This window comes from Thalassoglobus sp. (assembly GCF_048270125.1).
GTDB lineage: Bacteria > Planctomycetota > Planctomycetia > Planctomycetales > Planctomycetaceae > Thalassoglobus.
In genome coordinates this window covers 57,672-115,342 of sequence record NZ_JBLWTN010000011.1, presented here as the reverse complement: position 1 = coordinate 115,342, position 57,671 = coordinate 57,672, and the positions used below count along the sequence as shown (strand labels likewise).

The window sequence follows — 57,671 nt, the reverse complement described above, 5'->3', positions numbered from 1 at the left end:
GCAGTGAACACAACAGTGACCTCAGTCGCTTTCCTTTTGAAAGCCAATAGGCGTTATGTCCTCATCAGCCGAGAAGTACCTGAAACCCGATGTGATTCGGAATGTAGCCCGGCTCGATCTCCGTGCAAAATTCATCGTCGAAGGTTTTTTGTCCGGACTTCACGCATCCCCCTTCCAGGGATTCAGCGTCGAATTCAGCGAACACAAACGTTACGCACATGGAGATGATCCGAAGGACATTGACTGGCTCGTTTATGCGAAAACGGACCGTTACTACGTCAAGAAGTATCAGGCGGAAACCAATATCACTGGTTACCTTCTGATGGACCTTTCAGAGAGTATGGCCTACACCTATCGTCAGGAGTTGACCAAATTCGAATACTCAATCTGCTTGGCTGCGGCACTCGCTTACATGATGGTGCATCAGCAAGACCCGGTCGGACTGATTACCTTTGATCAAAAAATCCAGGCGAGTCTTCCCGCAAAAAGTAAACGTTCGCAGCTTGCCAACATCCTCGCGGTCCTCGCAAAAGCGAAACCGACCGGACCGACCGAGATCGCCAAAAACTTGCAGAAGTTCGCTGCAATGGTCAAAACCAAAAGTCTGGTGATGTTGTTCTCAGACTTGTTGACTGACTCCAAGCCGGTCATCGACGCCATTCGCATGTTGCGCTACGCTGGACACGATGTCATTATTTTTCATGTCCTCGATGAAGCGGAAGTCCACTTTCCGTTTACGGGGATGTGCGACTTACGTGATCCGGAATCCGACCAGAAGATGCTGGTCGATGCAGCTGGAATTCGAAAAGAATACCTTGACGCACTTCACGAAATGCGCGAGACCTACAAGAAGTCCTGTCGAACAGTGGGCGCCGACTTTGTCGAGTTGGACACCAGCATGAGATTTGACACAGCTCTCGTCGAATATCTCTCACAACGACAAGCACGTTTTTAAAAATGCGTTCTTCGCAGGTACACGGTAGAGCAAAATGCTCTAAGCAATCAGTTCCTTGATGACTTCTCCGCCGAACTGACTGAGTTGTTTAAAACGTCCACCGTGGAAGTATGTCAGCCTGTTATCGTCCAGCCCGAGAAGTTTCAAAAGAGTGATGTGTAAATCACGGATGTGATGAACATTTTCAACAGCTTCGGCTCCCGTTTCGTCTGTAGCTCCAATGGTGTGCCCTGCTTTCACGCCGCCGCCAGCCATCCAAATCGTCATCGCCTTGGGGTTATGATCTCGTCCATAAGCGGTTCCGCCACGTTGCCCGTTATCTGGTGAGCGTCCAAATTCTCCACACCAGACGACGAGCGTGCTTTCTAAAAGCCCTCGCTGTTTCAGGTCAGCCAGAAGCGCGGAGATCGGTTGGTCCACTCTCTCAATCAGGTTGCTGTGAGCCCGTGCAATGTAGTCGTGTGAGTCCCAGGAACCGGCGTAGAGTTGTACGAAGCGCACACCATTTTCAACCATCTTGCGGGCGAGTAAACACTTCTGCCCAAAAGCATCCGTCGGTTCCTTTCCGATGCCGTAAAGCTCTTGAGTTTTCTGGTCTTCATTGCGGAGGTCGACCAACTCTGGAACTTCTGCCTGCATTCGAAATGCGAGTTCGTATGACTCCATGCGTGCAGAAAGTTCATCATGTTGCGGATGTTGTTCTAAGTGCTGTTGATTCAATGTTTTCAACAGGTCCAGATTCTCACGCTGATGCTTGCGAGTCACATGCTTCATCGGCAACAGGTCAAGAATCGGTGCTCCTTTAGAACGAAGAGGAGTCCCCTGAAAATGTGCTGGAAGAAATCCGTTCCCCCAATTCGCTGCGCCTCCTTGAGGAAATGAGACTTCCGGCAAAACGAAGTAGCCGGGCAGGTTTTGATTCGTCGAACCGAGTCCATACGTGACCCAGGAGCCGATGGCTGGATCGCCACCAAAGCGATTTCCGGTATTGAGCTGATACATCGCTGTTGGATGATTCACGGAGTCAACCTGACAGCCGCGATAGAAACAGATGTCATCAACATTCTGTGCCAGGTGCTTCCAATTAGTAGAGATGTCTGCGCCACTCTCACCCGCTTTTTGAAATTCAAACGGACTTTGCACGTAGTACCGCTTCCCGGATTCCATCGCCGATTTCATCTCGCCGCTACGTTGAAATTCCTGCAGATGCAGGTCATGCAGCTTCGGCTTTGGATCAAACGTATCGATGTGCGATGGTCCACCTTCCATGGTCAGGAAGATGCAGCGTTTTGCCTTCGCTGGAAAGTGCCCTTTTTTCGACGTCAGCGGCCCCGTCGATGCTGTTGCCCCCTGCTCTTCAGCCAGCATTGATGAAAAAGCCAAACTCCCCAGAGACGCACCAAGACCGTACAAAACGCTGCGACGCGGAAGAGTATTTCGAGATGAGATGTCGTTATTCATTGGATTCAACAATTGTTATGAGCCTGAGTTATGTTTCGGACAGAGTGACTTTCATCGCACTGACATATCTCAGCTAATAGACGTAGAGAAACTCATTCGAATTCAAGAGGACAAGGCAGACCTCAGCCAATGCACGAGTGCGAACATCGACATCAGCAGCATGAAGGTCTGGGACGAAGTTTTGATAGAACTCCAGTGGTTTGGTAAACCGAAACTTTTCTCCGGTGTTCTCTTCAACAGCTTCTCGTTCGACCTCTGTGGGATATTCGATTCGTTCGATCTCAAGTGTTTGATGCCTCTTGGTCATTTGTTGCCAATGACTCAAGCAAGCATTCAATTCCAGATCAACTGGATCACGTCCCAGCGTTCGCTGATAAATCGCTTGAATGATTTCTGAGTCAGAAACTTGTGGGGATTTTTTGAGGGTTGAGTTTGCCATCGCCAGCCCGCGTGCATAGGTCTGTTCGTTGTTCAACAACGCAAAAACCTGCGGGGTCACAGTCGACGCTTCGCGTTTTTCGCAGGAAAGATCAGAACCGGGAGAGTTAAAAACTTCCATAAACGGATCACCCAAACCGCGAATCTTCAAAGAGTAAATCGAACGACGATGCCGTTGCTGTGGTAAGACAGAAGGTTGCCATCCTTCAGCGAATGTCCCCATCACCTGCCGCGGTTGCAAGGCAGCTTCGAGGTTCATTTCTGGTCGTGATGGAATCCCGCCGATTTCAGGATTGAGCTCTCCTGAGACAACAAGCATTGAATCACGAATTTCTTCAGCTTCGAGCCGTCGCGGAAGAAAGACTGCGTAAGTTTCTCTCAATGGATCGAGAGCGTTCAGTTGTTGTGCGTCAGAATGATTTGATGAACGGCAATACGCATCCGAAGACATAATTTTCCTGTGCATTTGCTTCACAGACCATCCAGAGTCCATGAACTCACGTGCCAGGTGGTCGAGTAGTTTTGGATGAGTTGGCTTTTTACCTGTTGTCCCAAAGTTGTTTGGATTCCCAGCAATTCCTTGACCAAAGTGTCCTTGCCAGATCCGGTTGACCATCACTCGTGCAGTCAGCGGGTTCTCTTTGGATGCAATCCAGTCTGCCAGGTCCAATCTCCGGTCATAAATTGACTCTGTCCGACTTACGTTTGAGTCCGTAAAGCTGACGGCACTCAGAATTCCGGGTGTGACCGGAAGAGAGGGCGAGAAGGGATCACCACCGGTTAAGATGAATGATTCTTCAAGCTCTCCTTGCCCACGAGGATCTTTGGGCATGCGTACCGGAGCGTTGACTGATTTTCGCTGAAGCGTTTTTCCGTTATAGACACTCAACGCATAAGGATCGTATCGATCCAGTCTCCACAGGAGTCGCTCAAGCCCTTTGCGGGCGACTCGTTCTTTGCCAAAATCGACCGGCTGAAACCCGACGTGTCTTGGAGGAATCAGGCTGGGGTCGACCTTCGCTTTCTGCATCGCAGTCCGCACTTCTCCCACATTGACTTTTTCTTCGCCCCCCTTCTTTTCAACGAGCTTGTTAAAGATCGCCTCAAAATGGGAGGAGTCCTTCTCTTCATCTCGATACCAGTCACGCGCAGCCTGAATCGTTTTTTTCTTGTCGAGATCATTCAGCATCGCCAAATAGTGTTTTCGTCGAGCCAAAAGCAATTCACGCTCGTCGAAACCTGAGACGTTTTCATCCTTCATAAAATCGACATGACGTTCCACAAGTTGAGTCGTCGCGAATGCTGCCTGGATCGAGTAATAATCTCGTGTCGGGACGGGATCGAATTTATGGTCGTGGCAGCGGGCACATTGCAACATATGTCCGAGAAACGTTTGTCCGACAATATCGGTCACGTCATCAAGAAACCGCTGTCTGGCGACTTTCGGGACTTCCATTCCGGTCAGTTCCCAAGGCCCCATCCTGAGAAACCCGACAGCTATCAAGTTCTCTGGATTGGTCGGATCGATTTCATCACCGGCGATCTGTTCGCGAACAAACTGGTCATACGGCTTGTCTTCATTGAATGAACGAACCACATAGTCGCGATACCTCCAGGCATTCCCACGTTCGTAATCATTTGCAAACCCGGAACTGTCTGCATACCGAACCACGTCGAGCCAATGCTGCCCCCAACGTTCTCCATAATGCGGAGACTTAAGTAATCGTTCGACGACTGTTTGAAACGCCACGGAATCCTCAGCAGGATCATTCAGAAAGTTCTCGATCTCCTGAATCGTGGGCGGAAGTCCGATGAGGTCATAAGTGGCTCGGCGAATCAGCGTTCGCCGATCCGCTCGCTGAGATGCGGAAAGTCCGATTTCGGTCAGTCGATTGTTAATGAGAACATCGATCGAATTTGCCTGTGCAGCTTTCAGGATTCCATCAGGATCAGCCCAGAGTGGTTGATACGCCCAGAGATTTTCGGTTTCGTAACGACGATTCGTCCAGTCGGCAGAAAGCCCCCCGCTAGTCTGAATCGGGATGCCATCCTCGGCGTCCCATTGAGATTGATACTCTTCGCGAATCTCTACGATCCGCTTCTCACTCGGCCAAACAGCCCCTCGTTCGATCCATACCTTGATCGCAGCAACCTGCTGCTTTGTGAGCGCATCATTCTCTTTGGGTGGCATGGCTCCGACGTCATCGCTGTTACGAGTCACTGCCAGATAGAGCAGGCTGTCGTCCGGCTTCCCAGCAACCACCGACGGATCTCCACTCTCTCCCCCCTTGAGCAAATCAACTTGAGTTTTGAGATTCAATTCTCCTCGTAATTCTCCTTCATCATCACCGTGGCATGTGAAACATTTCGTCTGCAGCGTCGGGAACACATGACGCACGAAATGCACATCTGCCGGCAATTCTTCAGCTGCGAAAGAAATCGCTTCGCCGAAGTAAACCACAGCAATGGCAATGAGAACGATACGAGGAAACTGGGAGCTCTGCATAAATAGAAGGCTTCTTAATGGACCGGTTCAAACCGTATTCATTCTACGCAACCCATTACTTCCATTACACCCCGAACACCTCACTTCAACAGCGATTCACTGTTTCCCATACTTAAAGGGCATGTACCAACAAATGGGGTCTCACTAGATCAGCTTGCTCTACCGTGTGCCCGTAAAGAACGCATTTCTCTAGCAAAAATGCTGTTCGCCACGAGGCAGGTCCTGCAAACCAATTCGAAAGATGCTCTAAAGCCAAAGCATGCACGGAAGCCAAATCCGGCATCGATCAAAGATTCACGGTCGTTCGCAAGACTGCTTCCGCTTCAACTCCGATTGCAAGATGCTCATGATGTGCGGGTGAAAAGACCGCGTACGTTTCAAAGTGCCTTCGATCAAGAGCCATACGGATCAGGTCTTCTGCTGCCAAGGTCCAGCGACCAGCGCGCTTGGTCAACTGAAATTCGAAGCCGCCGACCTGTTCATAGCTGCGATAAATCACTTCGGTGCAAACAAGACGATCCGAACGATTGAAATCGAAGTCAAAATCGTACGACTTCCCCTCATGAGAGAATCCTCGTGCAATCGCTTTAGAGATTTCATCGGGAGCAAGACGTGGACGCAGCACAGCCAAAGCATCAACCCCAAACGGAGATTTGATCGACCGAACATGAACCCCATCCTTCATTGCCTCCAGAACTCGCAAGGAATCATCTGCGTCACAGTGGAGCAACTTCTCCCAGCGTGTTCTCACCTGCTCAACGTTGGCCAGCCCGAGCTGTTGGAGCTGTTCGGAAGTGCCCAGAAACATTGCAGCATGAGGCCAGTAGCCCGGTAAGAAATAATTCGTCACCGCAAACTCTTTTCGGGTGATCAGAACATCCCCCGGTTGCAGGAGCGTCCGCAACTCCTGAGCGACATCGCTTCGCAAGACTGGAATGTGATCAAACTTCACAAACAGATTGGCCGTCAGTGAAGCGACTGCTTTTTGAAGGCCGTAGAGGGCTTGCTGAAACAATCCCATCCCCGCAGTGTTGTCGAGTGCTCTTGCGCGCGACCGGACGCGTGCGAGGGCATACCGATCCAAAGTAATGTGCAATCGATCCTGCATCCTCGAAACAAGTTCAATCACCGGACACAGCGCAGGATCGGTGATCTGCTTTATTTTCTCCCAGTGCTGGTTGAGATACTTCGCAGCGTGATACAACCGCCACGCATGGATTGGATTGGTCAACGACTTCTGAATCTGTTCATAAGTGTTCGCTTCAATCCCGAAATCGGCAGCCGGTTCATTCAGCTTTCCTCGAACAAGTGGTCGATGGTGAAACTCCGCCCGCAAGAAGCGAGCTGCATCAACGAGAACCAAAGCACCGGCATAGGCGACTAAAAAAGAAGAGTGCTGCAACTCCTCTGACAAAGTTCGATCCTGTTGATGAGCGGTGACGAGTTCAATCAACGCATTGCGAGACTGCCAGTACGAGACCAGCAAATGCTTGACCTGTTCATCTTCGGACGGCGTGAAATATCCTCGCGTCGAAGCATTCGACGCCTTCCCCAACTCCCGCGCTCGATCCTTCAAGCGGTCGAAATGTTCCGCCACATCCAAAACAGTCCGAGCGTCTGATTCAATCTGAGGAGTGATCAACGTGTTGTTCCCGATAAAATTCGAAGGATGGAGTCCCTGAGATTTCGCTTTCCTTGCAAGGCGTGGTGAGATAGAAATCATCACGAAAAAAATCTGGACGATTCAACGCATCAGCTGATGTGCAGAGTAACTCAACGACGTTTCGCCGGACACTTCAAGTCTCCGAATCATCTTGACCGTACACGTTTACCATGGTTTTTTCTGTGAAATTACTCTGCGAGACTGATTTCAGTTGAAATCCATCAGTTGCAAACGCTAGCCTTTCGTGGTTCGGACATTCGGTTCCGATCGCTCGACTCAAACAAATCCAATATAGATCTTTACGTACGACTTCGTGTCAAGCAGCCTATGAAGTCATGGAAGTGATTTTCACAGGCACGACAAGCGTTGAAAGTGCTCTCGAGAAATCCAATTTTAGATTGATGTTCTGCCTCGTGGCGAGCAGACTATGAAGTCATGAAAGTGACCTTCACGGGCACAGCAAGCATTGAAAATGCTCTAATGAAAACTCAGTACCACTATCAAATTGCGGATCAAGTCTACGGACCGGTGACGTTTGATGAATTAGTGGTCCGTGTGCGTAAAGGGACTCTCACCCCAGGTACGCTCGTCAACACTCATACGCAAACTGAGTGGATGTACGCTGCAACCGTTGAGAATCTATTCGTGCAAGCTGGGCAACTTGAATTGCTCGAACAATGGACAGCAGAACAGAGCGACATCTTAAAGATGAGACCGCTCACGCCAGAGGAATTGCTGCAAAAACGTGAACGCGATGCCCTTGAAGAGCAGCGAGCAAGAGAACGCGTCGACCTCGCACTGGCAGCTGCCAACGAGTTAATTTCAGAGAAACGACCCCGACGACGAGCTGGACCGATTCGTCGCTTCTTCGCAGGTTTGTTTTCACGATAGAGCAGTTTGCTCTACCGTGTGCCCGTGAAGAACGCATTTCTCTAGTAAAAATGCTGTTCGCCACGAGGCAGATCCTGCAAACCAATTCGAAAGATACTCTAGCGACCGGAAATACTGCTCACTTCTGCTCAGATCCACGTTCTGTGGACACTTGAAGGTGTCCAGCTAGCGTTCATCTATTCTTCAGTAAGCATGTCTCACTCAATCTCCCGCCGTACTTTTATACACAGGGAAACCGGCCGATGATGGCGACGACAGACCAAATTGGTGCCAGCAACACGGAAGGTCGCTCAAAAATTCCGGGAGCTTTCTGAAGAGCCGGATTGATTGCCCTCGACTTCAAACATAATCGAGACAATGGACCGGCCTGGGATGATGCAGGCGAAGAAAACTACAGGCACAAACCTGTCGGCTGATTGCGACTGATGCCGGATGGTTGCCTGAAAAATCCCGCAATCGTCTCACTTACAACTCGACAGAAACTTCCTCATGGCTGCTCTCCTAAATTGAGCAACCTTGGGCAGAAGGCCCAGAGCGTAATTCCGAACGATCAAATTGTTAAAAAAGAAGTGAAATACCTGAAGGCTGACGTAAGATCTTCTGTTTCAGTATCGTCAAAATATTCTATTTTGCAGAAAATCGCGAATAAATGGGTTGTGATCCGCAATAAACTCTGCACGATAAAAGTCTTCAATCAGAACATCTACGGAGGAGAATGTGTGTCTTCGACTGCCATTTGTGACAACGTTTCAACAAGCTCATTCTTAACAGATGTGCTGCGAGGACTTTCTCAAACCGAGAAAACACTGCCTTCCAAATACTTCTACGATGAGGCTGGTTCACGTCTATTTGAAAACATTTGTGAGTTGGATGAGTACTACCCCACTCGCACAGAACTCTCCATCATGCAGCGCCATGCTCAAGAAATGAGCGATGCAATCGGTCCCGATCATGTCGTATTAGAACTCGGCAGCGGGTCCAGTTTGAAAACGCAATTGCTCCTGAAAGCAATGCAACGACCGGCGGCTTATGTCCCGTTCGACATTTCACAATCGGCACTGAATGAAGCTGTCGCACGACTTGAGCAGGATTTCCCATCCTTGAATATCGCTCCTGTCTGCGGCGATTTCATGTCGGAAATTCAACTCCCCTCGAAACTGGCTGAGTATCGTGGTGTGGTGACATACTTTCCCGGATCAACGATTGGGAACCTAAACCATAAAAACGCTATTGCCCTGCTGGAGAGAATTCGCCGAGTTAACGCGGAGTCGGACCTGTTAATTGGAATCGATCTCGAAAAAGATCGCCAAATACTCCTCGATGCCTATAACGACTCGGAAGGAGTCACGGCTGCTTTTAACCTCAATCTGATCAAGAGGATCAACAACGAACTCAATGCCGATTTCGACCTGAATCAGTTTCAGCATCGAGCCATTTACAACGAACAGGCTCACCGTATTGAGATGCAACTTGTCAGCCAGGTTCAACAACGGGTCACCATTGGGGGACAAGTGATTGAATTCGAAGCGAATGAAACTATTTGCACAGAACACTCCCACAAGTACACAATTGAACGTTTTGAAGAACTGGCTGCGGAAGCGGGATTTAAAGTTGCAAACTCCTGGGTCGATGAAAAAGACTGGTTTGCGGTCCTTCTGCTCACTCCAGCTGATGCGACTTCCTGAAAAGAAATTTCTTCTTTCGCTGCACTCAAGTTCGACTTCCAATGTCATTTCTACGCATGCAAGAAACCGCACACAACAGACTCATCGAGCATCTCCTCGATGTTCGAACGTTCTCAGAAACGATTACTAATCCGTTAGAACAAGAAGACTTTGTTATCCAGTCGATGCCAGACGTCAGCCCGGCAAAATGGCATCTGGCACATACGACATGGTTCTTTGAGACTTTTGTTCTGGAAACAGCCGTCCCTGATTACCAGCCTTTTCATCCGCAGTTTCGGTTCTTATTCAACTCTTATTACAACGCAGTTGGGGACCGTCATCCGCGGGCTCATCGTGGGATGCTCTCTCGTCCGACAATTGATGAGGTCCGAAAATACCGAACTTATGTCAATCACGCTCTGGGAAAACTGAATGTCGAGGAACTCTCCGGCGAAATTCGTTCAATCATCGAAATCGGAATTCATCACGAGCAGCAACATCAAGAGTTAATGCTCACAGATATCAAGCATGTCCTGAGCATCAACCCGCTTCGCCCCGCGTATCGATCCGATTTGACGCTCGCAGAAAACAGCGATCGACAAGCACTATCCTGGAGCGACTTTGAGGGTGGGATTCATCAAGTCGGTCACGCTGGTGACAAATTTCATTTTGACAATGAAGCTCCACGACACGAAGTTTTACTGAGAGATTTTCAACTCGCGAATCGACTCACATCGAATCAAGAATATCTCGAATTTATTGAAGATCGTGGTTACCAGCGACCGGAACTCTGGCTCTCTGAAGGTTGGGACGCGGTACAACAACTTGGCTGGACTTGCCCACTCTACTGGGAACGAGTCAACGACGAATGGCAGACGTTCACACTCGCAGGGATGAGAGACCTCAACCCTCAGGAACCGGTCACCCACGTCAGTTTCTTCGAAGCCGATGCATTTGCCCGCTGGAAAGGCTGCCGCCTCCCAACAGAATTTGAATGGGAACATGTCGCTCAAACCCATCAACCGGCTCTGCAAAGCAATTTCGTCGAAGAAGACCTGTTGCATCCCCGAAGTGCCCCGAAATCTGGCGACCAGACGAGTCCCGTTCAATTATACGGGGATGCCTGGGAATGGACCGCAAGTCCATACATCGCATATCCTGGATATCATCCACCTGACGGAGCAATCGGGGAATACAACGGGAAATTCATGAGCAGCCAATGGGTGCTGCGTGGTGGAAGTTGTGTCACGTCGAAATCACACATCCGACCCACCTACCGCAATTTCTTCCATCCCGAGAAACGCTGGCAGTTCACTGGAATTCGTCTCGCTGAGTGAATCTCTGTTTCGTCAGTTTTTCTTCTCAAGAGTCCGAACATCTTCGCATTCGCTCGACTCATCTCATAAAACTCGTCAAACTACCCTCTTCTCTGACTTGGAATGACACATCGCAACAGTCGATGCGCACGCTCGATAGCGTACTTGTCGGATATTGACGATCCGTCAAACCGAGTTAAATGGAACCACCTGTCAAATTCGTCAGTCTGTTTAGTCAGTGTGTCAGGCGAGAGTATGACACACCTGAATTACCCGTGCCCTTAGTCCCTCGACCCTAGCTCATCATCAATGTCCGAACTGAACAAATACTCATCGAAAATTACTCAACCACGCTCCCAAGGTGCCTCTCAGGCGATGCTGTACGCCACTGGCCTCACCGAGGAGGACATGAACAAGGCACAGGTCGGAATTGCCTCCTGCTGGTACGAAGGTAACTCCTGCAACATGCACCTGCTTGACCTGGCAGCCAAGGTGAAAGAAGGTGTCGAAGCCGCCGACATGGTCGGTATGCGATTCAACACGATTGGCGTGAGTGATGGAATCTCGATGGGAACCGACGGGATGAGTTACTCGCTTCAGTCGCGTGACTTGATCGCTGATTCAATCGAAACAGTCATGGGAGCACAATGGTACGATTCATTGATCGCACTCCCAGGTTGCGACAAAAACATGCCCGGCTGTGTGATGGCAATGGGACGACAAAACCGTCCGTCAATCATGGTTTACGGTGGTACGATTAAAGCGGGCTGCGGATTGAAAAACGAGAAGCTCGATATCGTCTCGGCGTTTCAATCTTATGGAGAATATCTGGCAGGCCGCATCACCGATGAAGAACGCCAGGAAATTGTGAAACGCTCCTGCCCCGGAGCCGGAGCCTGCGGCGGAATGTACACCGCCAACACGATGGCTTCTGCGATTGAAGCAATGGGAATGTCACTCCCTTATTCGTCTTCAATCCCAGCTGAAGACCCTGCGAAACTGCAAGAGTGTCTCGACGCCGGAAAAGCAATTCGCATCCTTATGGAAAAAGATATCAAACCGCGTGACATCATCACGCGCGAGTCCCTCGAGAATGCCATGGTCCTCATCATGACTCTCGGCGGTTCCACAAATGCCGTATTGCATTTAATCGCCATTGCTCGCAGTGCCGGTGTGGAACTCACCATCGATGATTTCCAAGCTGTCTCAGACCGGATTCCTTACCTCGCCGACCTCAAGCCTTCCGGTAAATATGTCATGGAAGACTTGCACAACATCGGGGGCACACCAGCAGTTCTGAAGTATCTGCTCGGGAAAGGTCTGATCAACGGAAACTGCATGACCGTCACCGGAAAGACGCTCGCAGAGAACCTCGAATCGGTCCCTGCTCTGGAAGAAAATCAGGACATTGTTCACGACGTCGAAGAACCGATCAAGAAAACTGGTCACTTGCGCATCATGCGGGGAAACATGTGCCCCGAAGGAGGAGTTGCGAAAATCACCGGGAAAGAAGGTCTGATCTTCACCGGGCCAGCTCTCTGCTATGACAGCGAAGAAGACATGCTTCACGGTCTTGAAAAAGACGAGATCAAGGGTGGCGAAGTCATTATCATTCGTTACGAAGGTCCTAAAGGGGGACCTGGAATGCCGGAAATGCTCACGCCAACCTCAGCGATCATGGGAGCTGGCCTTGGTGACAAAGTCGCACTTCTGACTGATGGCCGTTTCTCTGGTGGATCACACGGTTTTATCGTGGGACACGTCACGCCAGAGGCTCAGGAAGGTGGCCCGATCGCACTCGTGCAAAACGGTGACGAAATCACACTCGACGCGGAAGCAAACGAAATCAACATCGGTGTTTCCGATGACGAACTCGCAAAACGCAAGGCAAACTGGACTGCTCCCGCATACAAATTTACACGCGGGACACTCTATAAATACATCAAAAATGTGAAGAGCGCCAGCGAAGGTTGCGTGACCGACGAGTAATCGAATTCGCCGACCTCTTTCATCATTTGAAGTTGCCCCGTCAAAGCGAACATGAGACCATCATGTTCGCTTTTTCTTTTGGAACGAAGCCATGTCACAGCCACTCCCTTCACTGCCTACTCGACCAAGCGACGGACACAAAGGAACCTTCGGTCGCGTGTTGATCATCGGTGGATCAACCGGAATGAGTGGGGCGATTTCCCTTTCCGGAGTCAGTGCATTGAGGAGCGGAGCCGGGCTGGTTTCACTCGCTCTGCCCGAACCAATCTTACCGATCGTCGCCAGCTATGAGCCTTCGTACCTCTGCATGCCTGTTCCGTCTGAATTGAACGGTCGCATCTCAATCGAGGCACAAGATGTCCTGGATGAGTCACTCCTCAAAATGGATGCTGCTGCAATTGGCCCCGGACTTGGGCGATCTGAAAATTTGAATCAGCTCGTTGCACATCTCTATCAGAATACAAATCTTCCCGTGGTTTTTGATGCAGATGCACTGAACGCGATTGCAGATCAAAAAGAAATCCTCGGCCAACAGACCGGCCCACGAATCCTCACTCCGCATCCCGGAGAGTTTGCACGTTTGATTGATTCAGAAACATCACACATTCAGAAGCACCGGGAAACTCTCGCTGTCGAGTTCGCAGCCAAGCACAAAGTCATCCTTGTTCTCAAAGGAGCCGGAACCATAATCACCGATGGAAAGACAACTCGAGTGAATGAAACTGGAAATGCAGGCATGGGAACGGGGGGAACAGGAGATGTTTTGACCGGAATCATTGCCAGTCTTTTAGGTCAAAAAATGCCTCCGCTCGAAGCAGCCCAGCTCGGAACTTACCTTCATGGCCTTGCGGGAGATCTGGCAGCTGAAAAGTTCACACAACGGGGAATGATCGCCAGCGACTTGTTGAAAAAGATTCCAGACGCGTGGCGAATCATGCAAGCGGAATAGCGGAATAAACGGCAAATCTGGCACGACAAGCAGGCCACAAAAGTCCGCGACGTACTTGCAATTTGAAAGAACACCCCTGTCGGTCTCAGTACGCTGGAACAAGACCTGACAGATTACGGAACCTGCTGACTCTCACTGGAATTCGTATTCTCCCGGTTGCAAGCTTTGCGCATCCAACCCAAACTAGCTATTCGTAAATTCTTTCCTCAGATGACAACTCACTCACTTTTGGGTAACGATCTGCCGAACTATTCTACGTAGCTTCACCAGACCCACTCTCTCAAAATCACAGATGCATTGAAACCGCAAGATTTGGAGAGACTATCAAATAGAAAGATCGCCCCAATGTCCAGCGTTGCCAAAACGTCGGATGGAGCCTCAACTTCAGATCAACGGACTGATCAACAACCTTCAGGTCCCTACCAGATCGATGAAAAACAGTTTGAGAATTGGGAACTGCGCTGGAATACTAAACAAGATGTGATTGACCACTTTCTCCAGGAACTTGAAACTGCAATGGTGCAAGGTCAAGTTCGTAAAGTCCCTACGTTGCGTCTCGTGTCCGACGAAGATGACGACTGATCTGCAGTGATGTAGTCCGTATCTGACGCGACGTTTTGGCCTGAAAAGAATTTGCATTGACAGCTTTGGGAACCGCTGCGACAATTAGTTGGTTCATAACAACTAACTCATTCCCCCGAGACTCTTCTGGTTCGTCCGAGAACGATTTCTGATCAACAAATTCTGGAAGTCGCTTCAAAGTGTTTTCTAGAACGAGGCCCGTCTGTATCGACAGATGTGATTGCCCACGAACTCGGTGTAACCTCGCAGGCACTGCTCAAAAGATTTCGCAACAAAAAAGAGCTGCTTATTGCAGCGATGAAACCGTGCCGATCTGCTCCGTGGCTAGACATGGTCGAAGAAGGACCAGACGACCGCCCTGTCGATGAGCAATTGACAGAGATCCTGAGGGAACTTGCCAGCTTCTTCTCGGAGATCGTCAGAAGAATGGAAATTCTTCAGTGGAGTGGAGTCTCGATGAAGGAACTCATGGCGAGTTTCGACGAGCCGCCTCCGGTCCGGGATATTCGTGCAATTGCTGGATGGCTGCGCCGTCTGTATGAGAAGAAAATGATTCGCAAGATCGACTTCGACGCGACAGCGATGTTCATTCTGACAGCGATGCACGGCCCGGCAATGCTTACGCAATTTCTTGGCAAACCTCCGACTGGACACACGTTCAACGAATATATTTCTCAGTACGTCAACATTTTACTTTATGGCCTTCTTGATTCCAGCAATTCCGAGATCGAGCAATGACGACGAACTCTCCTCGACGTTCATTTTATCCTGCAAGATACTTCCCGATGGTTTTACGCGTCGTCGTTTCCTTAGGCATCCTGACTGCAGGCGGAGTCTCCTATTTTGTCTTCGGACAAAAACCGGAAATTCCCACTGATGATGGCTCCGGAAAACCGGTCGGGACACTGGTTCAATCAGTCACTATTCAGGAATACAACAAGCCGATTATGGTGAAGGTCGATGGTGAAGCGACCACGTATCGAGTGATCTCAGTCGGCGCTGAAGTTTCCGGCAGAATCGAAAAGAAAGCCGACCGTACTCGGAGTGGACACTTCGTCCAGAAAGGTGATCTGCTTTTCAAAATCGATGATGCAGAATACAGAATTGAACTGGAACGACAGCAAGCATTGCTCGCGCAAATTGACGAAGAACTCCGTGCCATCAATGTCGAACTCGACAACTTGTCGTCACTCATCGAACTTTCAGCGGAAGATCTCAATCTTCAGCGAGGCCACTTAGATCGAGTTCGCAATCTTTTTGATCGAAAAGCGACCAGCGAAACCGACTACGACAACGCGCGCCAACAAGAGTTGGCCGCCCGCAACGCTTTGCAAAAGCTCAAAAACGAACTCAGTTCGAAAGAACGAGAACGCGCGACCACCCTGGCTCGAAGAAAAGTTGAAGCCGCGACCCTGAAAAGAGTCGAGCTGAACCTTGCTCACTGTGTGATCACATCCCCAATTTCAGGACGTGTTATCGAGGACGAGTTTGAAGAAGGAAACTTTGTGACCACCGGACAAACATTGGTTCGCATCAGTGATGCCAGCCACATGGAAGTTCGATGCCAGTTTCAACCGAGTGAAATTGCCTGGGTCTGGCAACAGCAAGTCGAAGCTGCTCTCTCCTCTCCCCGTTCTACACCACGTCTTGATCCCATTGAACTCCGTCCTGTTCCATGTCAGGTCGTTTACGAATTCTCCGGAATTGAAACAACCTGGAAAGGAACACTTTCTCGATTCGATGGAATGGGACTCAGCCGTGAAACTCGTACTTTTCCCGCACGCGTCATCGTCGAAAACCCCGAAGAAACAACCTCAGTGAGGGTTGGTGATGGTCCCATTTCAATTGTTCCTCCAACATTACTCAGTGGAATGTTTGTCTCGGTACGCATTCCCGTTGAGCTGAATGAACCACTCTTGAGCGTCCCCGTCGAAGCCGTTCGCCCCGGCGGAAAGCTTTGGATCAACGATCATGGCAAACTGCAAATTCAGGACGTCGCTGTCGCAAAAATCGTCAACGATCAGGCACTTCTCAGGCCATCGTCCAGTGTCAATGCAGGACAAAAAGTGGTGGTCTCACCATTGCCTGCAGTCACCAATGGAATGATCTTGCGGGAAGAATCTGACGACGCGCCAGTTGTGGCTGACTCAACGAACAGAACGGATAAGGTTCAGCCATGAAGTCTATCGTCAAATGGGCGATTGAACATACCCCGGCGATGAATACAGTGATGTGTACCATCTTGCTGATCGGGGCTTTCGCCGCTTATTCGCTACGACGCGAAGAGTTCCCGCAGTTCGACCTGGAAATCATTCTGGTCTCGGTCCCTTACCCAGGTGCCAGCCCGGAAGAAGTCGAAACCGGGATTTGTCAGAAAATTGAAGAAGCGGTACGCTCGGTCGATGGTTTGAAAAAAGTGACATCGGTCGCCATGGAGGGGGCGGGAAACGTCATCATCGAGGTGAAGACAGATGTCCCGAGTGTGCAGAAAGTCCTGAACGAGATTCAATCTGAGATCGACCGCATCCCCAGTTTCCCCGATCTCTCTGAAGAGCCTGAAGTTCGACAAATCACAATTCGAAATCCCGCAATCACAATTGGTGTGGTGACGAACGGGTCTGAGGGTGAAGATGCGGAACTTCAACTGCGAAACATCACCGAACAGATCCGGGACGATCTGCTGCAAATTCAACAAGTTTCAGTCGCAGACATTGTGGGTGAGCGGGACTATCAGATCGATGTTCAGATTTCTGAGCATACTCTTCGCGAATACGGTCTGAGTTTGTCCACAGTCGCAGAGGAAATCCGCAAGAGGAATCTGGAACTTCCCGGGGGAAATATTCGTGACGACAGTGAAACGTATCTACTGCGTGCTAAAGACAAACGCCTTTCAGGAAAAGAGATCGCAAAAATTCCGCTGGTCACCCGGCAGAATGGAGTGGTGCTGACGGTCGAAGATCTTGGAACTGTACATGACGAGTTTGTGGACACGGTATCGATCAGCCACATCAACGGAAAACCAGGACTGGCGATCAGAGTGAAGGCTGCGAAGGGTGAAGACCTGCTAGCGCTCACGAAAGCAGTGAACGAGTACGTTGAAAAGAAAGATTTACCCCACGGGTACGAAATGACCACCTGGGGAGACGTTTCGATTGATGTGAAAGACCGACTCGAACTCTTAACACGAAACGGCCTGCAGGGTCTGGTGCTGGTGTTCGTCATCCTGGCACTGTTTCTGGAACTCCGCCTGGCGTTTTGGGTTGCGATGGGAATTCCGATTTCCATCCTGGGCGCGTGCGTCGTTCTGTATCAGTTTGACCAGACGCTGAACATGCTTTCGATGTTTGCATTTCTGATCGCTCTTGGCATTGTTGTTGATGATGCAATTGTCGTCGGAGAAAATATCTACGCCCATCGCCAAATGGGCAAGCCCTTTAAGCAGGCAGCGATCGAAGGGACCTTCGAAGTCGTCCCATCGGTGACAACTTCGGTGACCACCACCGTTTTTGCATTCATGCCGATGTTCTTTGTCTCCGGAATTATGGGGAAGTTTTTCGCAGTCTTGCCGGTCGCGGTGATCGCCATGCTGGTCATTTCGCTGTTCGAAAGTGTCTTAATTCTGCCATGCCACTTGGCACATGGATCAGAGAAGCCGTTCTTCCTGACGGCGAAGATCAATCGCATCACCAATCGGCTCCTCGATTTTTGCATCTACAAGCTTTACACACCCTTAGTTCGACTTTGTGTCAACAACCCGCTGATCACTGTCAGTATTGCACTCACGATTGTGATGGTCTCTGTAACGATCGTCAAAAATGGAACCGTCAAAAGTGATTTCTTTCCCAAGCTCGACGCCCCTGAAGTAATTGCTGAAGTGGCCTTTCCTGATGGCACTCCCAGCGACGCTGCATCGATCGCAACTTTAAGACTGGAAAAGGCTGCACAGGAAATCAACGAGAAATATTCGACGAAGGACCACCCTCTGGTTCTCGTGATACACCGCATGGTCGGAACAGGTCCAGACAATCAGAACCCTGGCGCCGTCGGCCCCACCCTCGAAGGGAGCCACTCCGGACATGTCCATGTCCAGCTCGTTGATAGTGAAAACCGATCGATCACCAGTGATGAATTTGCTCAGGAATGGAGAAAGCGAACCGGGGAAATCGCTGGCGTCGAGTCTTTAACATTCGGATCACAGGCAAGAGGTCCGGGAGGAAAGCCGATCGAATTCAAACTGCTTGCTTCAGCGGAAAACATGGAACAACTTGAAGCAGCAGTTGAACTCGCTAAGGAGGAACTTGCGAAGTATCCCGGAACTCAGGACATCAGCGACGATTCTCAACCAGGGAAATGGGAGATTCAGCTGACTGAAAATGAATCGGGAATCCCATTAGGTGTCCCACTCGATTTCATCGCCAGAACCGTTCGAGCCTCTTACTACGGTGAAGAAGTGATGCGACTGCAACGCGGTCGACATGAAGTGAAGCTCATGGTGCGATACCCAGAGGAAGACCGCCATTCACTCGCCAGCCTTGATGAAATTCGAGTCGATCCAGGTGATGGAACGAAGCGCCCAATTACAGAAATCGCAAATGTCAACGTGAGTCGCGGCTACTCTGAAATCAACCGCGTCGATCAAAAACGTTCCATCACCGTCTCATCCGATCTCGACACCACCGTTGGAAATGCAAAGAATATCGTCCAGCAATTGCAAAAAGATTTCATCCCAGGATTGCTGAAAAAATATCCCGGCTTACAGATTCGCTGGGAGGGCCAGCAAGAGCAGGATACCGAATCAGTGGGAAGCTTAGCGGTCGGCTTGGCAATCGCGATGTTTGCAACCTTCGTATTGCTCACGATGGAATTCAACTCTTATGGGCAACCGATCATCGTGATGTCGATCATCCCGTTTGGGATCATCGGTGCAATCTGGGGCCACTACTTTATGGACCTCCCCCTGACGCTCTTCAGCACATTGGGACTTGTTGCATTAACAGGCGTTGTCGTTAACGATTCGATTGTCCTCGTTGATTTCACCAACGCACGAACTCGCACTGGAATGTCTATTTACGAGGCAGCCATTGAAGCGGGACAAAGACGCTTTCGTCCGGTCTTATTGACGTCCCTCACAACAGTGGCAGGACTGTTGCCGATCCTGACTGAAAAATCGTTTCAAGCCCAACTTCTCATTCCGATGGCGACGAGTCTCTGCTTCGGATTGATCTTCTCCACACTTCTCGTACTGCTATTGGTGCCAACGTTTTACACAATGTATGCAGCTCTCTTTGGAGTAAAAACAACTGAAGAGATCACAGGCGAAGAACCTGCTGAGGAAGAGAACGACACCGACCAGTTCGAATTTGCTGCTACTGATTCTGTATTGAATTGAGCCCGACTGCTTTCCCGTCCAGCTTCCATTTTGGATCAATCTTGACCCCCAAATGAGTGAGAGCCGTCACGGGCAAATCGACCAGGTAAGTCTGCTCTTCTATCTGACCGGTCATCGAGTTCGCTCCGCTGACAATCAGAAAAGTGTTGCGAATCTCCGGCTTGTCATGACCGTCGCCATGCCCGGTTCCGACACCACCATGATCAGTGGAGACAATCACTAACCAGTTCTCTTGATCGTAATCTGTACGAGACTTCATCGCTTTCAAAACGGCTCCAACGTGTCCATCTACGGTTTCGATGGCGGACATGTATTGCTTGACGCTCGGATGGAATCCGTATCGATGTCCAGTTTCGTCTACGGCTCCAAAATACACCATCACAACATGTGGTTGATCCTCTTCCAGAAACGCGACAGCATCCTTCGCGATCTCTACATCCTTTTGGGCGTACTCGTCAGCTCCTTGGGAAGGGTAAACTTTCCGCACGTCGGCGTCGCGAACGATGAACTTGTCGATCGGCTCCCAATCGACAAAAGAACCTGTTCTTGCCTTGGGGAACTGCTCCTTCACACGCGAGAAAAAGTGTGGAAATTCATCGTAGTTCCGACCCTCGAAACTATTATCGTGAACTCCATGTTTATCCGCCCAGACACCAGTCAGGAAACTCGACCAGCCCGGCCCGCTGATTGTGTTATTCTTTGAATATCGTTCCCCAAGAATTTCAGTATTCTCGGAAAATGCTCCCTGCTTGATCAAGCTTTTAAGGTTCGGTGTTTCTGCTTGCAGCAAAGCGTCTCTTCGAATTCCATCAATGCCAATCACCAGAACACGATTACGCGGGGCCTCTTCTGCTATAGCAACCGTAAATGAACAGAGCACTACAAGGCTAAGTTGAATAGAGGAAAGAATCGTCTTCATAGCAGCCCCTGAGTAACAAAGATTTTATCGAACAGATTTTCTGTTTCATCAGCAAGAGATGAGACACTGAGCATGGCTATTGTGAAGAGAAATTGTCAACCATCAAGAACTCAAAGCTCTATAGCATTTTGGAATTGGTGTTCAGGTTGTGCCCCGAGGAGAACGCGCACTACACGGGCATACGGGCGAGCAAACTACTCTTAAACGAACCTTCAAAATGAGTCTCTCTAATCGTGACTGAGCAACTGTTTTTTGAATAAAAATTGACGTCCGCCTCAACAGGCAATCAATCAAACAGCTTTCTAGGAGACGGTTTCTTTGTGACGACTGAAACAGGGTCCGTAAGTGGCTGAGAAGTTTGTCCATCCGGGTTCCCCGCTTCGGTAACCATCTGCTCAGCCTGAATGCTGCCTTCGCTATTCAGACTGAGACGATAAATACGGTCAGCAAACTTTTCGAAAAGAGAGCTTTCGTGGTGGCTGATCATCAACACTTGAAAGCCGAGTGCCTGGCCGGCCTCCTGAACCATTTTCACCAACCCGGGAACAAGATCTGGACGTAACCAACAATCCTGTTCGTCGAGTACTAAAAATCGTCGATGCTCTGTCTCATCGAGCGTCATCAGCGCAAACATCCGCAGACCAACGCTCAGGATATTCGCAACCGATCCCCCCTGCCCTCGTAGAATATCTTCTTCGTAGCCTTCACGTTCCATGTAGAATTCGACTGTCGCAGCCCCCCGTTTGAAGTCAGGACGTGCGCGAAACTTGACCGGCTGATCCAGAATTTCCTGCAAAGCAATGGTCAATTTTTCTTGAACCATTCCCAGCAATTGTTGAAACAACTCTTCACTTAATTGTTCCAGAGCCAGTGAAACATCATCAGCGATATCCAGAAACGCATTCAACGCACGGAAACTTTTGTCCAACTGTTGCGACTGCAGTACACGTTCTTCTCGACGGTCGATGAGCCGATCTGTTCGTCTTCGGACCGCTTCAGGGGATTGGAGGTCCTCAGATTCTGACTTTACATTTGTCAAATCTTCGGAACTCATTCTGAATCCTCAGCTTCAGTGCTGGCAGTTGCCGCGTCCGCAAATTTCTCGTCAACCTGCGTCAAGTCTTCTTCGATCCGGTCCAGACTTTCCTGGTACTCACGTCGTTTGCGTTCGTTCTCAATCTTCATCTCTTCGAGTTGCTTTCGCAATTCTGCAACATCATCCGTGCCATATTTTTCACGAGCTTGCGATTTATGAAGCTCCAATTGCTTCTGCGAATGTTCCAGATTCGTTTCTGCCTGAATCTTCCGTCTACTGAGATCGCTGTAGCGTTTCTGAAGTTCTTCGATGTCTTGGTCTTTGACTTCACTCTGTTCGTTTTCACGCTTCTTACTCATGAGTCACTTCCTCTGCCAGTTTCCAGATTTCGTCTGCAACGTTGGGTTCAAATTGATCAAGATTCTGTTTCAAAAACTCTTTTAGTCCTGCCCCGGTGCTGGTCCGTCTGGATTGCAACTCTGAAAGTCCCGCGACAAATGCCGACGACCCGGAGTCCGGAACTGTTTCAATGACCGCATCATGAAACACATCTTCAAACGCAGAGTGCGGAATTTCGACGTGATTCGCCTGCCAGTCATCATCTGCAATGTCGATTCTTAAAACCGACGGAATATGTTCCTTGGTGGCATCGTTTCGCGAACGACGTGAGATATTTCCAGGAGTCAGCCAATGCGTCCCTCCTTTTTGAACAGTTTCCAATCGCCGGTGAATATGCCCGTTGACGATGACATCGATCCCCGGAATTTCACTGGGCTTCACACGGCCTTCGTCGTACCCTGGGATTAAAATGTCATGATGCGTTAGCCAGAAAACAATCGGGGTTTGTTCTTTGCTTGCCACAAAACTAAGCGGATCAAACTTCTTCGGAATCTCCTGACGATAAGATGATCCACTCACAATCACTGGATGACCATTGACGACCCCGACCCACGGATTGTCGGCACTGACCATCCGTAAACAACCAGCTTTAACAAGCAGGCTCAACGAATCATGCTCGGTCAGTTCCGGTTGATAGTGGACGTCATGATTTCCATAAATGGAGAGGATTTCCCCTTTTAAAATTTCAAAGAGTTTCCCAATCACCCAAGTCGGATTGTCGCGAGGCTTATCGAAGAGATCTCCCAGAATGATGGGTAAGAGATCGTTCTCCCGCGCATAAGACAGCGACCAATCCAGCTTATCAAGAATGACGTTCGGGTAGTCATCTTTACGAAAACCGGGTTGGCGACCTTCAAGATGGGGATCCCCAATCATCAGCAAGCCGTGGTAACTGGATTTGCTCATAGCGATGCCCTCTCCGCTTGCTCAAGAAGTCTCTCAACGTTGAGGTTGCCACCGCAGACCGGACAATTCTGATCAGTCGCAGCTTGCTTAAATTCTGCGGCGACAGCTTCAAGATCTCGCTGGAATTTTGAGACCTCTTCTTCCCAAAAGTCGACTTCTTTGAGACCCTTCTCCAGCTGCAAACTAACTTCCTCGAGGTGACCTGACTCATCCACAATTGATGGTGATTCAAATGAACTCAGCAGGTTCAGTTGAGCCTCATATTGCTCACTTTTTAATGATGCAGCCTCAAGGTCGCCCACAATCCTTGCAAGCAAATTGACATCTTCCAACTCCAACGGTTTCACTTCCTTCAAAATGGAGGAGTGCTGTTGATACTGATTCACTTGAATCTCATCTCTCGAGAGCTCTGCGATCAGTCTCTGAAGTGGCTCCGTTTCATCAAACGTTGGCACGCTCTGTAGCTTCGACAGCGATCTGTGGCAATCAGATTCGTAGGAGACCCGCTGAGACGATTCGACAATCCGATCCATCAGACTTTGAAGATCATCTGTCGACGCCAAAGCCGGCGGGGAGACGAGGCCTCCGAGAATCCTCTGCACCTCTTGTGACGCCTGGAGTTCCAGACTTTGCTTTTCAATCTCACAAATTCGTTTCTCAAGTGACAAGACATCGCTGATCTCGGGTGGAGCTGCAAGCTGTTTTAACGCACTCAACTGCTCCGAAGAGCGAGCGACGTCAAACTCCAGATCAACAACCTTTTGAATCACCTTCCCGAGCGGTTCTGTTGGAGTAATAACGGGAGGAGTTTGAAGGAGGCTGAGGGCTTTCACCTCTGCGCTGTAAGCTGCGAAGTCTCGATTCTGCCTTTCTAAGATCGATTCCAGTTGCGTTAGCTCTGTAACTGTTTGTTCGAGTTGTCGCAGTGCCGAAAAGTCATCTTCAAGCTTTTCGACACGTCGTTCGATCTCAACCGCTGGATCGAGGGCAGCGAGTTCTGCGTTGAGGCGCTTTGATTCAAGATCAAGTCTCACCCGCTCTTTCTTGGCATCGCGGAGCTTCTCTTTGTGCCGCTGCTGCATCGCCACTAATCGAATTGCATCAGAGGATGACGCAAAGAATCTTGCAGCGGTCGCACCCGACTCATCCAGGAGAAAGATCGGTGATTTTTGTGAACCGAAGTGAACATCGAATTCATCGGCCCCGCTCCCTTTGACTTTCGGAAGTTTTAAGACCTGATGGAGTTCGTCGGGGGTTCCACTTCTTGCAAGGCGGTCGAATTTCTGACCATCGATTGTGTAGCTGGGTGACTTCTTGCGTCGCCATTCCACGAGATGCCCGTCATCCGTTTCAACAGTGATGGAACAATCTTTGGTTCCATGCCGCATCACATAGGTAGAATTGTCGTTGTAACACAAAATCTGTAATGCCGCGATGACCGCACTTTTCCCGACATTATTCGCCCCGATCAACACCGTCAGCCCCGCCGCCGGTTCAATGACGGTGTGCTCGTGGGACATGAAGTTCTTCAGCTCAATCCGTTTGATCATGGCGAAATAAGGAAGATTGGTCACGTGAACGGGTGTCAACTAGAGACTAGGTTAGCGACCCCACACGCAGTTGCCAACTCCGGAAACGAAATGACTCAAATTCTTGACATATGAATCGGATGGTTTGCGATCCCGGCAGCAGCCACACTGGCTGAGGACCAGGCCCATTGAAAGTTGAAGCCACCAAGACGACCATCGATGTCGAGTATCTCGCCGCTCAGAAACAGGTTCTCACAGCATCTGGATTCCATCGTCGACGGGTTCACTTCACCTAGCGGGACGCCCCCCGCAGTTGCTTCCGCATATCGAAATCCTCGGCTGTCCGTGACTGGAAGTCTTCGTTCGGTCAAAGCATAGACTAAATGTTTTCGCTGCTCTTTTCGAAACTGCGAGAATGTCATCTCCTTCGGGATATGAAGTTCAGCCAGTAAGGTGTCGACAAAGCGACCTGGCAACCGTTGCGACAAAAACTTTCTGAGTGAGCCTTTCGAGTTCTGCTCCGCCGCCTTCAGGATCTCTTCATGAATCTGTTGCGGTTGAAGATCTGGCAGGAAGTTACAAATCACTGACTGCGTCGCCCCGGTGTTATGGGCTGCGTGCCAATGTCTTGAAAAGTCGAGAACGACCGGTCCGCTGATTCCGAAGTGTGTCCATAACATCGAACCGGAAAACCGTTTTGGTTTCTCATTCTGAACATCCAGAGTCACCTCAACCTCTTGCGCGATCCCGGAAAGCGCTTCGTGGAAGTGGCCATCAAGAAGCATTGGAGCGAGTGCCGGAAATGTTGGCAGAATGGAATGCCCAAGCGATTTCGCCAGCTCAAAACCAAAGCCATCGCTCCCTGTCTTCGGGACCGACTTCCCCCCTGTGGAGAGGAGAACAGATCGAGCCTGAAACTGACTGAGTTCGGTTCCAACGCGGAATAACCCTGAATCCTTGTTGATATGATCGACGCGATGATCCGTCAGAATCTTCACCCCGTGCGTATCGGCCTCGTTGATGAGAGCGTCCAGAACGGAACGTGCTTTATTAGAATCCGGGAAGAGCTTGCCATGTTGCTCTTCATGAAGCGGGACGCCGAGCGACTCAAAGAACTCGACGGTTTTGCTGGCTGAGAAAGCTTTCAAGACCCGCTTGACAACATTACGACTTCCACCGTTGAAATCTTTAGCGGTGACAGCTTTGTTCGTCACATTGCACCGCCCTCCCCCGCTGATCAGAATCTTCGCCCCCAGTCGCTTCGCTCCATCCAAGACTGCAATACTTAGATCTCCACGCAGGTGCGCAAGCTGAATCGCTGCCATCAATCCGGCAGCTCCCCCACCGATGATGGCAACGTCATATGTTTCCGGGGCGATTTTCATTTTGAAAGGCAACTACAATTATAAGCAGAGCGAAGACTCGATGAGGGTAACGCCGAAGCTGAGACTGATGTCCGAAATCTTTTGAGGTCGTTGCGGAGGTCGTTGTGACTGGACCGTCGTCCCGTCGGACAATTTTCATTCAGAAGACTCTGATGCACATAGCGTCCCGGAACGACTAAGAACACTCCAGCGATCAGTCTCAGGTTTTGCCAGAACTTGTTAAGTATCTCGTAATGATTGGCCAGCCACCATAAAAGCTGAAGACGACGAGTAGCACTCCCAACAGCATCCCGTGATCTGCAATGGATTCGAGGCCATATTTGTATTGAAACAAGCCTAATGCAATCGCTGTGCAGAAGAACGAATACGCAATATTTGCGCGGGCACTGTAGCCAAACAATCCAAGGATGCGTCCGTCGAAACGACCGATAAGATAATGTGGCAGTGCATTCGCTGCAAATAGACCAATCAGAAAATCGATGAACATCGTCGAAGCTTTGTCAGGGCAAATTGAATTCGTTGAACTATGAGTGACTTCACGTCTTATTCAGTTTGAGTCGACGCTTGAGCCGCTCGTTTGCGGCGATCTTCTTCCCAGCTGGGGAGCGGTTGACTCATGTCGATTGGAAGAATCTCGACTTCCTCGGTTTCTGTATCAAGCACAGCGATTGTCGGAGCGTTAAAGGTCCAGCCCGAGGTCTCTCCGGGGTTAATAAACAGGCGATTCTGATCGTCTCGTTTAACATTGGGACGATGTGTGTGCCCATAGATTGCGATATCGAACTCTCCGTCGAAGCCGTTGAGTTGACGCTCCATGTGCACAATGACAACGCGTGTCCCATCCTGCAATGTGTATTGAGCAGGAGCATCCTGGATTTCTCCCAAGACCCGAAACCCACCTGTCAGGCCAGTTTTGTTTCCTTCATTATCTCCGAAACAACCATACATTCTGCAATTGAGCTGGCGAAGCGGAGGGACCGCGAACGTCGAAACAAGGTCCCCCGCGAAGAGGACCACGTCGACTTTGAGATCGTTGAACATCTTGACCACCCGACGAATGTTATCGAGATGATCGTGCGAATCAGAGAAGATTCCTACCTTCATTTGTGGACACCTGCTGCATTAAATATTTTGGAATCCGTCCGAAAACCTCTGGAATAGCCGCCTTTCTCAATGTTTGAGAGAGCAATTTCAAGTTTCAGGACCAGTTCTAGTGTTCTAGCACGCTTTCTTAAAATGATCGAGAATGTTGTCATCAACGCAGTATTTTCATTTCTGCCTCAATCTCAGTTTCCGAGAGCAGTTTGCTCTACCGTGTGCCCGTGAAGAACGCATTTCGCTAGTGAAAATGCTGTTCGCCACGAGGCAGAGCCTGCAAACCAATTCGAAAGATGCTCTAGTCATGAAATAAACAGATCCAGCAAAGTATTTATTCGTTACGAATTTCATCCGTAGAAAGTCTATTTCTTCGCAGCAGGCTTGAGCACCGGGACTTCAAACTGCCGCGTCTTTGCATCAAAGATCAGCACGAAACGTTCGGGGAACAACAGGGCGACCTCGCTGAGTTGTTTACGGTCTTTGAGTCTTGCGACAAGAACGGGACCATCCAGTTGAGCTGAGTTGGTTACGAAGTCCATACTTCGATCCGCCTCATCTGGAACAACGAAGACAACCACATTTTTTCCATTTCGCAATGTTTCAATTTGATCATGAAAGCTCTGGTACAACTGACGGGGAAATTTCAGCTCAGCGACTCCGCGATCCAATCGTGCTGGCCAAACAGGTTCGATTGTCCAGAGGTTGGTGGAAACTGCAACAGCTATGAACAGCCCCCAGCACCGCTTCATCATCCACCGACCTGAAACGTTCCATTGGACAAAGAGGCGGCGGGTCACTTCAGCGAAGATCAAAAGCCAGAGCGGAGCGGTTTCGAAAACATAATGCCATCCCATGATGCCGTCGAACCAGTACGGAATGTGTGCCAGATGCAGACTGAGAACCGCAAGACCAATCAGCCCCCAGCGATGATCGCCAGCACGAAGAGTCAACAAAAATATCAGACCGGCAGCTAACAAAGGGACCACTCCCAAGGTCCATCGCCAGCTATTGAGAATACGGGTTTGAACATTTGCAAGAGCGAGTTCAGGTGTCAGATTTTTAGCCCAGCGATCATAGTTGTCGATCACCTTCGGTCCGAGATTCTGTTCACCTCTTTCGACGTTGTTGAATCCGTAAACATGTCGCGGAGTGTAGGTCTCTGTATAAACCTGATACGGAGTTTTGAAAGCGCTTCCTGTAATTGCCAGATTCTGAACGAATATCAGCACGAAGCCGAGAACCAGCGGGACTCCCATCACGACGAGACGCCCACACCGTCTTACAGGTGATTTCATTATAGCTGCAGAGTTTTGTATCCGCATAAAAGGCCAGCAACCTGTGACTCCCCACCAGACGAAGCAGACTCCAAACGGCAAAGCGAATCCGGCGGCCGTCATCGGTCGGCAGACCATTGCGAACGCAAGCCCAAGCCCGGCAAGCAACGTAGCCAGAACTGAATTGGTCCGCATCATTCGCAAGAAAGCCCATAAAAAGAGAGTGAGACCGATGAGTGTCGGATGGTGAGCTAACAGAAGATTGCTGAAAAGAAGTAGACCGGGCGAGAGAGCAAACAACAGTCCGGCGAGAAGTCCGGTTCCACTGTTGGAGAGTTCTCGACCACTCCAGAAGAGCATCATCGCTGCGAAGCCCTGAGCCAGTTGGTGCCCCAGCCATGGAAGCCCCAGTGCAAAAAACGGGGCAATCCACAGTCCGGTTCCGGGAAAGTATCGACTCGCAAACTTGCCTTCATTCAAGACATGCATCTGGTCAAAAAGTTCCGGCATCGGCTGAAAGCTTGGAGAAGACCAACGCCAGTTTGCGAATGTCTCGGCCTGAATTAAATAGCTGTATTCATCATGATAGGCAGGTGGCAGTCCATCGAACTTTTTGCCGACGTTCCAACTCATCCCGAAAGCGACGATGAAGACAACCAGCGCCATCGACCATGCTCGGAGTGGAGAACGATTCTCCGAGACCGGCGACTCTGCCAACCAGCGTTTCTTTTCTTTCAGCCCTGATGCATCCGTTCGGCGACGAAACCCAATCCAGCAAAACGGAAAGAGCACTAAGAATGGGATGAACGGAAACCAGTCAGGATCATTCCCCGACATCCAGCCGTTGAGGCGTTCGACTCGTGTCTGTTCATCCAGCCAGACCGGTAACTCGAACCACATCAATGCCCCAAACGTAACGACATACGCAACCGACTGAACCCAGGCGGGAGCCGTCGACATTTCAGGCTTTTCTGGTTTGAAGTTCGTCACAAGAAATTGGTTCTCAAAGTCGCAAAAAGGTACGCTGAGCATCGCACCAGACAATACAATCTTCGTATGTTCGTTTGCGCAGATTTGCTTCAGGTCATCAACTACGAAATGGAGGACGCTCAACGAGTGAAGAATCGTTGATCGTATCAGGTTTGTCGAGAACCCCCTTGTCAACTTTGTGTAACTGGAGAGAAAATGTTACCCGGAATCAAGCTCTTTGATATGACTGGCCGTGTCGCCATCATCACTGGCGGATCGAAAGGCTTAGGCAAGGCGATGGCAGAAGGACTTGCCAGTGCAGGAGCAAGCGTTGTCCTCGTGAGTCGAAATGAAGCTGAAGCACAAGCAGCAGCCGAGCAGATTCGCAACGAGTATGGAGCCGAAGCAATCGGATTCGGAGCCAATGTCACGAAATCGCAAGAGATCCAAGCTGTCGTCGATCAGACGATTCGCGATCAAAATCGCATCGACGTTCTCATCAACAGTGCTGGAATCAACATTCGTGGATCAATCGAAGACGTGACACTTGAACAGTTCAGAGAGGTTCAGGAAACAAACGTCACCGGAACCTGGATTTGCAACAAAGCTGTCATCCCCCACATGAAGAAAGCCCAGTACGGACGAATCATCAACCTGGCAAGCACATTGGGATTGGTCGGTTTAGCGAACCGAACACCTTACACATCGAGCAAAGGGGCTGTCGTGCAAATGACACGTGGCTTGGGACTCGAACTTGCTGATTTCGGAGTGACATGCAATGCCATTTGTCCTGGTCCATTCCTTACCCCTATGAACGAACCGATTGCCGATTCTGAAGAGGCCAAGAAATTCATCGTAGGGGCAGTCGCCTTGAATCGTTGGGGCAGGATGGAGGAAATTCAGGGCGCAGCCCTGTTCCTCGCCAGCAATGCATCCAGTTACATGACCGGCAGCATGGTCACCGTCGATGGTGGCTGGACCGCCCGATAAGACAGCGCGCAGCCACCTGCACATCCTCTCGCCAGAGACTTCAATTCTCCTCAAAATTTCATCGTATGGAGAATGAACTCATCCTTGGAATCTCAACATGAACATTGATCTCTCAAATCGAACCGCTGTTGTCACTGGAGCAAGTAGCGGAATAGGAAAGGCGACAGCAATTCGTCTTGCCAAAGCCGGAGCCAACGTATTCACTGGCGATGTCCAGCTTCGCGACGAGACCACAGCAGAATTTCAGTCGCTGGGAATCCATGAACAGGTTTGCGATGTGACAAATCTCGACCAGCTAAGGTCTCTCATCGACGGTGCTGTGAGTGCCACCGGTCGGCTGGATATTCTCGTTAATAATGCGGGGATTATCATGGTGAAACAAATCGATGACGTCTCAGAGGAAGACTGGGATCGCTGCATCGACACAAACGTGAAAGCCGTCTTCTTCGGGACGAAATTCGCTATTCCTCACATGCGGAAAGTCGGCGGTGGAAGCATCGTCAACACGGCCAGCAATGCCGGAATCCTGCCCAGGGCACACGACCCGGTCTATTCCATCAGCAAGCAATCAGTCGTGGGAATCACGCACAGTCTGGCATTATGCCATTCCAAAGATCGCATTCGCGTGAATTGCGTTTGTCCCGGACCAGTCGGAGAGACCGAGATCATGGAAGAAGGACTCCGCGAATTTTCCGACCGAGAAGCAGCAGTCCGAAAGTTTATCTACGCCAGTCCCTTAGCTCGCGCATTGGATCGCATGATCAGTCCAGACGAGATCGCGCAGTCGATTCTGTATCTCGTCAGCGACGCTGCAGAAATGGTGACCGGAACTTCCGTAACCATCGACGGCGGTAAGTCTCTGGGAGTTCCCCCGGAAGCTTGAACTCAAGCATTTACAGTGTAAGTGTATTCGTAGCTATGAAGATCGCTTACTCAATACCGCAGGCTCCACGCTGCGAGGCAGATCGCGAATGACAATTCAAAAAATGCGAGAGTTCAGAGCACAAAAAAACTCTCTCCTCAACTTGAGCAGAGAGTTTTTCCTGTGTTATCAGTGAGCGAACTCAGTTGAGTTCATGTTCCTCAACACGCATGTTACGTTTGGGCCAATAGTCGCCACGGCGAAATTCATAAGCTGTCGGTTCAAACTCACCGACGATATCAACGTTTGTTCCGGTCTCTGGAATTTCGTTTTCCAAACCTGTGAGAGAGTACGCGGCATTCACAAGAATGCGACGTACACCTTCGTTGAGAAAATCAGTTGATGAGCCCATCGTGGTGTTGACAACTTTTCCTTTTTTGCCGTGGGGAAGCTCGTATGTTTTCGTCCATACGACTGGCATCATGGGTGAGTTTTTACTCTTGTCGGGCTCGGTATCTGTCTCTCGCATTCCGTAGAGTGGGTCACCTTCCTCGGCATCTCCTTTGCGATTGACGACTTGTCCAAGTACGAGCGGTTGAGAGTCCCCCGGGAGAGGGAGTCGTACACCATAGACGTCGGTTGGCCCCCAGATCTTTCCAACACCTTGCAGTATTGGGTGATCTTTTTGTTCCTCAACGATCACTCCTCGAGTACTTTGAACTTTGTGTTTTCCGTGGTGACTAATCCAGTGTTCGCCTAGAACAAGACGTCCGAAACCATCTTGCCACTCTTTCATCTCTCCATTGTAGTAGTTGCCGTAGTGTGCCCACTTGCTCTCTTTGGGAAAGTTGAAGGCATGTGTCGACGTGCGCATCCCGATGACAGGCTTCCCGCTCTTCAGATAGTTATCGATGTATTGCATCTGGTCATCCGGCAATGCGCGGAAACGAGTTAAAATGATCATCAAGTCCGCATCTTCGAGAGCTTCCAGCCCAGGGATGTTCTTTCCGTAATTCGGATCAATCCGTCCGGACTCTGGATCAATGGGAAAGACAACGCGGCAGTCAAATCCGTGTCGTTGTGAAAGAATTTTCCCGAGTTGCGGGAGGACTTCTTCCGACCGGTACTCTTCATCACCCGCGATCAGAACAACCTTTTTCCCCTTCCCCGGTCCCGCTTTGCCTTTGTATTCAACGTACTGCTTGCCCTCTTTTTGCTTGTCAGCTTTTGCGATCTTCACTTCTTGCAGCTTGATATTCCGCCAACGAATCTGCTTTCCGACTTTTTGTTGATCTTTACCAATTCCATGAACTTGCAATGCAATGAAACCAGAGGGGGTCATATCATCTTTCAGATCCGCAGCTGGAACGCCATTGATCCACGTTTTGATCGAGTCTCCGATGGCTGCGACTTTGTAATGATTCCACTCGTTTTGCTTGAATGCTTCCCGCGCAGGTTTGTTCTTTTCACCTTCGAGATTGTTCAGCCAACCACGCCGTCCTTCATCGTAAATCCCACCCGACCAGGCTCTTGGAGATGGGTCAATCTCAACCTGGTATCCATGGACACGACCAGCTGCGACTTTTCTTTTTCGAGTCTTCCCGTCTGAAGATTTTGTTTCAACTTCACGATCTTCGTCGTACACGTTGCTGCGAATTTGAACCCCCGAATTGAGTCCGGGATCGACTTTAAATTCGACTTCCAGAATGAAGTCGCCGTAATGCTTTTCTGTACAGAGAAAGCTGTTTGGGGTATCCGGAACGGACGTTCCTACGATCACATCACCTTCGATTGTGTACTCCGCCTTGCCGCCATGTTGCACCCATCCATCGAAATTTTTCCCGTTGAACAGGTCGACAGTTTCACCACCAATCGAAACCGATGTTGTAGCGATCAGGACAAAGCAGGCGACTAGCGCATCGAGCTTGAAACACGGAAGCATATTGGCACTCCAAAGGATGAATTGATCGATCTCGTTCCAGTTTAGCTGCACACTTCAAGTGTGCAACCCGCTCCGAACTGTTCGGTGAATCGCCGACGTTGAAATTGAATCAAGCCAAACAAAACGCAGGGGAAAAGACTCGGCATACAAAGCACGATTGCGACCATTAAGATCGCAGCCACTCAAGATCGCAGCCATTGAGATCAAACGCCGTTCCAAAATGGGTTTGGATTGACTCCCTCGCAACGCTCAGCCCATGCAGTCGTGAAAGTGATCTTCACAGGCTGGTTTTACTCAGATCGATGTCGCAGTGGCTCGAAGTGACAATCTTCGGCGCCGCGATAGCGAGCACGAGGACGAATCACTTCGTTTGTTTCGCACTGTTCGACAGCATGGGCACTCCAACCGGCGATCCGTGCTGCTGCGAATAATGACCGAAACAGGTCTCGCTCCACGCCAAGATAGGAGAGCAGCCGACACAACGGCCAATCGACATTCGGTGGAGTTTTACGAACGTTCCAGACAGCTTGTTCGATTGAATCGGCAAGTGTTTCCATGTCCATGCGCTGACACGCACTCGCCAGACGCTCACATTCGGATTCCAGAATCGTCGCGCGAGGGTCGCAGTCCTTGTAGACAGGATGACCGAACCCGGGAATTGGAGTTTCCGGATTGAGACCTTCCACCCAGGCTTGCGCGTTCTCCGGGCAACCGACTTCATCAAGAACATCGAGTGGATGATCATCACCACCACCATGCGACGTCCCGATAAACGCATCCATCGCAGCCAGAATCGGACCGTATTGATTGCTGCGCGTCGACCCGACGATTCTTGCGACATAGGTCGACGGATTAAATTCATGCTCAGCACACGTGATGAATGCAACTTCCAAAGCACGCTCAAACAGTGCGTTGGGAACATTCCCAGTGAGCAAGTAATACATATTGCCGATGTAACTGAGTTCCTGCTTGGCAGCGAGGACCGGCAAACCGAGTCTGAGTCGATGCCATGCTCCAATCACCAGTGGTAATCGGGCCAGCAAGCGAATGGTTTGATCATGCCCGGCAAGCATCAAGTTTTCACTCGACTGCGGATCGAAATGGCTCAGCAGGCCAACTCCCGTACGCAGTACTTCCAACGGAGGTACGTGGACAGGAATTCTCTCGAAGACTTCTTCAATGATGCTGGGGAGCTTTTGCTCTTCAGCCAAGATGCTCAGAAAATCTGCGTATTGTTCTTCTGAGGGAAGCTCATCGAACAGAAGTAAGTAAGCAACTTCAAGAAAAGTCGCACCTTCAGCTAAGTCGTGGAGGCAGTATCCACGGTATTGAATTCCATCTTCAAGACGACAGATTTCTGTCTCACCAGCGATCACCCCTCGTAAACCGGGATGATAAATTTCCTGAGACATAAAAAGATCCCTCCATGGCTCAAGGCGACTCCGTCCTTAGCGAGCATGCTAACCATACTCATGGCCATTTGTCACGCGACTTGAAGAGGATTTTTTTGAACACATGATTTAGATTCCGGAATTCATTCTGACTCACCCACAATTGGTCAGCGGCAACGAAGAGAGCTCCAAACTTGAGAACCGAAAGAGTCTTCGCATGTTGAAAAATCAAGAACATGAATAGCGGGGATGAAACAAATCGACACGGTGACTTTCTCAGTGATCTCAAAGAGACTTCATTCCGTTTTTTCCTGTCTCTCTTCCAGCTTGCATCCCTCAACTATTGTGTAAGAAGTTTCCGATCAATCTTTCCGGCGAGTAGCCTACAAACCAATTCCTGAACACGATCGATTCGATTTCAGGACTTCTTCTTCGGAGGTTTTTTCTCTTGAGGCAACCGTCCTGCTTTGCGTAATGCATCTCGCAGAAGAAAGTCAAGTTGAGCATTCGAGCTGCGCAGTTCATCATCCGCCCATTGACGCAATGCGTCCAAAATTTTTGGATCAGTCCGAAGGAGAAACGATTCACGCGTCATGAAAAACCACTGAGTCCATTGCGTTCACAAAAGAGTTGAGCCCGCCATTCCTCACTGCCCAACCTGACGGAATCAAACAAGATTAATTGTAGAGCGAACCTGTATTGATCACCGGTTGTGTATGCCGATCACTACACAAAACGACAAGCAGATTGGAAACCATCGACGCTTTCCGTTCATCATCCAGCTCGATAATCTTGTCTTTTTCAAGATGTTCGAGTGCCATTTCGACCATTCCGACTGCACCGGCAACAATTTGAGTACGAGCTGCCACGACGGCCTGAGCCTGTTGACGTTGCAACATCGCAGCGGCGATTTCAGGTGAGTACGCTAAGTGACTGATGCGAGCTTCAATCACTTCCACGCCTGCCTGATCCAAACGCTCCTGAATATCAGTTTGCAACTGATCGCATACTTCAGAGGTGCTTCCTCGAAGTGAAATTTCATGATCTTCACTATCGTACGGGTGCCGACTCGCCAGAACTCGCAAGGCAGCTTCACTCTGAACTTCAACGTAATTTTCGAAGTCATCAACTTCAAACAACGCCTCAGCGGTATCAGTCACTCTCCAGACAACGACCGCTGAGATATCAATCGGGTTTCCATCACGGTCATTGACCTTCGAAGGCTTTCCGCCTGAACGCCTTCCCTTTTCAATCACCATTCCTGCGTCGTTTTTCTTGTCATGTCCCTGGCTCGAACCAGTCTCAAAGTTACGCACTCTCAAGGAGAGTTTTTTCTTGGAGTAAAATGGATTCACCCAAAAGAATCCGGAACTTCGCACAGTTCCTTTGTAATCGCCGAACAAAAGCAAGACCCGCGAATCATTGGGAGCGACTGCAAGAAACCCAAACAGGGAGATGAACGCGAGCAGCATCATTCCGATACCAACAAATATCAATGGAACGATGACGCTGTACTGATTCGCATTCCAGATGATCAGCCCCACTCCTCCAAAAAACAAGGCAAAGACTGCCACCAACATCCCCCAGCCCGGATTCGGTTTGAACATTTTTTCTTTGATCATTGCAGTGATTCCTACCCAGAAAACGCTTGCGAAAGAGTGATAACATAGTGATATCACTTTGATATACCTTCGTCAACGGCGAGAAAATCATAACGGATCAAAGATTTCACGATCAAAAGAAATGAAAAAAGAAAATTTCTAAAGCATCTTTCGAAGTGGTTTGCAGGTTCTGCCTCGTGGCGAACATCATTTTTGCTAGAGAAATGCGTTCTTCACGGGCAAACGGTAGAGCAAACTGCTCTAATCGCCTCACTGCAGAGACGGGAGTCTCAAACAGACTCAACCAGTGCAGTGAGCAGCAAAGAAGTGATCAGCCCCTTAAGCCGAATCGAGAATCCAAAGCGTGCGTAATTTCGGCAATTGCATTCACATCGTAATCTCTGGACTCGCTCAAATTCCCCCAGACAGGGCTTGGCCAACACGAATCATCCGGTGACCGCCCAATGACATGCAAGTGCATTTGTGGAACGAGATTCCCGATCGCACCGAAATTCAACTTGGGAGAACCAAAATGATCACGGACGAACTTCCCGATCTCTGAGCACTCTTCCATCACTCGCCCCAACTGCGAGGTCGGCAAATCGAGAAGATCAACTGCATCAGTTACCGGAACAAGAATGAACCACGGAACAACCGCATTCCGATGCAGCAGCACAATGCATTCTTTGAACTGCCCCAATAAATGACAGTCAGCCACAAGCTGAGGATGAAGGTTGAAATCACTGGAATTCATAGTTGCTCGATTCGCCACAGATGGTGGATCTTTCAGATCAAGCCCCATCACTTGATGAGGTAAATCTTCCCGCGGAATTTGACGAGTAATTCTTCGTCCTCTTCCTGAAGCGTCAGCACTTCGTTTTCTGCGGTGCTGTTGGCATCGGTCAGTTCGAAGTACTCTTTCGAATAACGTTTGATCTCGATGACCTTGGCTTTGTCTTCTTCCTTCTCCAGGTCGAGTGAAGCCGTTTCCGGAGTCACCAGCAACTTGCCACGTTTGTAGACAGTTTGCGTCCCTGCCTTGCGAACGATTTTTTGATAGTCCACAGGTGCTGTTTCAGAAGTTGGGCTATTCACTTGAGCGCTACTGCCAAATCCAGCACCGCCGCCGCTCGGAGGTAACGGGCTCGAAGGCTGCTGTCGAGACAATGAACGTCCGGGGGCCGGCCCCGATAACGTTCCTCCGGAGGCAGGTCGGGATTTGAATTCGTCAAGAGTTCGCAGCGACTCAGAAGCGTCGGAAGCAGAGTTATTTGCGTTTTTGAATCGTTGCTTGATCCCTCGCTGCAGGAATCCTCCACGTCCCTCAGCCTCTTCCAAATCACTCAAATTTGAAGTCGTCAGTCTGCGGTTACTGCTCGAGGCCAATTCTGGCCGGACCGTTTCATCAGCCAGAAATGAAGTGTACGGCGTAAGAATGCCATGTTTCGTCGAGAGCATCACCAGTTCATTGACGAGTTCTTCGTTCTTCCCTTTGAGATCGAGTTCATCGATGATCTCCCCAATCCGCCGCGTTGCCCAGAGCTTTTCGATAAACGAATTCGATGAATTTCCAACCTTCTTGGTGAATTTGCCCTCGAAACTCAGCGTCTCCTCTTTCTCTTGAACAGTTCCCGTCAGTTGAATTTTGGCAGCCCCAAACTCTCGATAGCGGCCCACGATCACCAGCTGTTCTCCTTCGAACAGGTCAACATCTCCACCTGGATAAACCCGATTGACCGGTTTTCCCGGCTTGGACTTATCGAACTCGTAAGAGATCTTCACATTCGTCATCACTGGCGAACTGATGCGATTGAAGACCTTCGCAACATGCTCTTCGATATCCTGATCAGGCCGAACATATTCACTCAGGCCATGATGGTCACTCGAGATCCGGTCCAGCAGACGACTGTTCACATCGTACCCTACACCGAAACTCATCACGCGAGCACGGACCCCGTTTGCCTGGCGGGCAGCCTCTGCGATCAAAGCTTCTTTGGTCTCACCTGAGGTTGGTCGCCCGTCAGTCATAAACAGGACGTAGCTCGGTTGTGATTTGTCTTGCAACCCAGAGAGCGCCGTAGTCAGTGCCTCATGAATGTTTGTTCCACCGCCAGCAAAAAGAGAATCCACATACGCCAGGGCCTCTTGACGCGAACGTTTGTCGAAGACCTCCAACTCAGGCAAAAACGATTGCACCTTGCTGTCGTAAGAGACGATGTTAAAGAGATCTCCCTCATGCAGGTTATTGAGAATAAACTTGGCTGCGTCACGAGCCTGCTCGATTTTCTTCCCGGCCATGCTGCCTGATTTGTCGACAACGAAGATGACTGTCTTCGACTGCTTCTTATCTTTATCCGCTTTGATTTCCGGCGTCGCCAGAAGCAGGAAATAGCCATCCTCATCCCTCTCTGGGCGATAGGTCAACAACCTCGCACTGACATCCCCCGGCTTTGCGTCATAAAACAATCTGAAGTCCGAGCTCGGGACGATGTTCTGTTTCTCATACTTGACAGTTGCCCTTTTCCCGGTGGGACGTTGAATGCTCACATCGTGAGTCGGGCTGTAAATGTTCTTGATGTTCGTGTCACTTTCGATTGCGAGTTGGACACGTACTTTCTTGACCGAAGTCGATGTGTATTTCGCTGTGCTGAGAGGGAACAGGAATTCCGTCAACTCATGATCTTTGCGAAGAAGTTGGCTGTAATGAATCGAAACAGTTCTGGACTCCCCTGCCGGGATGGGAAAGACGCTTGTTTGAAACATGCCCGTGCCGACCCATTCAAGTAGAGCGGGATCTTTCTGAGAGCGAACAATTGACTGATACCGATCGCGGGCTTCGTCTGCTTTCATCAGCTTCGCAGGCAATTCTTTTCCGTTGACCAGCAGAGTCATTGCATCAATCGCTCCATCATATGGAAGAGGGAACACGAACTGTGCCTGAATCGTCCCCGTTCCAGAGTTTCGAAAGGTTTGCGAGACCTGCACATCTGCCAGCTGATTCTTCAGCGTCGCTTCGACGACCACTTCATCCAGCGAATAAGAAATCGGCTGCGGGCGCGGTGTCGGACGGGGGAGTCGAATATTTTCGTTCGTAATAACGAGCACTCCCTGTGCCTGCAAAGCCCCGGGAGTCAACAACGCTCCAGCCGAACTCGCGACCAGACAAACCGCATAAGCTAATGATCTCATCGCTCTTATCCCTCAAGAAACGGTAATTCCCTCCTGAGTAGACGATGATAAACGATCAGAGTTCCAGAAATCACGAAGAAAGTCTCAGAGAAAACAAGATCCTCACAGGAATTGTAAGTTCCTGACAAAATTTGACAGATGAGCCCTCCTAACAAAACAGGGCTTACTCACGACGCCTTGAAACTATTTTTCGTTGCCAACGATCCCAAGTACCTTCTGCAACACGACAACGAGCAGAACCATTCCGAGAAAAACTTCAAAAACAACAAGACATTGCCCGATCGGCTGCTCAGGAGAATAGTCGCCATATCCAAGAGTCGTGATCGTCACAAAACTGAAATAAAGCGGTTGAAGGAACAACTCGCCTGGGGGAGGCATCCGAAAGCTTTCGCCTGTGGACCAGATTGCGATCAGGAAGAAAGAAGCGAATGCAATGACGACTTCACCATAGTGCCAAAGCACATTCACCAAAGCCCGCATCGGCTCTCGCCTTTTGTAGACAGCTTTAAAATGGAGTGAGGCGTTCGATGAAAAGACCTCGTACATGCGAATCACAGGGATCGCCAAAGCGAGGATTGTCTCTCCCGACATGATGTGAACATCAAAGCGCGATGGCTGAAGAGTGAACTCACGCAAAATCGTAAAGTAAGACCACAACAAGCCAATTGTCCACGCAAACATGTACAGGTCAGTCGCGAGTCGCAATGTTTCGTGACTCTGCTTTTTGACATCCACTCTTTCTGGTTTTCGACAAAGCCAGACGAGGCATCGGCCGCAACACCTCGAGCGACAGATGCAACTCTTTTTCCGTCGACATTTGAAATGCCGGTTCGCCAAGCCTCTGCGACACCGGGTAGAGATGCATTTTCTGAGAGAACAACAATTACCAAGGCACAATAGTGACGCCAAAACGTACATGACGCCAAAGTAGAAAAGATGAATCAGCACCGACGGAAGAAAAAAGAGCCGCATGAAATTGATGAGCAACCCCTGCTCACGGCGCAGACTCACCTGCTTCATCGCATTCTGAAAATTTACAGAATTGGCCTCACAGACCCCTGCCAGAAGGAGACGAAAGTTACGACATTCTAAAGAGATCTTTTTTCTCGTAACCGTTTTGAGATTGCCCATCTTTATTCAATGCTGAACAGACGCATGAGAACGGAAGTGAAATCTCATCTTATTGAGCATCTCGCCTGTTTGACCAGTTTGAACCGTATTTGATAGAACCAATCTGTACTCACTGAGCTTTTGTAAACGTGGACCACATTCAATGCCCTGGATTCAGAAACAGATTTCACTTCCGAGTTATCCGCGCGGTTTTCATATTGTCACTCGACATGTCGTGGATGCGATTCCCGAACTCAGAGAGTTCAGCGTTGGGTTGCTGCATGTATTCATCAAGCATACGTCTGCATCGTTGACAATCAATGAGAATGCCGATCCCGATGTGCTGGTTGATATGGAGTCGTCAGTGAATGCCATCGTCCCGGAGAACTTCCCGTATGTGCATACCTGCGAAGGACCGGACGACATGCCCGCACATGTCAAAGCGTCGATGATGGGAAGTTCCGTCAGCATTCCAATTTCAAACGGACAGCTCAACCTGGGGACGTGGCAAGGTATCTACTTATGCGAACACCGCAACCACGGCGGTTCCAGAAAACTCGTCCTCACGCTTCAGGGCGAATGAGAATCTTCCTCCTGCTTTTCGCTCGATCTCGCAGAATCCTGGTCGACCAAGATTCATCACGATTGTTCACGGCTGTTCACTTCACACTTGCAGAAGATCGCCGCGCGCGGTGAGCCCGGCCTTGGCGGCTGATGAGTTCAAATGTGTGCTGCTCCAATCTCATCTCGGCAAGTTGGCGACACGTTTCACTCTGCTCCTTGCGAAGCTTGAAATCTCTCCTTGCTTCGTAGCCGTAAAAGAACAAGGCGATTGCTCCAGCCAAGAACGCCTGAATTTCCAGGCCAAGCGGTAACGACTTGCCAATCGCCATGCCGAGGATCGTGCAGCCGAGAATCGCGATGGAAAATCGGGAAATGATTCGAGTTTCAGTGTGTCGGTATTGAGTCTGTTTTCGCATCGATGAGGCTCATCAGTAAGGAGAGTCTTTCCCCGAAAACTTACCCCCACCTCAAATGTTGTCATTTTTGGCCATCAATTTTTGCCGCCATTCAGCCACAACACTCAAGACTGCGAAGGCTCCAGCCAGCACAATCGTCATCTTCCCCCAGTATCGTGGACCAAAGATGATTGTGGCGTTCAAAAACATAAATGCGAACAGCCCCTGAACTCCCCAATAGTAGAGTCTTGATCGATAGGCCCAGGCAGGCCCTTTCACCCACCAGAGGACCACATCCGCCACCCAGAAAACCATAAAGGCATGATTCACATAGATTCCGCCACCCCAGTGAATCCCGATGACAGCAGCCGTTCGCTGAGCCGTGTGCTCGTACGCAGCTGTGTGGCTCAAATTGTGGACGAGGGCGAAAGCACTCAAAACGTGGGCGAGAAAGCAGCAGCAACCGACCGTCCAAAGCCGTCGTGCAATCTTGGCAGAATAGTGTGGATCTCCAGAACGCCAGCCTCGAAAATCGACCCATCCTCTCAGAAGATAGAGAATGAGCGCGAGTCGCGCGGTCCAAAGTACGATCGCTTCGTTCAATTCAAATACCAATATCATGGCTCTGCCCGTTCTCGGCCAGCAGATGGAGGATTCGGACGATTATTTCGGACAAACTTAAAACGGAATGATATTACATCTCCACATTGTAATCCTTGCACAGAATTCAGGTTAGGGGAACGAACCGGGCCGCAATCGCTGCCGATTGTTCAGAAATTGTGACGGCATTCTCTCAACACAAGTTGACATGTCTCTCGGTGGGGCAATACAAACGGAGAGCACGATGACAGCTTGCACAGACCATATTCGGACATCAACATGTGTCGCATTTTATGCGATTCACTTGATGGCAATATGTGGATGTGCAGAGTCGCCCCAGAAGAAACAGCAGGAGGTTTCTTCAGCTTCGCCTGTCATCGAAGAACAGACCTATCTTGATGCAGATGAACCGATCCGGACCTGGAAATACATCGTCATTCACCATACAGCAACGAGCTCTGGGAGTGTCGAGTCCATTGATCAGGAACATTCACTGCGTCGCGATGCATCAGGCAACCCGTGGCGCGGAATCGGATACCATTTCCTGATCGGAAATGGAAACGGCATGGGAGACGGTGAAGTTCAGGCGACGTTTCGTTGGCGTGACCAATTGAGCGGAGCACATGCAGGAGATCGACAATTTAACAATTTCGGGATCGGCATTTGCTTAGTCGGAAACTTCGAAGAGAATGGCCCCACACCTGCTCAGGTGAAAGCGGTCAGCGAACTCGTCAGCCTGCTGAAGTACCAGTTAAGAATTACAGAAGAACAGATTTTGAAACATGGTGACCTGAAGGCCACCGCATGCCCGGGACGGCTGTTTCCATTTCGAAAAATTGCCTCAATCCCCCCTGCAGGACCGCAGCTGGTGGAGGGAGGGAAAAGGAGTCGATTCGTTCCTCTCGAATCGAAACACACGGAGGGTATTCATAATGTGGCAGCGATCCAACGGTCGAGATCAAAACAACGTCCATCAACAAAAAGTCAAACCGATGGGGCTCGTTGAAAACCATTCGAGTTCAGTTTTCGTCGAGCATCCGGTCTCAACATGTGTGACCGATGTCCTCTTCGATTCCAGCTACTCGCTTTACATCACAGAGAACTTCACAGAAACCTACTCTTATCCACTGGTTACCTATCTCCACGATGGGTCCCGGTCTGAGCGAGATTTGTGGAACTGGTTCCCATCGATCAGCGATCAAAATTATCTCGGTCTTGGCGTTCGTGCCTCGTTCCCGCATCCGCGTGGATTACCCGGACGATTCGACTGGAAACTTCGTCGCCCCGATGCCTCAATGGCCTCAATCCGTGACGCGGTTTTCTCTGTGGACAGAGACTGGGCGATCAACCCGCAAAAAATCTACCTGTTCGGAGAAGGTGACGGAGCGATCGTGGCTCTACAGCACCTGGTGCTGCAACAGTCACTGGAATTCGAAACGATCCAAGCAGCCGGTGCGATTTGCCGTTCACTTCCAAAGAACTGGGCAGACTGGTTGCCGCATATTACGAATCAACTCCATGGAAGAATCCTCTTCCTGGATCCGATCCAAAACCCTGACGAACAGGCTGCGATCGACGCTTTATCTGAAGCGGGATTCGAAATCACATTCGCTCATGCCTCGGAAGGAGTTTCTCCTCCCCAGATCATTAACCAATGGATCATGGCTGGGATCAATACGGCTATCTATTAAGTCTCCCTCACAAAGAGGCAACCGCTTGCTCTACCCTCTGCCCATGCTGAACGTGAAGACCAATCTGAAAATGAGATATTGAAACAACTCTGAATCGATCGGATTCCAATCACCCGGGCGAATTCAGTAGCTATCAAAAATAACTCAAAAGCAAAAATCATCGCTACGCTGAATAACTCGGCATAGCGATGATTTTTTTAGAGCAGTTTGCTCTACCGTTTGCCCGTGAAGAACGCATATCTCCAGTAAAAATGCTGTTCACCACGAGGCAGAACCTGCAAACCAATTCGAAAGATGCTCTAGTAGTGAGTGGTGAGCAATGTTTTCTCTGTCGCTTGCGGTTGAAGCTTACTTTGAAACGTCTCCCCGGATCTTCATGCTAAACAAGCGATCCCCGGAACGGGCGATCACTCTCTGACCAGTCAAGACCGCTGCGTACAACGTATTTCCCCCACCTGGTGGAGCATCATCAGCTTTCTCTGCAGGTTTCGTAGATGGCTCTTCTGAAAACAACTCTGCTGTCTCAAACATCTGGAACTTCGGCCCCGAAGCGACGGTCGTTAGTTTTCCATCTTTTAAAGGCAGAAGAATTTTTTGCGAGAGAACAATCGGTGTTGCCCAAAGACTTCCACCCACCCGCTTCGCGTACTGTTCTTCACCGGTCATCTTGTCGAGACAGTACAGGACTCCGGTGCGATTGGTGAAGTAGCAGTAATCCCCAGAACAGATTGGAGAGCTGAACGAACTGGTCGCTCGCTTTGAATGCCACACATAAGCTGCGGACCAAACTCCCGCATCAGATTGTTCAACCGAGATGAGTCCGTTGGACTCCGCAGCCCGTCCCGATTCTGACTCCCCTCGACCAACCGTTGCACCGATCAGAAATGTTCCTTCTCCAACCGGCATTGGAGTCGGCGTCGAGTTCCCGGAAATGTCATCAAACTCCCATAAACGCTTTCCCGATTGCAGGTCAAAACCGGCGAGCTTACCAATCCCGCTGAGTACAAGGTGTTCGCCACCTTTCACTGGAATCACCCGAGGACTTGCCCAACTTGTGACGCCAAGGCCGGGAACCTTCCACAGATTCTCTCCCGTCTTTTTATTGATTGCTAACAGGTAAGGATCGGTTTGTCGTTCGACCCAGACGAAGGCAAATTCACTCCGCTGCTCCAACGATGCAGACAGACCATGACGTGCATCAATGGGACCATACTCTTCAACCAGATTCCGTTGCCATTGAATCTCACCGGAGTGAGATAATGAGAACAAGTTGCCACCTTCGAAGAAACAGATGATTCCTCGTTCATCAACAACCGGAGACGGAGCTGCCTTGCTGATGTAGTTGTTGTTTTCCTGAGGCGTGGCGTTCGTCGTTTCATACTGCCAAAGCTCTTTGCCAGTGGCAATATTGAACGCCGTCACCAGGCAGTGTTCTTTGTTCGGCCCGGAAACCGAAGTGATATAGACTTGATCTTTCCAGACAAGTGGACTTGATTGTCCGTATCCCGTAATCGCAACCGACCACTCAGCGGAGAAGCCGAGTTCTTGTTCATCAAAATTGATCTCTCCACCATTTTGAAACGATGTCCATTCATCAGCGGCATTGGCTGCTTGATCCGTCGAGAAAATCAAACAGGAAAACAATGTGATGCTGAGGGCAACCGTTCTGATGCAGACTCGATGATCGCCGCTTCGATGTTGCAATATCTTTTGCAAATGACTTCTCCGCTAAATGTCGATTGTTCTAGAGCAGTTTGCCCTACCGTGCGCCCGTGAAGGACGCATTTCTTTAGTAAAAATGCTGTTCGCCACGAGGCAGAACCTGCAAACCAATTCGAAAGATGCTCTAAAGCAAAGCTAGAGGTGGTCCTGAAACTTGAAATTGCTCTCTCAAACGTTGAGGAAAGCGACGATTTCAGACGTTTTCGGACTGGTTCTAAAATTGGTCTTTAAGTTCTGCTCATGGTGAGCAGTCTATGAAGTCATGCCAGTGATCTTCACGGACACGACAAGCATTGATGAGAATGCTTAGAGGATTATTGAACCTCTAAGATCTCAACTTCATCAAACTTTCCGATTTCCATACTTGCTCCGCCGACAACGAGAAGATGGTTTTCGTCAACCGGCAACATGCGATGGAAGAAACGTGGGGTGGGAGTTTCTCGAAGCAATTCCCAGGATTTTCCATCTTCAGCGAGTCGTTGCAGATCACCTTTGATTGTCGTGACGTACAAGTTTCCACCGGTTGCAAAGGCCGATGATCCGAATCCTGTCATCCCGTCTTCACCGAGAATTTCCGAAATCGATGACCACTTACCGGTGGCTGGATCAAAGACATCAACTTTGCGGGTCGGGCCACCTTCCTTCTGCATTCCGCCGATTGCATAAATTTTTCCGTCATGGGCAGCCAAGGCCAATGCTCGGCGTTGGAACGGTGGAGCTGGCAACTTGGACCACTTTGGAGAATCGGCGTTCGGATCAAGCACCCAAGCTGTTTCATGCCAAACGCTCTCGGCATCGCCAGCCATCGCCCATCCACCGACTACGTAGATTTTTCCATCCAAGACAGCAGCATCAAATGAAGAACGAGGCTCTGGCAACGCGGGCAGTTCTTCCCAGGTTTTTTTCTCCAAATTGTAAGCAGCGACGGCATCCTGCGACCACAAATCGTGATCTTCTCCCTCAGCATTTTTTGCAGTGAATCCACCGATTCGGTAAAGTCGTTTTCCGTCAGAGACCAGTGCCAAACCTTGTAGACCTGGACCTTCCGCGATGCTCTTCCATTCTCCAGTCTTCAAGTTGAGTTGTTCGAGCGTATGTCCTTGTGCATCGTGAGAATAAGAATGAGCCCCACCTGTATGACCGCCGTACACATACAAGTTCCCATTAAGAATCGCACCACCAAAACTCGTCACAGGCTTTTTGATCGGCTGAAGGTTCTTCCCAAGTGACTTCGAAGAGTCGGACGGCACTCGTAATGCTAGCGTGGTGTAATGTCGAGTTTCAGGATACTCTTTTCCTTCCAGCGTTCCCGATTTGGCTTCGACATGCTTGGCTCGAATTGAGAACAGGCCGGGCTCTTTGACAGGAATCAAAATTGTTCCGGACTCTCCAGTCGTCCCTTCGAATTCGTCGAGACCTGGACCACTCGCTTTTACTTCACTTCCTTCGACAGTCTTTCCGTTGAAGAGAACATGAAGCAAGATACCTTCCGGAGCTTCCTCAGGAATGACGTCGAACTGAAGTTGCTTGGAGCAATCAATCGATTCCCAAGATTTACTTCCAGCAACGGGACCAGTTTTTGCGTAATACTTCAGACGAAAATGGCTATCACCACGGTCCATGACACCCAAATCGTGAGTTGCGACAACAAGCCCCTGCAACTGAGCTGAGTTCAACTGAACAGAAAGATTTTCTTTTGTTTTCTTGAGCTTAAGTTCCTCAGCCTTGTTCCCGTCTAAAACCGCCCAGGCTTTCATACCGGAAACATATTTCAGCATTTCCGGATCGTCAGGCGAGGCGTCTTCTCCAAAATAGACTTCAACAACATTTGCCTCTTCCCCTTGTTCGGGTGCGAGCCAAATGAAATGAGCCTGTGAGGATTGAGACATCATTTGAAAGTTAAAAACGAAGGTAAGGAGTAAGAGAGTCTTTTGTCTGTCAAGCAGTTTCATTGTAAAAGCTCCTGTGTTGAGAATGTGTGAAACCGGTTAAGGAATTTGAGAAATTTGGAACGATTTGCAGCGTCTGCGAAGCGAAGCCCAGATTTAAAGATCAGTTCGAAACGCTCGCTTCGACTGAGATCACGAAAACCACTTAAAGTGAGTTCGAGCCACTTACCGTTTTTGTTGACTGCTCAGATCAAATTGAAATTCGTTTGGCGTATTGAGTGAAACAGTCTTCTTCAATGTGCTGCGGGAGTTGTAGACCGCAGGGACTTTGACAACCCGAATCCTTTTGACTTTCGCCTTGCGAAGATCCTGTATCGCTTGCTCGTCATCCATGGCATAGCCGCCATCATCGGTCGACACGATCTCGATACGGTGTTCACCAACAAGTGGACCAGAGCGACTGTCAATTTCGAATCGCCCTTGCTGGACTGGTACTGACGTCTTTGGCCCCTTCGTCTCCCCTTCGGGTACAAATCGAATCACCCCCTGTTGAAGAGGTTCACCATCGAGGTTAATAACCCCTGAGACAGCCGCCCTTTGAGGCCCATCGTCACCTCCACCGCATCCCTGCAAACCGAGTACGACTAACATCAAACTGAGAGGAAGGATAAATTTCCGAACGGCTCGCGAGCACTTTCGCGCTTCCAGTTTCCGCGAAGAATGTCTTTTCTGCGAGACATTGCTCATCCTTACGAGACCGTTCGCGTACTTCGCTTCCGAGAAGGTTTTAGAAGTCACCGACGACCTCCCCTCCGCCTCGTGTTGCCAGACTGTCGAGCAAACCAGCGTCTATATTTTCTGAGAGGAAGTGAACTGAACCATCAGAGAATGCGAAATGCACACCCCCGACATGATCGCTGCGGAAGGAACGTGTCCAGTTGCTATCGAAAATTCCGTCGTCAGCGAAGTCGTGTGGGTTAAAGTCATATTCCGTTGTCGCCGCCGTGGACCCCGGAAATGGATTGGACCAGTAAGTGAAGGAGTAGCGAGGTTGCCCCATGCAGTCTCCAGAACTGAAGACGTAATCTGGGAGATTGTACGCTGTCTCGCCGATCATGATGGTGTTGCTTGTTCCATCCGTGAAATCTCGAAACTTCGTTTTTCCCGGAGAACTATCTGTATAAACAATCGCTCCATCTAAGCTTGGGCGAGACATCCCGTAAAAGGACCAGTACTGATTGAAATCCTTGGTCCCGATAGAAACCGCGTAGTTCCCCGGAGCTCTCCCATTGTCGGCATCACAGCCAGGAACAGGCCGTCGCAATGGAGATGTCGGGCAAAGATAAAAGGGAAGCATCTGCCCCACGACTTCTTGATTGGCAGGGGCTGAGTTCCCTTGGTTGAAGTCATACTGCTGATAAGCACTTGCTTGCTCGATCATTGGCAAGATACTTGTGAACAGGCTTGATCCCTCAAGACTGGAGTAGCTCATTCCCCCGGTGTTAGCGTTGGGGAACTGGGAGTACACATCGTGATAGTTGTGTATCGCAATCCCGATTTGTTTGAGGTTATTTCGGCAGCTCGTTCGCCGAGCAGCTTCTCGTGCCTGTTGAACTGCGGGTAAGAGTAAAGCGACGAGAATCGCAATGATCGCAATCACGACCAAGAGTTCGATAAGTGTAAAGCCGAAGCTTGGCCTTCTTTTGAATGGCGTGCGCATGAGTGATCTTCCTAGCACCAGTGAAACGTAAGTCCAATTACCCCATGCAATTGGAGTCGGTCCTCAAGCTTCGCTGGCTGCCTTAGAAAGATTCAATCAGTGGCTGGCTACGCTCTAGATGAGACTGAGTCTCAATCTCATAACATGCTACCAGCGCGAAGGCTCCTGTCAACGCAATTCGACTGAGGAAATTATTTTTTAAAAAGTGAGAACAGGAAGCCGCCTGAATAGAGGAAAGCGTTTCCGAGAACCTTTTCAAGAAAGGAGGTGTGCGTTCGGCCTCGTCGGGACATACGACTTCGAGAGAAAAACAGTTTCACAGGCACAAGAAATACGAACATCTTCTGTCCGATCGAGCGACCGCTTCTCAATCAGTAGTCGATGGAGGGTCGAGCTTGGCAGGCTTGCAGAGTCGCTTCTTCTTGTTGGCAACCCGCTTACATTTCTTGCAGAAATGGGTTGGGTTCACCACATAGCACGCATAACCCTCGGGGTCTTTCTTGAGCATCTTCTTGAGATCGCACAATGTTTTTGCCATGTCCGGGCAGCCAGGTTCAAGAGTGTATCGTATGAGACTGCGACGACTTTTGCAGAAGTGTTTCGTGACCACGCCAGACGCATTGACGAATTCACGGTTTAGTGACTTGAGTGCTTCTCTTTCTATTGTTCGAGCATTTTTGAAGAAGTAAAGTGAATAGAAACTGTAACTGGGGAGATCGTTCAGATGTCAACCAATTCGTTACAACTGAAGCAAGCGAGTTTTGACGGCGACATCGACACTGTCCGTCAACTTTTGGATGCAGGGGCTGATCCGAACTCCACAGACGAATACGGTTCAGGAACTCTACTCACCTTTCATCCAAAAGTCATTCAATTCCTGCTTGCACGCGGGGCCGATCCCGATATTCAAACGAATAAAATGGGAAGACCTGTCCTGATAGGTTTGACACACGGTGACCATCTGGAGTGTGTCCGCTTGCTGCTTGAATCGGGTGCGAATCCCAATCGTGCCTGTGCCGTTACTGGAGAGACCGCGCTCCACGGAGCAGTCACGAACAAAGAGCTTGATCGTACTCAAATTGTGAAGTTATTGCTCGATCATGGTGCTGACCCGAACGCGAAAACCAAACCAGGTGTGACGAGCGAAACATTTTGGCGCGATGCAAGAACTCGGTCCGAGACTCCCTTACATCGGGCTGCTGCCTACTTGCCAATGCATATCATTGAGATGCTGATCACTGCGGGCGCAGACACCACCATCCGCGACATCAATGGCGATTCTCCATTAAGTTGGGCAAGCTGGCATCTCCGCAGCCGGGACATTATTGACCTGTTGAATGTTGACAAGAACGGGAACAAGATTGCATAGCTCCTGCTGAGCGACGTGTGACGAACTGGCTGACCGTAAAGACCACCAGGAAAATTCTCGCCCTGCCGCGATTGTGTTATTCATGGCCGGTATCTAGAACATCTTACGAATTGGTTTGCAGGATCTGCCTCGTGGCGAACAGCATTTTCACTAGCGAAATGCGTTCTTCACGGGCACACGGTAGAGCAAACTGCTCTAGAGCATCTTTCGGATTGGTTTGCAGGTTCTGCCCCGTGGCGAACAGCATTTTTGCTAGAGAAATGCGTTCTTCACGGGCAAACGGTAGAGCAAACTGCTCTAGAAGTGTACTCTGAGAATCCGGGCAGAGATCCTCATTTCCTCAAGCGAAGCCAGAGCACAGATGTCAACGGAGAAGACAGATGCAATAGTCATTCGGCAGGCCGATTTCAGTGAATCGAGTCGTGTTCTCACCTTATTCACGCGTGACTTTGGAAAAATTTCCTGCCTGGCAAAAGGGGCAAAGCGGCTAAAAAGTGCCTTCGAAGGCTCGTTGGACCTGCTTTCCGAATGCCGGGTCGTCTTCATCCACAAGGCGACTTCCGGCCTCGACTTGCTGACGGAAGCTCAGCTTATCAAAAGATTTAAGCCTTCACCGAAAAGTCTGGTTCACTTGTACGGCGGCTATTACATCGCGGAGCTTCTGAATTCGCTTACCGAAGAAGGTGATCCTCATGACGAACTGTACGAGGCTGCTACTGCAGCGCTGGCGGTTCTAGGTTCCGAAGCTTCCCCAGACATCGCAATTTTCCGCTTTGAGTTGATGACGCTGCGCGAAATTGGGCAACTTCCGGACTTCGAAACCTGCACGATCTGCCAGTCGCCGATTATTCTGGGGGATAGCAGTCGTTTTTGGGTCTCCGAGTCCGGATTGATCTGTTCAAGATGTGGCAATTCCGAGTATCAACACACTGAGGTTCAATCTGGTGCGATTGCTGTCATTCGAAAGCTGATTGAGAGTGATCCAGCCATGTTGTCCCGACTGACAATCAGTGATCAACAACGGCGAGAGATACGCAAACTGTTAAACTCGGTTGTTTCGGCAATTTTGGGAAGACGTCCCAAAACACTGAAGCTCCTTGGGTATTAGCTTTTTGCCACGATCCGTGACCTGTTGTTCACTGAACGCGACTCTCCCAGTCCCGTCCGTCCCCCTTCCGAGTGCAAGGTCCTTCACCTGATGCACGAGGGTGTGTGATGATTATAGAATATAAAAAACACAAAAATTCCTGGCAGAGAATTGCTGCATCTACACTTATCGCTGGAGCGATCACGCTTTCCGGCTGTGGGAGTTTGTCGCTATTTTCTCATCGTGCAGTCGCAGATGATCAGCCGGATGCAAAAACACGTTCTCCCCTTGCAAAAATCATGGGGCCAACCGAACGTGGACTGAAAAGTGTCTCCTTCACCAAGGAGACCGAGTCTGTCCAAGGCGGGACAGAGGTCGATTTGCAAATGGCGTATCAGGAACTCAAAGAGGCACAGCTCCTCTTTGATAACGGTCGCTATGCAGATGCTGAGAAGGCGTTCAATGCTATAGTCAAGCAGCGACGTGTCCGCTACGAAACGGCCGGATCCCGCTTCAAAGACTTTTGGGGAATGTCTGATCTGGCGAGCAAAGATCTCTATAATAACTTCGGAGACCCAGTCGAAGAAGATGCGCTGTACATGCGAGCCGAAGCTCAATTTCATCAGCGAAAATTCACACGTGCTCAAGACTCTTACGATGATCTCCTGAACCGATATCCATCGACGCGGCACATGGATCGAGTCACGAAACAGCTCTTCCGAATCGCACGTTACTGGCTCGACTTCCCGAACGACCTGCAACAAGACAAAAAAGCCAAATCAGAAATCCAACTCGCTTCCAAGGAAGAAATCGATAGCGTGGCCACCGCTCCGCCAGCAAAGAAGCCAGCTTGGGACCTTCCAATCATTCCGAACCTGACAGACAAAACACGACCAATCTACGATGCTGATGGTCGTGGGTTACAAGCCCTTCGGTCGATCTGGCTGCATGATGCCACGGGACCCTTGGCAGATGATTCTCTGATGTTGGCTGCGAATCACAATTTACGCACGAAAAATTTTGTCGAAGCAAAACGCCTCTACGAACTCCTGCGTGATCAGTACCCCGACAGCCCCCATCTCAAGGATTCCTACCTGCTGGGATCACACGTGACACTCGCTTCCTATGAAGGCCCCGAATACGACGGAGCGGCATTGGATCGAGCTCGAGATTTGAAGCAAACAATGCTCCAAATTTTCCCAGAGATGACCGCTGAAGAACGCGGAATGTTGCAGTCAGAAATTGATCAGCTCCACAATGCGGACATCGACCGATTGTGGCAACAAGTGATCTACTATCAGGCCAAGAACGTTCCAGAATCGATTGCACTCCACTGCCATTTGATCATCAACCGGTATCCCAACTCGCAGCAAGCCCAGAAGGCGCGGGAAGTCCTGCGAGAGCTCGAAGCGAAATCAAACCGCTCGGGGAATTCTTTATGGGTTTGGGGAAGTGGTCAGAAGCCAGCTCCTGCACAGTCGGCCCCGCGTCGAACTCACGTTCCCGATGCACGTATGAAAGCAACTCCTGACTCTGCCCGAACTGCCCCCGGTGGATCAGCGAGTCGGCAGCCTTCAAACACTACGAAACCTGAGGAAGATGAGAAATCGAAACGCAGTATTTTTGGCTTCTTAAGAAAAGCAGACGAGCCACCTCAGCTGAAACCGACCCCTTCAGAAGAACAACCAGGACGTGTTGAACTCTAGAGCGAATACAATATTAGTCTTTACAAACTGCCTCGTGGAGAACTGTCCATGAAGTCATCAAAGTCACCTTCGCGGACACGACAAGTATTGAAATACCCTCAAAGATTTTCACAAAAGATGTGCAGATTCAGTCTTGCGGAGATCAGCGTTTTTGCTGATAAAAACGCCCCTTCACGAGCACTGAAAACAGAAGTTGCTTGAAAGCGAACTTGAACTTTAGCTGGAACCAGTCCGAAACCTCTGGAATAGCTGCTTTTCTCAACGTTTGAGAGAGCAAATTCAAGTTTCAGGATCAGTTCTAAAATGTTTGACTGACTTGAACAGATACTCAAACTCAACACGACGGACTTTCGCAAAGCTGCTAGTCGCGGTGATGGGGACGGTCTGTCTATCGGGTTGTGGATATGTTGTGGGCAGCCCCTTTGGTTCGGAAGTTCGCTCGGTTCACATCCCAACATTCACGAACGACACATATCGCCGTGGGTACGAGCTCCAACTCACCGAAGCTGTCCAGAAAAAAGTTGAGTTGACCACTCCGTTCCGGATCAAAAAAGGTCCAGAGGCGGACACTCGATTGATCGGAAACATTATCAGTATCGATAAGCGGCCTGCCAACCAGAACCGCTACGACGACCCTCGCGAACTCGAACTGGCAATCGGGATTGAAGTCACCTGGATCGACAATCGCACCGGCACAGTACTCGCACAAAGAACGACTCCGATCGGTCCGCAACTCTCACATGCCATTGCACACACCAGTTTTGCTCCCGAAACGGGACAATCGCTAGCGACTGCAACTCAGGACGCTGTCGACCAACTTGCCAACGAAATCGTCGGTATGATGGAAGCTCCCTGGTAATGCTCTTGCGAGCGTGCTCTACAACAGTTCAGGCTGCAATCCTGATCCGATGCTGCTACGCAATCATCGCCTCAAGGGACAGATCAAGCTGAATGAAACAACAGCCTTTGAGCGAAGCTGACTCCTCGCTCGTTGTTCTCCTTCTGCAGGTTGTTTTTCTGATCGCAACAGTTTCAAATAAGAACTATCAGTCGAGGCCATACTCGCAAAATTTCGGAGATCACCCTCCCCTGACACCTCGACCAATAGTCAAGATTTCTCCACCTTGGTTGTGGCCTCGCAGATCGCGCACGACATTTTGAAAGCAAGTTATGTTCGGAAAGTGGTTTTCACGTCAGCCATTTGATGATGAAGAGTATCTCAAAGCCAAGGACTCGGTGCTGGAGAAAGCTCCAATTCCAGTGCTTTGGCTATTCGGGAAAACCGGGAGTGGAAAATCGTCAATCATTCGAGAATTGACCGGTGTCGAATCAGTTGAAATCGGAAGCGGATATCGACCGCAAACTCAATATTCCTCGCTATATGCGTTTCCAAATGAATCCGAACCGATCCTGAAATTCCTGGACACTCGTGGATTGAGTGAAGCAAACTATGACCCGATCGAGGATATCGTCGAATTTGAAGACCAGGCACACTTGATGATTCTGACAGTTCGCGTGATGGACCACGCACTCGAGGAATTGCTGGCAGCCCTGAAGACGATTCGAAAATCTGCACCTGACCGACCAGTTATCCTGGCTCTCACGGCACTGCATGATGCTTACCCCGGTGAACAGCATCCAGAAATTGACCCATTCGATGAATCGCGAGCCCCACTGCCAGAGAACATCAATCCCAACTTAAAGCGATCACTCCAGCAACAGTACGAGAGATTCGAGGGCCTGTTCGATTGTGCGGTGCCACTCGATTTGACTCCGCCGTACGAAGGATTTCATCAACCGACGTTCGGAAGTGATCGCCTGAAACGAGCAATCGTCTCTGCCCTACCCGCAGCGTATCGACACCAGATTTTGCAGATGGACCGAATCCTTGATCCATTAGCAGACATGGTCAAGAAGAAAACAATGCCGACGATACTGGGAATGTCAGGTCTCGCAGCGACGGCGGCAGCGGTCCCGGCTCCCTGGGTCGATATCCCGGTGGTCATGGGATTGCAAAGCCGTTTGATTTACAAACTCGCCAAGCTGCACGGGCAGTCCATTGACGGCAGAACCATTGCCAAGATCAGCGGAGCATTAGGAGGACGCGTTGCAGTTCGAATGGCCCTCCGGGAATCATTGAAATTTATCCCTTGGGTCGGAATGGCAGCCAATGCAGCAGCGGCATTCGCTATGACGTACGCAACCGGAATGGCCTGGAACTGGTATTTCACTGAAGTGAACAAAGGACACGCACCGACGGAATCCGAACTCCGAGAAGTCTTTCAGGACCAGTTCAAACGTGCAGGCGACCTTTGGAAAGTGAGCCACCAGCCCGATGCGGTGAAGGCGACTGAGTAGGCTTTGCAAGCCAGCTTCCTCAAAGAAAAAACCGGCCGATTGTTTCCAATCGGCCGGTTCAAAAAAGTCGAGTGAGTGACTGCAAAAAATCAGTTCACCGACTTCAACACAACAAACGCTGCACCACCGTTTCGTTTCACATGGAGAACAATCCCCTTGGAGAGTGTTAGATTCTCAATGGCAGCGCCGAAGCCTTTAATGGAATCGACCGGCCTTGTGCCGACTCGCTGAATCACATCACCGACTGATAAGCCTGCTTGTTCAGCTGGACTTCCCGGTTTCACGGAGCGGACGACAATCCCGGAATCGGATTCATCCAGACCAAGTTGCTGAGAAATTTCGGCATTCAGCTCGACCACTTCGATACCTAATGAATCCATTGCAACGTTGTCTGGATCGGCTTTCGATGGCGAACTTTTGAGACCACGTTTAAGCGCTGGAGTGTAATCACTCGGCATTTGTTCGAGTCGAACATTCAGTTTGACTCGCTTTCCATCACGAAGGATCTCTGCCTGATACGACTTTCCTGGCTTCGATTTTTCAACAACGTCGACAAGATCGTCTCGGTTTGAAATTTTCTTGCCATTAAACTCCATGACGATGTCGCCCGGCTGCAACCCTGCTTTTGAAGCTGGACTGTTGCTTCCAACATCAGAAATGAGCGCTCCCTGACCGAATGGTACTTGCAGTTGTTCTCGAAGATCGTTCGAAATCTGCTGCAATTGAACCCCCAGATAAGAGCGTTTCACGACTCCACTTTCGATCAGCTGATCTGCAACCCAGCGAACCATTGTCGATGGAATTGCGAAGCCGATTCCGTCATACCCTCCGCTTCGCGATGAAATGGCGGTATTAATTCCGATGACTTCACCATGCAGATTGACAAGCGGACCGCCACTGTTTCCGGGGTTAATGGCAGCATCTGTCTGAATGTAATCTTCCCGTTCATTGATTCCCGGGGCACGCTGAGTTGCACTGATAATCCCCGCGGTCACTGTCGTTCCGACATTGAGTGGATTACCCAAAGCCAGCACCCAGTCTCCAATATGCATCGCTTCACTTTCACCAAGTGCAACGAAAGGGAGTTCTTCATCCACATCGATGCGTACAACAGCGACATCGGAACGCGGATCAAAATTCCATGATTCTGCTTCAATTTCTCGACCGTCGGAGAGTCGTACGGTCACACGGTCCGCCCCCTCAACAACATGAGAGTTTGTGAGAATGATCCCACTTGCATTGACGATAAACCCAGAGCCAGCCCCCATCCGTTTCGGAATTTGTCTTGGCTGCTTGAACATTTCCTTGAACCGTTCGTCATCACCGAAGAACCGGCGGAACATTTCTTCTTCTGGCGATTGAAAAGTTCCCGCCTGGTCGAGTTGTCGAGCCTGCGTCTCTGTTGAGATCGAAACAACAGCTGGAAGAACCTTCTCAGAAACTTCTCGAAACGCGAGTGACAGATCACTCGGTGAATGTGTGACTGGCGGAGCAAGTTTGGAAACAGTGGCTTGCTGCGAAACACCGATCCCCGCAACTCCCAAGCAGATACCGACTGTGATTGCGCACAGCACCAATATCTTATTTTTGACAGTGGACATATTTTGACCTCCTGATTGTGATATGAAACCTTCTGGATCTGAAAGCGAAACCACTTTCATCCCGATACAAATAAAATCATCTGAGCATTTTCATTGCTCTTGTTGTCAGTAAAGACCGCTCTCCCGACTGTTCACCCTTCTCAACAGGGAGCAGAATGCGTTCATCCTCTTCAAAAATGCTCGCACATTCTGTTGATGCCGAAACAACTCATGCCTGAACAACGTCTCCTCGAAGCCTCCGACAGAGATGTTGGGCTGCTCATGAAGCGTCGCAAGGTGTCGATTCAACGAAAACGGACTACATATGATTATGTTGCCGCCAGACTGAAAAATCGTACGGTAATTTATGAAAATTTATAAATTCACAGCGAATGTTGATCCTGAGTTCATGCACCACATCGAAAACAGTGCTGCGTGCCAACCCATTTAACACCAAACACTTACGACGCGAGAACTTGAGCCAGGATAAGATTGGGAAGGCCGATGCCCAGCACTTCAAGACGACCGACATATCCCTCCGCTTCAGGAGTGAGCAGTCCGGGTTTCGCAGCGACGAGAGTCGCCGT

General features: G+C 49.9%; 46 protein-coding genes (1 of these 46 only partly in view). 20 read left to right on the top strand and 26 right to left on the bottom strand.

Annotated features, from left to right (window positions below; genetic code table 11):
• Window positions 1-55: 55 nt before the first annotated feature.
• Entirely contained in the window at window positions 56-955 is a 900-nt protein-coding gene (locus ACN0YR_RS14315) for a DUF58 domain-containing protein (protein WP_417849921.1), read from the top strand.
• A 39-nt stretch (window positions 956-994) separates the two neighbouring features.
• Here the strand turns inward: ACN0YR_RS14315 and ACN0YR_RS14310 are convergent, their stop codons facing one another.
• The 3 genes from ACN0YR_RS14310 to ACN0YR_RS14300 all read right to left on the bottom strand — a co-directional run bounded on the left by ACN0YR_RS14310 (window position 995) and on the right by ACN0YR_RS14300 (window position 7,002).
• Window positions 995-2,416 carry a DUF1501 domain-containing protein gene (locus tag ACN0YR_RS14310; protein ID WP_417849920.1) on the bottom strand — a complete coding sequence of 474 codons (1,422 nt, stop codon included), beginning with the start codon at window positions 2,414-2,416 and terminating at the stop codon, window positions 995-997.
• 73 nt (window positions 2,417-2,489) lie between these two features.
• Window positions 2,490-5,360, bottom strand: a complete 2,871-nt coding sequence (locus ACN0YR_RS14305; RefSeq protein WP_417849919.1) for a PSD1 and planctomycete cytochrome C domain-containing protein — start codon at window positions 5,358-5,360, stop codon at window positions 2,490-2,492.
• Between the two features lie 286 nt (window positions 5,361-5,646).
• On the bottom strand, window positions 5,647-7,002 hold the full coding sequence (locus ACN0YR_RS14300) for a YiiX/YebB-like N1pC/P60 family cysteine hydrolase (RefSeq protein ID WP_417849918.1): 1,356 nt from the start codon (window positions 7,000-7,002) through the stop codon (window positions 5,647-5,649).
• 501 nt (window positions 7,003-7,503) lie between these two features.
• Between ACN0YR_RS14300 and ACN0YR_RS14295 the strand changes: the two genes are divergently transcribed.
• The 9 genes from ACN0YR_RS14295 (at window position 7,504) to ACN0YR_RS14255 (ending at window position 19,803) form a co-directional block, all read left to right on the top strand.
• On the top strand, window positions 7,504-7,914 hold the full coding sequence (locus ACN0YR_RS14295) for a DUF4339 domain-containing protein (protein ID WP_417849917.1): 411 nt from the start codon (window positions 7,504-7,506) through the stop codon (window positions 7,912-7,914).
• Between the two features lie 719 nt (window positions 7,915-8,633).
• Complete coding sequence (egtD, locus tag ACN0YR_RS14290; RefSeq protein WP_417849916.1) at window positions 8,634-9,599, top strand: L-histidine N(alpha)-methyltransferase; 966 nt, start codon at window positions 8,634-8,636, stop codon at window positions 9,597-9,599.
• A 41-nt stretch (window positions 9,600-9,640) separates the two neighbouring features.
• Window positions 9,641-10,915, top strand: a complete 1,275-nt coding sequence (egtB, locus tag ACN0YR_RS14285) for an ergothioneine biosynthesis protein EgtB (RefSeq protein ID WP_417849915.1) — start codon at window positions 9,641-9,643, stop codon at window positions 10,913-10,915.
• A 288-nt stretch (window positions 10,916-11,203) separates the two neighbouring features.
• Window positions 11,204-12,883: a dihydroxy-acid dehydratase gene (ilvD, locus tag ACN0YR_RS14280; protein WP_417849914.1), complete on the top strand. Its 1,680-nt coding sequence runs from the start codon at window positions 11,204-11,206 to the stop codon at window positions 12,881-12,883.
• A gap of 91 nt (window positions 12,884-12,974) precedes the next feature.
• A complete protein-coding gene (locus ACN0YR_RS14275) occupies window positions 12,975-13,832 on the top strand; it encodes an NAD(P)H-hydrate dehydratase (RefSeq protein WP_417849913.1) in 858 nt (285 codons plus the stop codon).
• 345 nt (window positions 13,833-14,177) lie between these two features.
• The gene (locus tag ACN0YR_RS14270) at window positions 14,178-14,414 is read left to right on the top strand and encodes a hypothetical protein (RefSeq protein ID WP_417849912.1); all 237 of its coding nucleotides are present in this window, start codon (window positions 14,178-14,180) and stop codon (window positions 14,412-14,414) included.
• 126 nt (window positions 14,415-14,540) lie between these two features.
• The gene (locus ACN0YR_RS14265; RefSeq protein ID WP_417849942.1) at window positions 14,541-15,152 is read left to right on the top strand and encodes a TetR/AcrR family transcriptional regulator; all 612 of its coding nucleotides are present in this window, start codon (window positions 14,541-14,543) and stop codon (window positions 15,150-15,152) included.
• Window positions 15,149-16,594, top strand: coding sequence for an efflux RND transporter periplasmic adaptor subunit (locus ACN0YR_RS14260; RefSeq protein WP_417849911.1), 1,446 nt, complete (start codon window positions 15,149-15,151; stop codon window positions 16,592-16,594). The genes ACN0YR_RS14265 and ACN0YR_RS14260 overlap by 4 nt, the downstream gene beginning before the upstream one ends.
• Window positions 16,591-19,803: an efflux RND transporter permease subunit gene (locus ACN0YR_RS14255; protein WP_417849910.1), complete on the top strand. Its 3,213-nt coding sequence runs from the start codon at window positions 16,591-16,593 to the stop codon at window positions 19,801-19,803. The genes ACN0YR_RS14260 and ACN0YR_RS14255 overlap by 4 nt, the downstream gene beginning before the upstream one ends.
• Here the strand turns inward: ACN0YR_RS14255 and ACN0YR_RS14250 are convergent.
• From ACN0YR_RS14250 to ACN0YR_RS14210, 9 genes are all read right to left on the bottom strand, one after another.
• A complete protein-coding gene (locus ACN0YR_RS14250; protein ID WP_417849909.1) occupies window positions 19,781-20,722 on the bottom strand; it encodes an alkaline phosphatase family protein in 942 nt (313 codons plus the stop codon). The two genes, ACN0YR_RS14255 and ACN0YR_RS14250, sit on opposite strands and share 23 nt — an antisense overlap.
• 286 nt (window positions 20,723-21,008) lie before the next feature.
• Window positions 21,009-21,776, bottom strand: a complete 768-nt coding sequence (locus ACN0YR_RS14245; protein ID WP_417849908.1) for a DNA repair protein — start codon at window positions 21,774-21,776, stop codon at window positions 21,009-21,011.
• Entirely contained in the window at window positions 21,773-22,117 is a 345-nt protein-coding gene (locus ACN0YR_RS14240; RefSeq protein ID WP_417849907.1) for a hypothetical protein, read from the bottom strand. Before ACN0YR_RS14240 ends, ACN0YR_RS14245 begins: the two co-directional genes overlap by 4 nt.
• Window positions 22,110-23,063 carry a metallophosphoesterase gene (locus ACN0YR_RS14235; protein WP_417849906.1) on the bottom strand — a complete coding sequence of 318 codons (954 nt, stop codon included), beginning with the start codon at window positions 23,061-23,063 and terminating at the stop codon, window positions 22,110-22,112. The genes ACN0YR_RS14240 and ACN0YR_RS14235 overlap by 8 nt, the downstream gene beginning before the upstream one ends.
• Window positions 23,060-24,613: an AAA family ATPase gene (locus ACN0YR_RS14230; RefSeq protein ID WP_417849941.1), complete on the bottom strand. Its 1,554-nt coding sequence runs from the start codon at window positions 24,611-24,613 to the stop codon at window positions 23,060-23,062. Before ACN0YR_RS14230 ends, ACN0YR_RS14235 begins: the two co-directional genes overlap by 4 nt.
• Window positions 24,614-24,708: 95 nt before the next feature.
• Window positions 24,709-25,977 (bottom strand): NAD(P)/FAD-dependent oxidoreductase, encoded by a 1,269-nt coding sequence (locus tag ACN0YR_RS14225; RefSeq protein ID WP_417849905.1) that lies wholly within the window; start codon window positions 25,975-25,977, stop codon window positions 24,709-24,711.
• A 199-nt stretch (window positions 25,978-26,176) separates the two neighbouring features.
• Window positions 26,177-26,464, bottom strand: coding sequence for a hypothetical protein (locus tag ACN0YR_RS14220; protein WP_417849904.1), 288 nt, complete (start codon window positions 26,462-26,464; stop codon window positions 26,177-26,179).
• Window positions 26,465-26,520: 56 nt separating this feature from the next.
• On the bottom strand, window positions 26,521-27,081 hold the full coding sequence (locus tag ACN0YR_RS14215; protein ID WP_417849903.1) for a metallophosphoesterase: 561 nt from the start codon (window positions 27,079-27,081) through the stop codon (window positions 26,521-26,523).
• A gap of 356 nt (window positions 27,082-27,437) precedes the next feature.
• Window positions 27,438-29,309 carry a hypothetical protein gene (locus ACN0YR_RS14210; RefSeq protein ID WP_417849902.1) on the bottom strand — a complete coding sequence of 624 codons (1,872 nt, stop codon included), beginning with the start codon at window positions 29,307-29,309 and terminating at the stop codon, window positions 27,438-27,440.
• A 225-nt stretch (window positions 29,310-29,534) separates the two neighbouring features.
• Here ACN0YR_RS14210 and ACN0YR_RS14205 point away from each other — a divergent pair, with 225 nt between their 5' ends.
• Together ACN0YR_RS14205 and ACN0YR_RS14200 are read left to right on the top strand one after the other, a co-directional pair.
• Window positions 29,535-30,308, top strand: coding sequence for an SDR family NAD(P)-dependent oxidoreductase (locus ACN0YR_RS14205; RefSeq protein WP_417849901.1), 774 nt, complete (start codon window positions 29,535-29,537; stop codon window positions 30,306-30,308).
• A gap of 97 nt (window positions 30,309-30,405) precedes the next feature.
• Window positions 30,406-31,191 (top strand): SDR family NAD(P)-dependent oxidoreductase, encoded by a 786-nt coding sequence (locus ACN0YR_RS14200; RefSeq protein WP_417849900.1) that lies wholly within the window; start codon window positions 30,406-30,408, stop codon window positions 31,189-31,191.
• A 181-nt stretch (window positions 31,192-31,372) separates the two neighbouring features.
• Here the strand turns inward: ACN0YR_RS14200 and ACN0YR_RS14195 are convergent, their stop codons facing one another.
• The 6 genes from ACN0YR_RS14195 to ACN0YR_RS14170 form a co-directional block, all read right to left on the bottom strand.
• Window positions 31,373-33,112 carry a family 16 glycoside hydrolase gene (locus tag ACN0YR_RS14195; RefSeq protein ID WP_417849899.1) on the bottom strand — a complete coding sequence of 580 codons (1,740 nt, stop codon included), beginning with the start codon at window positions 33,110-33,112 and terminating at the stop codon, window positions 31,373-31,375.
• A gap of 290 nt (window positions 33,113-33,402) precedes the next feature.
• The gene (locus ACN0YR_RS14190; RefSeq protein WP_417849898.1) at window positions 33,403-34,524 is read right to left on the bottom strand and encodes a citrate/2-methylcitrate synthase; all 1,122 of its coding nucleotides are present in this window, start codon (window positions 34,522-34,524) and stop codon (window positions 33,403-33,405) included.
• A 656-nt stretch (window positions 34,525-35,180) separates the two neighbouring features.
• Window positions 35,181-36,125 (bottom strand): SPFH domain-containing protein, encoded by a 945-nt coding sequence (locus ACN0YR_RS14185; RefSeq protein WP_417849897.1) that lies wholly within the window; start codon window positions 36,123-36,125, stop codon window positions 35,181-35,183.
• Between the two features lie 310 nt (window positions 36,126-36,435).
• Window positions 36,436-36,858, bottom strand: coding sequence for an HIT domain-containing protein (locus ACN0YR_RS14180; RefSeq protein ID WP_417849896.1), 423 nt, complete (start codon window positions 36,856-36,858; stop codon window positions 36,436-36,438).
• Between the two features lie 47 nt (window positions 36,859-36,905).
• Window positions 36,906-39,293: a VIT domain-containing protein gene (locus ACN0YR_RS14175; protein ID WP_417849895.1), complete on the bottom strand. Its 2,388-nt coding sequence runs from the start codon at window positions 39,291-39,293 to the stop codon at window positions 36,906-36,908.
• A 183-nt stretch (window positions 39,294-39,476) separates the two neighbouring features.
• Window positions 39,477-40,028: a potassium channel family protein gene (locus tag ACN0YR_RS14170; RefSeq protein ID WP_417849894.1), complete on the bottom strand. Its 552-nt coding sequence runs from the start codon at window positions 40,026-40,028 to the stop codon at window positions 39,477-39,479.
• A 538-nt stretch (window positions 40,029-40,566) separates the two neighbouring features.
• Between ACN0YR_RS14170 and ACN0YR_RS14165 the strand changes: the two genes are divergently transcribed.
• Entirely contained in the window at window positions 40,567-40,986 is a 420-nt protein-coding gene (locus tag ACN0YR_RS14165; protein ID WP_417849893.1) for a secondary thiamine-phosphate synthase enzyme YjbQ, read from the top strand.
• Window positions 40,987-41,062: 76 nt separating this feature from the next.
• Here ACN0YR_RS14165 and ACN0YR_RS14160 read toward each other — a convergent pair whose 3' ends face one another.
• Both ACN0YR_RS14160 and ACN0YR_RS14155 read right to left on the bottom strand, forming a co-directional pair.
• Window positions 41,063-41,383, bottom strand: a complete 321-nt coding sequence (locus ACN0YR_RS14160; protein WP_417849892.1) for a hypothetical protein — start codon at window positions 41,381-41,383, stop codon at window positions 41,063-41,065.
• Between the two features lie 51 nt (window positions 41,384-41,434).
• Window positions 41,435-41,983, bottom strand: coding sequence for a hypothetical protein (locus ACN0YR_RS14155; protein ID WP_417849891.1), 549 nt, complete (start codon window positions 41,981-41,983; stop codon window positions 41,435-41,437).
• A gap of 223 nt (window positions 41,984-42,206) precedes the next feature.
• Here ACN0YR_RS14155 and ACN0YR_RS14150 point away from each other — a divergent pair, with 223 nt between their 5' ends.
• Window positions 42,207-42,968 (top strand): peptidoglycan recognition family protein, encoded by a 762-nt coding sequence (locus tag ACN0YR_RS14150; RefSeq protein ID WP_417849890.1) that lies wholly within the window; start codon window positions 42,207-42,209, stop codon window positions 42,966-42,968.
• A complete protein-coding gene (locus ACN0YR_RS14145) occupies window positions 42,895-43,653 on the top strand; it encodes a hypothetical protein (RefSeq protein WP_417849889.1) in 759 nt (252 codons plus the stop codon). Before ACN0YR_RS14150 ends, ACN0YR_RS14145 begins: the two co-directional genes overlap by 74 nt.
• A 348-nt stretch (window positions 43,654-44,001) precedes the next feature.
• On the opposite strand, the gene ACN0YR_RS14140 is transcribed toward ACN0YR_RS14145, so the two are convergent.
• From ACN0YR_RS14140 to ACN0YR_RS14125, 4 genes are all read right to left on the bottom strand, one after another.
• Window positions 44,002-45,369: a PQQ-binding-like beta-propeller repeat protein gene (locus ACN0YR_RS14140; RefSeq protein ID WP_417849888.1), complete on the bottom strand. Its 1,368-nt coding sequence runs from the start codon at window positions 45,367-45,369 to the stop codon at window positions 44,002-44,004.
• 320 nt (window positions 45,370-45,689) lie between these two features.
• Window positions 45,690-47,327, bottom strand: coding sequence for a kelch repeat-containing protein (locus tag ACN0YR_RS14135; RefSeq protein ID WP_417849887.1), 1,638 nt, complete (start codon window positions 47,325-47,327; stop codon window positions 45,690-45,692).
• Between the two features lie 162 nt (window positions 47,328-47,489).
• Window positions 47,490-47,915 (bottom strand): hypothetical protein, encoded by a 426-nt coding sequence (locus ACN0YR_RS14130; RefSeq protein ID WP_417849886.1) that lies wholly within the window; start codon window positions 47,913-47,915, stop codon window positions 47,490-47,492.
• 136 nt (window positions 47,916-48,051) lie between these two features.
• Complete coding sequence (locus ACN0YR_RS14125; RefSeq protein ID WP_417849885.1) at window positions 48,052-48,984, bottom strand: DUF1559 domain-containing protein; 933 nt, start codon at window positions 48,982-48,984, stop codon at window positions 48,052-48,054.
• 724 nt (window positions 48,985-49,708) lie between these two features.
• Between ACN0YR_RS14125 and ACN0YR_RS14120 the strand changes: the two genes are divergently transcribed.
• From ACN0YR_RS14120 to ACN0YR_RS14100, 5 genes are all read left to right on the top strand, one after another.
• Entirely contained in the window at window positions 49,709-50,353 is a 645-nt protein-coding gene (locus tag ACN0YR_RS14120; RefSeq protein WP_417849884.1) for an ankyrin repeat domain-containing protein, read from the top strand.
• Between the two features lie 361 nt (window positions 50,354-50,714).
• Window positions 50,715-51,461 (top strand): DNA repair protein RecO, encoded by a 747-nt coding sequence (gene recO / locus ACN0YR_RS14115; protein WP_417849883.1) that lies wholly within the window; start codon window positions 50,715-50,717, stop codon window positions 51,459-51,461.
• Window positions 51,462-51,568: 107 nt separating this feature from the next.
• Window positions 51,569-53,146, top strand: a complete 1,578-nt coding sequence (locus ACN0YR_RS14110; RefSeq protein WP_417849882.1) for a tetratricopeptide repeat protein — start codon at window positions 51,569-51,571, stop codon at window positions 53,144-53,146.
• Window positions 53,147-53,462: 316 nt separating this feature from the next.
• A complete protein-coding gene (gene lptE / locus ACN0YR_RS14105) occupies window positions 53,463-54,005 on the top strand; it encodes an LPS assembly lipoprotein LptE (protein WP_417849881.1) in 543 nt (180 codons plus the stop codon).
• A 311-nt stretch (window positions 54,006-54,316) separates the two neighbouring features.
• On the top strand, window positions 54,317-55,504 hold the full coding sequence (locus tag ACN0YR_RS14100; protein WP_417849880.1) for a GTPase family protein: 1,188 nt from the start codon (window positions 54,317-54,319) through the stop codon (window positions 55,502-55,504).
• Window positions 55,505-55,593: 89 nt separating this feature from the next.
• Here the strand turns inward: ACN0YR_RS14100 and ACN0YR_RS14095 are convergent, their stop codons facing one another.
• Both ACN0YR_RS14095 and ACN0YR_RS14090 read right to left on the bottom strand, forming a co-directional pair.
• Window positions 55,594-57,105, bottom strand: coding sequence for a Do family serine endopeptidase (locus ACN0YR_RS14095; RefSeq protein ID WP_417849879.1), 1,512 nt, complete (start codon window positions 57,103-57,105; stop codon window positions 55,594-55,596).
• Between the two features lie 440 nt (window positions 57,106-57,545).
• A protein-coding gene (locus ACN0YR_RS14090) for an NAD(P)H-hydrate epimerase (protein WP_417849878.1) crosses the window boundary here: on the bottom strand, window positions 57,546-57,671 show its end. 552 nt of this gene lie beyond the right edge of the window; only the last 126 of its 678 coding nucleotides appear in the window; its start codon lies beyond the right edge, outside the window; the stop codon is at window positions 57,546-57,548.

What these genes read in the sequence shown, in the direction of transcription:
- ACN0YR_RS14315 (WP_417849921.1), top strand. Translation starts at nt 56, where the DNA reads ATGTCCTCATCAGCCGAGAAGTACCTGAAACCCGATGTGATTCGGAAT.
- ACN0YR_RS14310 (WP_417849920.1), bottom strand. Translation starts at nt 2,416, where the DNA reads ATGAATAACGACATCTCATCTCGAAATACTCTTCCGCGTCGCAGCGTT.
- ACN0YR_RS14305 (WP_417849919.1), bottom strand. Translation starts at nt 5,360, where the DNA reads ATGCAGAGCTCCCAGTTTCCTCGTATCGTTCTCATTGCCATTGCTGTG.
- ACN0YR_RS14295 (WP_417849917.1), top strand. Translation starts at nt 7,504, where the DNA reads ATGAAAACTCAGTACCACTATCAAATTGCGGATCAAGTCTACGGACCG.
- egtB (WP_417849915.1), top strand. Translation starts at nt 9,641, where the DNA reads ATGTCATTTCTACGCATGCAAGAAACCGCACACAACAGACTCATCGAG.
- ilvD (WP_417849914.1), top strand. Translation starts at nt 11,204, where the DNA reads ATGTCCGAACTGAACAAATACTCATCGAAAATTACTCAACCACGCTCC.
- ACN0YR_RS14275 (WP_417849913.1), top strand. Translation starts at nt 12,975, where the DNA reads ATGTCACAGCCACTCCCTTCACTGCCTACTCGACCAAGCGACGGACAC.
- ACN0YR_RS14270 (WP_417849912.1), top strand. Translation starts at nt 14,178, where the DNA reads ATGTCCAGCGTTGCCAAAACGTCGGATGGAGCCTCAACTTCAGATCAA.
- ACN0YR_RS14260 (WP_417849911.1), top strand. Translation starts at nt 15,149, where the DNA reads ATGACGACGAACTCTCCTCGACGTTCATTTTATCCTGCAAGATACTTC.
- ACN0YR_RS14255 (WP_417849910.1), top strand. Translation starts at nt 16,591, where the DNA reads ATGAAGTCTATCGTCAAATGGGCGATTGAACATACCCCGGCGATGAAT.
- ACN0YR_RS14250 (WP_417849909.1), bottom strand. Translation starts at nt 20,722, where the DNA reads ATGAAGACGATTCTTTCCTCTATTCAACTTAGCCTTGTAGTGCTCTGT.
- ACN0YR_RS14245 (WP_417849908.1), bottom strand. Translation starts at nt 21,776, where the DNA reads ATGAGTTCCGAAGATTTGACAAATGTAAAGTCAGAATCTGAGGACCTC.
- ACN0YR_RS14240 (WP_417849907.1), bottom strand. Translation starts at nt 22,117, where the DNA reads ATGAGTAAGAAGCGTGAAAACGAACAGAGTGAAGTCAAAGACCAAGAC.
- ACN0YR_RS14235 (WP_417849906.1), bottom strand. Translation starts at nt 23,063, where the DNA reads ATGAGCAAATCCAGTTACCACGGCTTGCTGATGATTGGGGATCCCCAT.
- ACN0YR_RS14230 (WP_417849941.1), bottom strand. Translation starts at nt 24,613, where the DNA reads ATGATCAAACGGATTGAGCTGAAGAACTTCATGTCCCACGAGCACACC.
- ACN0YR_RS14225 (WP_417849905.1), bottom strand. Translation starts at nt 25,977, where the DNA reads ATGAAAATCGCCCCGGAAACATATGACGTTGCCATCATCGGTGGGGGA.
- ACN0YR_RS14220 (WP_417849904.1), bottom strand. Translation starts at nt 26,464, where the DNA reads ATGTTCATCGATTTTCTGATTGGTCTATTTGCAGCGAATGCACTGCCA.
- ACN0YR_RS14215 (WP_417849903.1), bottom strand. Translation starts at nt 27,081, where the DNA reads ATGAAGGTAGGAATCTTCTCTGATTCGCACGATCATCTCGATAACATT.
- ACN0YR_RS14210 (WP_417849902.1), bottom strand. Translation starts at nt 29,309, where the DNA reads ATGTCGACGGCTCCCGCCTGGGTTCAGTCGGTTGCGTATGTCGTTACG.
- ACN0YR_RS14205 (WP_417849901.1), top strand. Translation starts at nt 29,535, where the DNA reads ATGTTACCCGGAATCAAGCTCTTTGATATGACTGGCCGTGTCGCCATC.
- ACN0YR_RS14200 (WP_417849900.1), top strand. Translation starts at nt 30,406, where the DNA reads ATGAACATTGATCTCTCAAATCGAACCGCTGTTGTCACTGGAGCAAGT.
- ACN0YR_RS14195 (WP_417849899.1), bottom strand. Translation starts at nt 33,112, where the DNA reads ATGCTTCCGTGTTTCAAGCTCGATGCGCTAGTCGCCTGCTTTGTCCTG.
- ACN0YR_RS14190 (WP_417849898.1), bottom strand. Translation starts at nt 34,524, where the DNA reads ATGTCTCAGGAAATTTATCATCCCGGTTTACGAGGGGTGATCGCTGGT.
- ACN0YR_RS14185 (WP_417849897.1), bottom strand. Translation starts at nt 36,125, where the DNA reads ATGATCAAAGAAAAAATGTTCAAACCGAATCCGGGCTGGGGGATGTTG.
- ACN0YR_RS14180 (WP_417849896.1), bottom strand. Translation starts at nt 36,858, where the DNA reads ATGAATTCCAGTGATTTCAACCTTCATCCTCAGCTTGTGGCTGACTGT.
- ACN0YR_RS14175 (WP_417849895.1), bottom strand. Translation starts at nt 39,293, where the DNA reads ATGAGATCATTAGCTTATGCGGTTTGTCTGGTCGCGAGTTCGGCTGGA.
- ACN0YR_RS14165 (WP_417849893.1), top strand. Translation starts at nt 40,567, where the DNA reads ATGCCCTGGATTCAGAAACAGATTTCACTTCCGAGTTATCCGCGCGGT.
- ACN0YR_RS14160 (WP_417849892.1), bottom strand. Translation starts at nt 41,383, where the DNA reads ATGCGAAAACAGACTCAATACCGACACACTGAAACTCGAATCATTTCC.
- ACN0YR_RS14155 (WP_417849891.1), bottom strand. Translation starts at nt 41,983, where the DNA reads ATGATATTGGTATTTGAATTGAACGAAGCGATCGTACTTTGGACCGCG.
- ACN0YR_RS14150 (WP_417849890.1), top strand. Translation starts at nt 42,207, where the DNA reads ATGACAGCTTGCACAGACCATATTCGGACATCAACATGTGTCGCATTT.
- ACN0YR_RS14145 (WP_417849889.1), top strand. Translation starts at nt 42,895, where the DNA reads ATGTGGCAGCGATCCAACGGTCGAGATCAAAACAACGTCCATCAACAA.
- ACN0YR_RS14135 (WP_417849887.1), bottom strand. Translation starts at nt 47,327, where the DNA reads ATGAAACTGCTTGACAGACAAAAGACTCTCTTACTCCTTACCTTCGTT.
- ACN0YR_RS14130 (WP_417849886.1), bottom strand. Translation starts at nt 47,915, where the DNA reads ATGTTAGTCGTACTCGGTTTGCAGGGATGCGGTGGAGGTGACGATGGG.
- ACN0YR_RS14125 (WP_417849885.1), bottom strand. Translation starts at nt 48,984, where the DNA reads ATGCGCACGCCATTCAAAAGAAGGCCAAGCTTCGGCTTTACACTTATC.
- ACN0YR_RS14120 (WP_417849884.1), top strand. Translation starts at nt 49,709, where the DNA reads ATGTCAACCAATTCGTTACAACTGAAGCAAGCGAGTTTTGACGGCGAC.
- recO (WP_417849883.1), top strand. Translation starts at nt 50,715, where the DNA reads ATGTCAACGGAGAAGACAGATGCAATAGTCATTCGGCAGGCCGATTTC.
- ACN0YR_RS14110 (WP_417849882.1), top strand. Translation starts at nt 51,569, where the DNA reads ATGATTATAGAATATAAAAAACACAAAAATTCCTGGCAGAGAATTGCT.
- ACN0YR_RS14100 (WP_417849880.1), top strand. Translation starts at nt 54,317, where the DNA reads ATGTTCGGAAAGTGGTTTTCACGTCAGCCATTTGATGATGAAGAGTAT.
- ACN0YR_RS14095 (WP_417849879.1), bottom strand. Translation starts at nt 57,105, where the DNA reads ATGTCCACTGTCAAAAATAAGATATTGGTGCTGTGCGCAATCACAGTC.